The sequence below is a fragment of the Pseudomonas sp. PS01300 genome (genome assembly GCF_029960155.1).
Taxonomy (GTDB): Bacteria; Pseudomonadota; Gammaproteobacteria; order Pseudomonadales; family Pseudomonadaceae; genus Aquipseudomonas; species Aquipseudomonas palmensis.
The window spans coordinates 1-57,154 of the sequence record NZ_JASCPN010000027.1; the positions used below are offsets into that span (position 1 = coordinate 1).

Annotated in this window: 49 protein-coding genes (1 of these 49 cut by a window edge); 16 read left to right on the forward strand and 33 right to left on the reverse strand. The window is 64.6% G+C overall.

Going from position 1 to position 57,154, the window contains the following annotated elements; translation table 11 throughout:
* Positions 1-92: 92 nt before the first annotated feature.
* The 3 genes from QMX96_RS14575 to QMX96_RS14585 are packed head-to-tail and all read right to left on the reverse strand — an operon-like array spanning position 93 to position 2,891.
* On the reverse strand, positions 93-917 hold the full coding sequence (locus QMX96_RS14575) for a hypothetical protein (RefSeq protein WP_058540893.1): 825 nt from the start codon (positions 915-917) through the stop codon (positions 93-95).
* 39 nt (positions 918-956) lie between these two features.
* Complete coding sequence (locus tag QMX96_RS14580; RefSeq protein WP_058540892.1) at positions 957-1,952, reverse strand: NAD-dependent epimerase/dehydratase family protein; 996 nt, start codon at positions 1,950-1,952, stop codon at positions 957-959.
* A 12-nt stretch (positions 1,953-1,964) separates the two neighbouring features.
* Entirely contained in the window at positions 1,965-2,891 is a 927-nt protein-coding gene (locus QMX96_RS14585) for a LysR family transcriptional regulator ArgP (RefSeq protein ID WP_058540891.1), read from the reverse strand.
* Positions 2,892-3,013: 122 nt separating this feature from the next.
* Here QMX96_RS14585 and QMX96_RS14590 point away from each other — a divergent pair, with 122 nt between their 5' ends.
* The 9 genes from QMX96_RS14590 to QMX96_RS14630 all read left to right on the forward strand — a co-directional run bounded on the left by QMX96_RS14590 (position 3,014) and on the right by QMX96_RS14630 (position 16,381).
* A complete protein-coding gene (locus tag QMX96_RS14590; RefSeq protein WP_043862105.1) occupies positions 3,014-3,613 on the forward strand; it encodes a LysE/ArgO family amino acid transporter in 600 nt (199 codons plus the stop codon).
* A 186-nt stretch (positions 3,614-3,799) separates the two neighbouring features.
* Positions 3,800-4,396, forward strand: coding sequence for a Fe-Mn family superoxide dismutase (locus tag QMX96_RS14595; RefSeq protein WP_054914821.1), 597 nt, complete (start codon positions 3,800-3,802; stop codon positions 4,394-4,396).
* A gap of 294 nt (positions 4,397-4,690) precedes the next feature.
* Positions 4,691-6,742, forward strand: a complete 2,052-nt coding sequence (locus QMX96_RS14600) for a bifunctional diguanylate cyclase/phosphodiesterase (RefSeq protein WP_054914822.1) — start codon at positions 4,691-4,693, stop codon at positions 6,740-6,742.
* 144 nt (positions 6,743-6,886) lie between these two features.
* Positions 6,887-8,218, forward strand: a complete 1,332-nt coding sequence (locus QMX96_RS14605; protein ID WP_043862102.1) for an imelysin family protein — start codon at positions 6,887-6,889, stop codon at positions 8,216-8,218.
* A 169-nt stretch (positions 8,219-8,387) separates the two neighbouring features.
* The gene (locus QMX96_RS14610; RefSeq protein ID WP_043862101.1) at positions 8,388-9,815 is read left to right on the forward strand and encodes a di-heme oxidoredictase family protein; all 1,428 of its coding nucleotides are present in this window, start codon (positions 8,388-8,390) and stop codon (positions 9,813-9,815) included.
* Positions 9,816-9,829: 14 nt separating this feature from the next.
* Complete coding sequence (locus QMX96_RS14615; RefSeq protein WP_043862100.1) at positions 9,830-10,894, forward strand: imelysin family protein; 1,065 nt, start codon at positions 9,830-9,832, stop codon at positions 10,892-10,894.
* Positions 10,895-10,896: 2 nt separating this feature from the next.
* Positions 10,897-11,994 (forward strand): DUF1513 domain-containing protein, encoded by a 1,098-nt coding sequence (locus QMX96_RS14620; RefSeq protein WP_282361969.1) that lies wholly within the window; start codon positions 10,897-10,899, stop codon positions 11,992-11,994.
* 174 nt (positions 11,995-12,168) lie between these two features.
* Positions 12,169-13,320 carry an efflux RND transporter periplasmic adaptor subunit gene (locus tag QMX96_RS14625; protein WP_116052216.1) on the forward strand — a complete coding sequence of 384 codons (1,152 nt, stop codon included), beginning with the start codon at positions 12,169-12,171 and terminating at the stop codon, positions 13,318-13,320.
* Positions 13,321-13,333: 13 nt separating this feature from the next.
* Positions 13,334-16,381, forward strand: a complete 3,048-nt coding sequence (locus QMX96_RS14630) for a multidrug efflux RND transporter permease subunit (protein WP_054914825.1) — start codon at positions 13,334-13,336, stop codon at positions 16,379-16,381.
* A gap of 81 nt (positions 16,382-16,462) precedes the next feature.
* On the opposite strand, the gene QMX96_RS14635 is transcribed toward QMX96_RS14630, so the two are convergent.
* The 5 genes from QMX96_RS14635 to colR form a co-directional block, all read right to left on the reverse strand.
* Positions 16,463-16,690, reverse strand: a complete 228-nt coding sequence (locus QMX96_RS14635) for a hypothetical protein (RefSeq protein WP_043862096.1) — start codon at positions 16,688-16,690, stop codon at positions 16,463-16,465.
* Entirely contained in the window at positions 16,687-17,400 is a 714-nt protein-coding gene (locus tag QMX96_RS14640; RefSeq protein ID WP_043862095.1) for a lipopolysaccharide kinase InaA family protein, read from the reverse strand. Before QMX96_RS14640 ends, QMX96_RS14635 begins: the two co-directional genes overlap by 4 nt.
* Before the next feature lie 4 nt (positions 17,401-17,404).
* Positions 17,405-18,085 carry a class I SAM-dependent methyltransferase gene (locus tag QMX96_RS14645; RefSeq protein ID WP_043862094.1) on the reverse strand — a complete coding sequence of 227 codons (681 nt, stop codon included), beginning with the start codon at positions 18,083-18,085 and terminating at the stop codon, positions 17,405-17,407.
* A 97-nt stretch (positions 18,086-18,182) separates the two neighbouring features.
* Positions 18,183-19,484 carry a HAMP domain-containing sensor histidine kinase gene (locus tag QMX96_RS14650; protein ID WP_100633518.1) on the reverse strand — a complete coding sequence of 434 codons (1,302 nt, stop codon included), beginning with the start codon at positions 19,482-19,484 and terminating at the stop codon, positions 18,183-18,185.
* On the reverse strand, positions 19,474-20,157 hold the full coding sequence (gene colR / locus QMX96_RS14655) for a two-component system response regulator ColR (RefSeq protein WP_043862092.1): 684 nt from the start codon (positions 20,155-20,157) through the stop codon (positions 19,474-19,476). Before colR ends, QMX96_RS14650 begins: the two co-directional genes overlap by 11 nt.
* A 180-nt stretch (positions 20,158-20,337) precedes the next feature.
* Here colR and QMX96_RS14660 point away from each other — a divergent pair, with 180 nt between their 5' ends.
* Complete coding sequence (locus QMX96_RS14660; protein ID WP_054914826.1) at positions 20,338-21,093, forward strand: phosphatase PAP2 family protein; 756 nt, start codon at positions 20,338-20,340, stop codon at positions 21,091-21,093.
* A gap of 87 nt (positions 21,094-21,180) precedes the next feature.
* Here the strand turns inward: QMX96_RS14660 and groL are convergent, their stop codons facing one another.
* The 5 genes from groL to QMX96_RS14685 all read right to left on the reverse strand — a co-directional run bounded on the left by groL (position 21,181) and on the right by QMX96_RS14685 (position 25,796).
* Entirely contained in the window at positions 21,181-22,830 is a 1,650-nt protein-coding gene (groL, locus tag QMX96_RS14665; protein ID WP_043862090.1) for a chaperonin GroEL, read from the reverse strand.
* Positions 22,831-22,876: 46 nt separating this feature from the next.
* A complete protein-coding gene (locus tag QMX96_RS14670) occupies positions 22,877-23,170 on the reverse strand; it encodes a co-chaperone GroES (RefSeq protein WP_009050540.1) in 294 nt (97 codons plus the stop codon).
* 261 nt (positions 23,171-23,431) lie between these two features.
* Positions 23,432-23,890: an FxsA family protein gene (locus tag QMX96_RS14675; RefSeq protein WP_282361970.1), complete on the reverse strand. Its 459-nt coding sequence runs from the start codon at positions 23,888-23,890 to the stop codon at positions 23,432-23,434.
* Positions 23,891-23,956: 66 nt separating this feature from the next.
* Positions 23,957-24,688, reverse strand: a complete 732-nt coding sequence (locus tag QMX96_RS14680; protein ID WP_282361971.1) for a HugZ family protein — start codon at positions 24,686-24,688, stop codon at positions 23,957-23,959.
* A 100-nt stretch (positions 24,689-24,788) separates the two neighbouring features.
* Entirely contained in the window at positions 24,789-25,796 is a 1,008-nt protein-coding gene (locus QMX96_RS14685; protein WP_282361972.1) for a DUF481 domain-containing protein, read from the reverse strand.
* Positions 25,797-25,939: 143 nt separating this feature from the next.
* On the opposite strand from QMX96_RS14685, the gene QMX96_RS14690 reads away from it, so the two are divergent.
* Both QMX96_RS14690 and QMX96_RS14695 read left to right on the forward strand, forming a co-directional pair.
* Positions 25,940-26,293 (forward strand): MGMT family protein, encoded by a 354-nt coding sequence (locus QMX96_RS14690; protein ID WP_043862086.1) that lies wholly within the window; start codon positions 25,940-25,942, stop codon positions 26,291-26,293.
* 43 nt (positions 26,294-26,336) lie between these two features.
* Complete coding sequence (locus tag QMX96_RS14695; RefSeq protein ID WP_043862085.1) at positions 26,337-27,890, forward strand: AmpG family muropeptide MFS transporter; 1,554 nt, start codon at positions 26,337-26,339, stop codon at positions 27,888-27,890.
* Here the strand turns inward: QMX96_RS14695 and QMX96_RS14700 are convergent.
* From QMX96_RS14700 to QMX96_RS14710, 3 genes are all read right to left on the reverse strand, one after another.
* Positions 27,887-29,131: an MFS transporter gene (locus QMX96_RS14700; RefSeq protein ID WP_116052220.1), complete on the reverse strand. Its 1,245-nt coding sequence runs from the start codon at positions 29,129-29,131 to the stop codon at positions 27,887-27,889. The genes QMX96_RS14695 and QMX96_RS14700 overlap by 4 nt on opposite strands.
* 196 nt (positions 29,132-29,327) lie before the next feature.
* Complete coding sequence (locus QMX96_RS14705; RefSeq protein ID WP_043862083.1) at positions 29,328-30,173, reverse strand: mechanosensitive ion channel family protein; 846 nt, start codon at positions 30,171-30,173, stop codon at positions 29,328-29,330.
* A 117-nt stretch (positions 30,174-30,290) separates the two neighbouring features.
* Entirely contained in the window at positions 30,291-30,776 is a 486-nt protein-coding gene (locus QMX96_RS14710) for a YajQ family cyclic di-GMP-binding protein (protein WP_043862082.1), read from the reverse strand.
* A gap of 116 nt (positions 30,777-30,892) precedes the next feature.
* Here QMX96_RS14710 and QMX96_RS14715 point away from each other — a divergent pair, with 116 nt between their 5' ends.
* The 3 genes from QMX96_RS14715 to QMX96_RS14725 are packed head-to-tail and all read left to right on the forward strand — an operon-like array spanning position 30,893 to position 34,456.
* On the forward strand, positions 30,893-31,810 hold the full coding sequence (locus QMX96_RS14715) for a putative 2-dehydropantoate 2-reductase (RefSeq protein WP_043862081.1): 918 nt from the start codon (positions 30,893-30,895) through the stop codon (positions 31,808-31,810).
* A gap of 46 nt (positions 31,811-31,856) precedes the next feature.
* On the forward strand, positions 31,857-33,893 hold the full coding sequence (locus QMX96_RS14720) for an ATP-binding protein (RefSeq protein WP_054914831.1): 2,037 nt from the start codon (positions 31,857-31,859) through the stop codon (positions 33,891-33,893).
* A 2-nt stretch (positions 33,894-33,895) separates the two neighbouring features.
* Complete coding sequence (locus tag QMX96_RS14725) at positions 33,896-34,456, forward strand: cob(I)yrinic acid a,c-diamide adenosyltransferase (protein WP_043862079.1); 561 nt, start codon at positions 33,896-33,898, stop codon at positions 34,454-34,456.
* Between the two features lie 78 nt (positions 34,457-34,534).
* Here QMX96_RS14725 and QMX96_RS14730 read toward each other — a convergent pair whose 3' ends face one another.
* The 4 genes from QMX96_RS14730 to secA all read right to left on the reverse strand — a co-directional run bounded on the left by QMX96_RS14730 (position 34,535) and on the right by secA (position 40,287).
* A complete protein-coding gene (locus tag QMX96_RS14730; protein WP_043862078.1) occupies positions 34,535-35,479 on the reverse strand; it encodes a Nudix family hydrolase in 945 nt (314 codons plus the stop codon).
* Complete coding sequence (locus QMX96_RS14735) at positions 35,476-36,108, reverse strand: glutathione S-transferase (protein ID WP_282361974.1); 633 nt, start codon at positions 36,106-36,108, stop codon at positions 35,476-35,478. The genes QMX96_RS14730 and QMX96_RS14735 overlap by 4 nt, the downstream gene beginning before the upstream one ends.
* 101 nt (positions 36,109-36,209) lie before the next feature.
* Positions 36,210-37,427, reverse strand: coding sequence for a bifunctional glutamate N-acetyltransferase/amino-acid acetyltransferase ArgJ (gene argJ / locus QMX96_RS14740; RefSeq protein ID WP_078479527.1), 1,218 nt, complete (start codon positions 37,425-37,427; stop codon positions 36,210-36,212).
* 124 nt (positions 37,428-37,551) lie between these two features.
* Positions 37,552-40,287 carry a preprotein translocase subunit SecA gene (secA, locus tag QMX96_RS14745; RefSeq protein ID WP_054914834.1) on the reverse strand — a complete coding sequence of 912 codons (2,736 nt, stop codon included), beginning with the start codon at positions 40,285-40,287 and terminating at the stop codon, positions 37,552-37,554.
* 262 nt (positions 40,288-40,549) lie between these two features.
* Between secA and QMX96_RS14750 the strand changes: the two genes are divergently transcribed.
* Positions 40,550-40,999 carry a DUF721 domain-containing protein gene (locus QMX96_RS14750; RefSeq protein ID WP_054914835.1) on the forward strand — a complete coding sequence of 150 codons (450 nt, stop codon included), beginning with the start codon at positions 40,550-40,552 and terminating at the stop codon, positions 40,997-40,999.
* A 99-nt stretch (positions 41,000-41,098) separates the two neighbouring features.
* Here the strand turns inward: QMX96_RS14750 and lpxC are convergent, their stop codons facing one another.
* The 13 genes from lpxC to QMX96_RS14815 all read right to left on the reverse strand — a co-directional run.
* Positions 41,099-42,010, reverse strand: a complete 912-nt coding sequence (gene lpxC, locus QMX96_RS14755; protein ID WP_043862073.1) for a UDP-3-O-acyl-N-acetylglucosamine deacetylase — start codon at positions 42,008-42,010, stop codon at positions 41,099-41,101.
* Positions 42,011-42,122: 112 nt separating this feature from the next.
* Complete coding sequence (gene ftsZ, locus QMX96_RS14760; RefSeq protein ID WP_043862072.1) at positions 42,123-43,313, reverse strand: cell division protein FtsZ; 1,191 nt, start codon at positions 43,311-43,313, stop codon at positions 42,123-42,125.
* Between the two features lie 56 nt (positions 43,314-43,369).
* Positions 43,370-44,623, reverse strand: coding sequence for a cell division protein FtsA (gene ftsA / locus QMX96_RS14765; protein WP_043862071.1), 1,254 nt, complete (start codon positions 44,621-44,623; stop codon positions 43,370-43,372).
* Between the two features lie 15 nt (positions 44,624-44,638).
* Positions 44,639-45,505 carry a cell division protein FtsQ/DivIB gene (locus tag QMX96_RS14770; protein WP_043862070.1) on the reverse strand — a complete coding sequence of 289 codons (867 nt, stop codon included), beginning with the start codon at positions 45,503-45,505 and terminating at the stop codon, positions 44,639-44,641.
* Positions 45,506-45,509: 4 nt separating this feature from the next.
* The gene (locus QMX96_RS14775) at positions 45,510-46,466 is read right to left on the reverse strand and encodes a D-alanine--D-alanine ligase (RefSeq protein WP_043862069.1); all 957 of its coding nucleotides are present in this window, start codon (positions 46,464-46,466) and stop codon (positions 45,510-45,512) included.
* Complete coding sequence (gene murC, locus QMX96_RS14780) at positions 46,463-47,917, reverse strand: UDP-N-acetylmuramate--L-alanine ligase (protein WP_043862068.1); 1,455 nt, start codon at positions 47,915-47,917, stop codon at positions 46,463-46,465. Before murC ends, QMX96_RS14775 begins: the two co-directional genes overlap by 4 nt.
* Positions 47,910-48,989 carry an undecaprenyldiphospho-muramoylpentapeptide beta-N-acetylglucosaminyltransferase gene (gene murG, locus QMX96_RS14785; RefSeq protein WP_043862067.1) on the reverse strand — a complete coding sequence of 360 codons (1,080 nt, stop codon included), beginning with the start codon at positions 48,987-48,989 and terminating at the stop codon, positions 47,910-47,912. Before murG ends, murC begins: the two co-directional genes overlap by 8 nt.
* Complete coding sequence (gene ftsW / locus QMX96_RS14790) at positions 48,979-50,190, reverse strand: putative lipid II flippase FtsW (protein ID WP_173925074.1); 1,212 nt, start codon at positions 50,188-50,190, stop codon at positions 48,979-48,981. The genes murG and ftsW overlap by 11 nt, the downstream gene beginning before the upstream one ends.
* Positions 50,190-51,536 (reverse strand): UDP-N-acetylmuramoyl-L-alanine--D-glutamate ligase, encoded by a 1,347-nt coding sequence (gene murD / locus QMX96_RS14795; RefSeq protein WP_282361976.1) that lies wholly within the window; start codon positions 51,534-51,536, stop codon positions 50,190-50,192. The genes ftsW and murD overlap by 1 nt, the downstream gene beginning before the upstream one ends.
* 6 nt (positions 51,537-51,542) lie before the next feature.
* Positions 51,543-52,625 (reverse strand): phospho-N-acetylmuramoyl-pentapeptide-transferase, encoded by a 1,083-nt coding sequence (mraY, locus tag QMX96_RS14800; protein WP_043862064.1) that lies wholly within the window; start codon positions 52,623-52,625, stop codon positions 51,543-51,545.
* A complete protein-coding gene (gene murF / locus QMX96_RS14805) occupies positions 52,625-53,992 on the reverse strand; it encodes a UDP-N-acetylmuramoyl-tripeptide--D-alanyl-D-alanine ligase (RefSeq protein ID WP_210014200.1) in 1,368 nt (455 codons plus the stop codon). The genes mraY and murF overlap by 1 nt, the downstream gene beginning before the upstream one ends.
* Positions 53,985-55,451: a UDP-N-acetylmuramoyl-L-alanyl-D-glutamate--2,6-diaminopimelate ligase gene (locus tag QMX96_RS14810; RefSeq protein ID WP_043862062.1), complete on the reverse strand. Its 1,467-nt coding sequence runs from the start codon at positions 55,449-55,451 to the stop codon at positions 53,985-53,987. Before QMX96_RS14810 ends, murF begins: the two co-directional genes overlap by 8 nt.
* Positions 55,451-57,154 carry the 3' portion of a penicillin-binding protein 2 gene (locus QMX96_RS14815; protein ID WP_162484872.1) on the reverse strand. 30 nt of this gene lie beyond the right edge of the window, so 1,704 of the gene's 1,734 nt are visible here — the last part of the coding sequence; its start codon lies off the right edge, out of view — the gene reads right to left on this strand; it ends in the stop codon at positions 55,451-55,453. The genes QMX96_RS14810 and QMX96_RS14815 overlap by 1 nt, the downstream gene beginning before the upstream one ends.

A 57,154-nucleotide genomic window follows, 5' to 3' on the forward strand; every position in this document is an offset into this window, starting at 1 on the left:
GGTCAAGCCCGCTCCCACAAGGGTATCGGTGGTGTGCAGACAGCCACTGTACCGGTGGGAGCGGGCTTGACCCGCGATAGCTTCACAGCGGATCAGGGCTTGGCGTTGATCTGCCGTTGCAGGTTCTGCACCTGGCTCTGCAAGGTGGTGATGTTGCGGGTCACCTGCCCGCGAAACGCATCGAACTCCGCCGTCGAGGCACCCGCCCCGGCAGCCGCCGCCGGGCGATTCTCCTGCTCGCTCTTGAGCACGATCAGGTCCTGTTCCAGGCGCTGGATCGCCGCCCCCGGATCCCCCTGCTTCTTCAATGCGGCAATCTCCGTCGACAGGCTCTTGAGCTGCGCATCGACCTTGCCGGTATCAGCCTGCGCCGCCTTCACCGCTGCCAGCTCCGTGGCCACAGCCTTGAGTTGCGCCTGCAATTGGGCATTGGTCGCCTGCTGCTCGCCAACCTGCGCCAGGGCCTGCTCCAGCCGCTTGCCCAGGTCACCCTGCTGCCCGGCTACGCCCTGCTGCTGCTTGCTCTGCTCGGCGAGGCTGGCCTGCAACTGCTTTATCTGCAGCTTCAGTGCCTCGCTGCCGGTGCTGACGCTCGACTCGCTGGCCGCCACCTTGCCGCTGATGTCCTGCAGGCGCCCGGCAGCTTCTTCACTGATGCGCGCAAAGCTTTCCTGGGTGGCCACCAGTTGCTGCTCCATCAGCGAAATCTGCTGGAAGCTCCACCAGCCAAGCCCGGCCAGGGCGATGAACGAAGCGCCCACCAGCGCCCACAACGGCCCGGTGGCCGCCGGCTTGCGCGGTTTGCCGCGCACGGCGGCCACCCGTGCACCTGGCGCCGGGGCAAAGTCGTCATCATCGCGACCGCCGGCCTTGAGGCTGGGTACATCATCGAAATCGTCGTGAGCATCGTTGCGCATGGATCAACCGCCGTGAGTGCAAATGAGCGCCAGTATAAGTCAGTGGCCGCCGTGCTGGGCCTTCCACCAGCCGCAGAATTCATCCAGCGCCGCCCACAGGCTGACCTGCGGGCGGTAGTCCAGTTGCTGGCGGGCGCGGCTGATGTCCAGGGTGAAATCCTTGTTCATCACCTGCACCGCCAGGCGCGACAGGGTCGGTTGCGGACGGCCCGGCCACAGCAGGCAGGCCCCCTCGTTCAGCGCGCCCAGGCTGTAGGCCAGGCCACTGGAGCGGTAGCGCGTGACCTGGGGCAGGTCCATGCGCCGCATCACGTAGTTGATCACGTCCCACAGCGGCAGCGGGTGGCCGTTGCTGATGTTGTAGGCCTGCCCGAGCGCGTCGTTGCCAGCCAGCACCGCGTTGATCAGCGCCTCGTTGAGGTTCTGCACGCTGGTGAAGTCGACCTTGTTCAAGCCGTTGCCGATGATCGCCAGACGGCGTTTCTGCTGCATCTTGAGCAGGCGCGGGAAGATGCTCACATCCCCTGCCCCGGTGACGAAGCGCGGGCGCAGGGCCAGCACTTCCAGGCCGAACTCCTGGGCACCGAAAACCTTCTGCTCGGCCAGGTACTTGGTGGTCGCGTAGGCATCGTGCAGGCGCCGCGGCACCTGCTCTTCGGTCACCCCCAGGCGCGAGCGCCCGTTCCAGTAGATCGACGGCGAGGACAGGTGCACCAGGCGACGAACGTGTTCCTTCAGGCACGCCTCCACCACGTTCTCGGTGACCACCACGTTGCCCTGGTGAAAGTCCTGGTAGCGTCCCCAGTTGCCCACCGCACCGGCGCAGTGCACCACGGTTTCGACGCCTTGGCAGACCCGCCGGGCCAACTCCGGGTCGCCCAGGTCCCCCGGAATGAACTGGGCGCCGCGGCGCACCAGGTGCTCGACGCCTTCGGCCCGCCGGCCATTGACCCGTACCTCCATGCCCTGCTCCAGGGCAAAGCGTGCAAAGCGCCCGCCAATGAAGCCGCTTGCGCCGGTGACCAGAATTCGCATGAAGCACTCCGCCTACTTGTTTGCAGATGATGCAGACGCCGGCAAACCCGACCACGGCACCAACCAACTGCTGGCGCTGCGCCGCAGGTGGTCGGTGAGTTGGCCGAGCAATTGCCCGCCATTGCGCCAATGATGCCAGTACAGCGGCACATCGATCGGCTTATCCGCCAGAATTTCCACCAGTTGCCCGCTGGCCAGTTGCGCCTGGGCCTGCAATTCGGGCACCAGGCCCCAACCCACGCCGGCCTCGGTCATGCGCAGAAAGCCCTCCGAAGACGGGCACAGGTGATGCAGGAATGCACCATCGATACCCAGCGACGCCAGGTAGCGATGCTGCAGAAAATCGTCCGGGCCGAACACCACGGCCGGGGTGCGGGCCAGACGCGCCACCTCTACCCCCTGGGGAAAGTGGCGTGCCATGAAGTCGGGGCTGGCCAACGCACGGTAGCGCATGGCGCCGAGCAGCTCGCTGCGCGCCCCGGCAACCGGTCGCTCGCTGGCGCACAGGCAGGCCGCCACTTCGCCAGCGCGCATGCGCTTGAGGCCCACCTCCTGGTCTTCCACCACCAGCTCCAGCAGCACCCGCTCCTGCGCACAGAACGCCCCGACCGCCGCCGCCCACCAGGTGGCCAGGCTGTCGGCGTTGAGCGCTACCCGCAGACGCTCGGGCTGACCGCCATCGTCCAGCGCCGGCACCTGATGCTGCAGGTCGCGCTCGAGCAGGCGCACCTGCTGTACATGGTTGAGCAGGCGCTTGCCGATCTCGGTGGGCGCTGGTGGCGCGGCGCGTACCAGCACCGGCTGGCCGACGCGCGCCTCCAGCAGCTTGATACGTTGCGAAATGGCCGATTGCGACAGCCCGAGCAACTGTGCGCCCCGCTCGAAACCGCCCTGCTCGATCACCGCCGCCAGGGCGGAAAGCAACTTGTAGTCGAACATCAGTTTCCCTAATGCCGGATGAGGTTTATTGGTTTTTCTTATACGCCCACTGCCCGCACAATAGCCAGCGATCCCCCCTGTATTTTCGGCAGCCCGTGTGGCTGCTTCGCGGAGCACCTCCCATGTGGCAAAGCTACCTCAACGGCCTGCTGGTCGCCTTCGGGCTGATCATGGCCATCGGCACCCAGAACGCCTTCGTGCTGGCGCAGAGCCTGCGCCGTGAGCACCACCTGCCGGTGGCGGCACTGTGCGTGTTCTGTGATGCGGTGCTGGTGGCGCTTGGCGTGTTCGGTCTGGCCACGGTGCTGGCGCAGAACCCGACCCTGCTGGCGGTCGCGCGCTGGGGTGGGGTGGTGTTTCTGCTGTGGTATGGCAGCAAGGCGCTGATCCGCGCCTGCTCCAGCCAGAGCCTGGAGCAGGGCGAGGGCCTGGGTCAGCGTTCGCGTCGCGCGGTGTTGCTCAGTGCCCTGGCGGTGACCCTGCTCAACCCCCACGTGTACCTGGATACCGTGTTGCTGATCGGCTCACTGGGTGCGCAGCAAAGCGTGCCGGGTGCCTACGTGGCGGGTGCGGCCAGTGCCTCGCTGCTGTGGTTCTTCACCCTGGCGCTGGGTGCGGCCTGGTTGGCGCCGTGGCTGGCCCGGCCTGGCACCTGGCGCCTGCTGGACCTGATGGTGGCGGTGATGATGTTTGCGGTGGCGTTGCAACTGGCGCTGGGCTGACCCGTTCGTCAGGTGTCGGCAAAGGCTCTGGAACCTCTATTCCATACACTTGTTGCGTGGTTTAGGTCAGGGCCCGGTGCTATGATCCCGAATCTGCGTCGCAAAGAGTAAAAACTCGCCGATGCATTCCGGCCGCCCGTGATCGGCCTTGCGCTCACCGCAACAGACCTGATTAGGAGAATCACCATGGCTTTTGAATTGCCGCCGCTGCCTTACGCACACGATGCCCTGCAGCCGCACATTTCCAAGGAAACCCTGGAATACCACCACGACAAGCACCACAACACCTACGTCGTGAACCTGAACAACCTGGTGCCAGGCACCGAGTTCGAAGGCAAGACCCTGGAAGAGATCGTCAAGACTTCTTCGGGCGGTATCTTCAACAACGCCGCTCAGGTCTGGAACCACACCTTCTACTGGAACTGCCTGGCGCCAAACGCTGGTGGCCAGCCTACCGGTTCGCTGGCTGAAGCCATCAACGCCGCGTTCGGTTCGTTCGACAAGTTCAAGGAAGAGTTCACCAAGACGTCGGTTGGCACCTTCGGTTCCGGTTGGGGCTGGCTGGTCAAGAAAGCTGACGGCTCCCTGGCGCTGGCCAGCACCATCGGTGCCGGCAACCCGCTGACCAGCGGTGACACCCCGCTGCTGACCTGCGACGTGTGGGAGCATGCCTACTACATCGACTACCGTAACGTGCGTCCGAAGTATGTCGAGGCGTTCTGGAACCTGGTCAACTGGAAGTTCGTGGCTGAGCAGTTCGAAGGCAAGACCTTCACTGCATAAGTGCTGCTTCTGAAAAAACCCGGCTCAGGCCGGGTTTTTTTATGCCGAAAAAGCGGCAAAGAGCAAAACCCCACCCACCAACCTTTTTTAACCAATTTCACCAACACCCTCTCTTGCTGCCCCCCCATACCGCGCTAACATCAATCGTTGGGAAACTTGTCGTACATCGCTCAAGTCGCAAGGCCGGGCAACCGATACAGTGACCGCTGGATCATGAATCCTGCCAACGGCCGATAGTGGATTGCCACAGATGATGGCAAAATGATGCCATGCGCATGGATTAAGGAAACCCCATTGAAGCTGGAACTCAAAAACAGCTTGTCGGTCAAGTTGCTCAGAGTGGTCCTGCTCTCGGCACTGGCCGTGGGCGTGGTACTCAGCTGTGCGCAGATCGTCTTCGATGCCTACAAGACCCGCCAGGCTGTCGCCAACGACGCCCAGCGAATCCTCGACATGTTCCGCGACCCTTCCACCCAGGCCGTATACAGCCTGGACCGCGAAATGGGCATGCAGGTCATCGAGGGGCTGTTCCAGGATGAGTCCGTGCGCATGGCCTCCATCGGCCACCCCAACGAAACCATGCTGGCAGAAAAGTCGCGCCCTCTGCAGGAACTGCCGACCCGCTGGCTCACCGACCTGATCCTCGGCCAGGAACGTACCTACACCACCCAGCTCGTCGGCCGCGCGCCCTACAGCGAATACTACGGCGACCTGAGCATCACCCTCGATACCGGCGCCTACGGCCAGGGCTTCGTGGTCAATTCGGTGATCATCTTCATTGCCGGCGTGCTCCGCGCCCTGGCCATGGGGCTGGTGCTTTACCTGGTCTACCACTGGCTGCTGACCAAGCCACTGTCCAAGCTCATCGAGAACCTCACCCAGATCAACCCCGACCGCCCCAGCCAGCATCAGCTGCCGCTGCTCAAGGGCCACGAGAAGAACGAACTGGGCCTGTGGGTGAACACCGCCAACCAACTGCTGGCGTCCATCGAACGCAATACCCACCTGCGCCACGAGGCCGAGAACAGCCTGCTGCGCATGGCCCAGTACGACTTTCTCACCGGCCTGCCCAACCGCCAGCAACTGCAACAGCAACTGGACAAGATCCTGGTCGATGCCGGGCGCCTGCAGCGCCGGGTTGCGGTGCTGTGCGTAGGCCTGGACGACTTCAAGGGCATCAACGAACAATTCAGCTACCAGGCCGGCGACCAGTTGCTGCTGGCCCTGGCCGACCGCCTGCGTGCCCACAGCGGTCGCCTGGGTGCCCTCGCCCGCCTGGGCGGCGACCAGTTCGCGCTGGTGCAGGCCGACATCGAACAACCCTACGAGGCCGCCGAGCTGGCCCAGAGCATTCTCGATGACCTGGAAGCGCCATTCGCCCTGGACCATCAGGAGATCCGCCTGCGCGCCACCATCGGCATCACCCTGTTCCCCGAAGACGGCGACAGCACCGAGAAGCTGCTGCAAAAGGCCGAACAGACCATGACCCTGGCCAAGAGCCGTTCGCGCAACCGCTATCAGTTCTACATCGCCAGCGTCGACAGCGAGATGCGCCGGCGCCGCGAGCTGGAAAAGGACCTGCGCGAAGCCCTGCCGCGCAATCAGCTGTACCTGGTTTACCAACCGCAGATCAGCTACCGCGACCACCGCGTGGTGGGCGTCGAGGCGCTGCTGCGCTGGCAGCACCCGGAGCTGGGCATGGTTCCGCCCGATCAGTTCATACCGCTGGCCGAACAGAACGGCAACATCATCGTGATCGGCGAATGGGTGCTCGACCAGGCCTGCCGGCAACTGCGCGAATGGCACGACCAGGGCTTCAGCGACCTGCGCATGGCAGTCAACCTGTCGACCGTGCAACTGCACCACAGCGAGCTGCCCCGGGTGGTCAACAACCTGCTGCAGATCTACCGCCTGCCGCCGCGCAGCCTGGAACTGGAAGTGACCGAGACCGGCCTGATGGAAGACATCAGCACTGCCGCCCAGCACCTGCTGAGCCTGCGCCGCTCCGGCGCGCTGATCGCGATCGACGACTTCGGCACCGGCTACTCCTCGCTCAGCTACCTCAAGTCGCTGCCGCTGGACAAGATCAAGATCGACAAGAGCTTCGTGCAGGACCTGCTCGACGATGACGACGACGCCACCATCGTTCGCGCGATCATCCAGCTGGGCAAGAGCCTGGGCATGCAGGTGATCGCCGAGGGCGTGGAAACCGCCGAGCAGGAAGCCTACATCATTGCCCAGGGCTGTCATGAAGGTCAGGGCTACCACTACAGCAAGCCGCTGCCAGCACGCGAGCTGACCGCCTTCCTCAAAGCAGCGCAACGCAACCAGGTATCGATTCTGTGAGTGACGCTGCCGCTAAGGGCAGCGTGAACAGCATTTGAATTTTTACGTGGCAACCTCTTTACAGAAAATGCATATCTTTCGCATTATGTTGCACCTTTGCGTGCGGCTGCACGCCTGTTCAACCTCTCGACGCAGGAATAGCCCATGATTCGTATGCCTCTGGCCACCGCCAGTCTGCTGGCCATTGCCATCTCCCTCGCCGGCTGCGGCGATGACAAGGACAAGGCCGCCGCACCACAGGCCGCCGCACCTGCTGCCGCCAGCACCACCCAGGCGTCCGGGGCCGTCGACGAAGCCGCCGCCCAGGCGGTGGTCAAGCACTACGCCGAGATGGTGTATGCCGTGTACAGCGACTCGCTGAGCACCGCCAAGACCCTGCAGACCGCAGTCGATGCCTTCCTTGCCAAGCCCGACGCCGACACCCTGGCCGCCGCCAGGACTGCCTGGGTAGCCGCCCGTGTACCGTACCTGCAGAGCGAAGTGTTCCGCTTCGGCAACACCATCATCGACGACTGGGAAGGTCAGGTGAACGCCTGGCCGCTGGACGAAGGCCTGATCGACTACGTCGACAAGAGCTATGAACACGCCCTGGGCAACCCGGCCGCCACCGCCAACATCATCGCCAACACCGAGATCCAGGTGGGCGAAGACAAGGTCGACGTCAAGGACCTGACCCCCGAGAAGCTGGCCAGCCTGAACGAGCTGGGCGGTTCGGAAGCCAACGTCGCCACCGGCTACCACGCCATCGAATTCCTGCTGTGGGGCCAGGACCTCAACGGCACCGGCCCGGGCGCCGGCAACCGCCCTGCCTCGGACTACCTGCAAGGCGAAGGCGCCACCGGCGGTCACAACGAGCGTCGTCGTGCCTACCTCAAGGCCGTGACCCAGCTGCTGGTCAACGACCTGGAAGAAATGGTCGGCAACTGGAAGCCGGCAGTGGCCGACAACTATCGCGCCACCCTGGAGGCAGAACCTGTCGCCAACGGCCTGCGCAAGATGCTGTTCGGCATGGGCAGCCTGTCGCTGGGCGAACTGGCGGGCGAGCGCATGAAGGTCTCGCTGGAAGCCAACTCGCCTGAGGACGAGCAGGACTGCTTCAGCGACAACACCCACTACTCGCACTTCTACGACGCCAAGGGTATCCGCAACGTCTACCTGGGCGAGTACACCCGCACCGACGGCACCAAGCTGAGCGGCCCGAGCCTGTCGTCGCTGGTGGCCAAGGTCGATCCGGCCACCGACAACACCCTGAAGGCCGATCTGGAAGCCACCGAGGCGAAGATCCAGGTGATGGTCGACCACGCCCTCAAGGGTGAGCACTACGACCAGTTGATCGCTGCCGACAACGCTGCGGGCAACCAGATCGTGCGTGACGCCATCGCCGCGCTGGTCAAGCAGACCGGTGCCATCGAACAGGCTGCGGGCAAACTGGGCATCACCGACCTGAACCCGGACACCGCTGACCACGAGTTCTGAGTGGTAGCGTGCTGAAACAGAGGCGGCCTTCGGGTCGCCTTTTTTTGTGGGACCTCTTCGCTGGAAGCTGAAGCAGATTTCATCCAGCAAACGCAAATCCCTCTTATTCATATCCCCCGCGCCTGCTAAGCTTGCACGCCGGTTTTACGCTAGCCATTCAGGATTCTCGATGCCCGCTCCGCTTCACCGCGCCCTTCCCCTGCTGCTGGCCCTGGCCCTGAGCGCCTGTGACGACGCCCCGCGTTTCACCAAGGCCGAACCTGGCGAGGCGCGTGCCGGTGGCAGCACCACCGTGAACAAGCGCGACCGCAACGCCTACTCCATGCCCTCGGCCAACCTCACCCCGAGCCAGCGCCTGGACTTCAGCGTGGGCAACAGCTTCTTCCGCAGCCCGTGGGTGATCGCCCCGTCCACCACCACCGCACGCGATGGCCTGGGCCCGCTGTTCAACACCAACGCCTGCCAGAACTGTCATATTCGCGACGGGCGCGGGCACCCGCCCGCAGAGGGCGCCAAAAACGCGGTATCGATGCTGGTGCGCCTGTCGATCCCCGACCAGCCCGAATACGCCAAGGTCATCGAGCAACTGGGCATCGTGCCCGAGCCGGTCTATGGCGGGCAGTTGCAGGACATGGCCGTGCCCGGCGTGGCCCCCGAGGGCAAGGTGCGGGTCAGCTACACCCCGGTGAACGTCACCTTCAAGGACGGCACCCAGGTCGAACTGCGCAAGCCGCAGCTGCAGATCACCCAGCTTGGCTACGGCCCGATGCACCCCGACACACGCTTCTCGGCACGCGTCGCGCCGCCGATGATCGGCCTGGGCCTGCTCGAGGCCATCCCTGATGAGGCAATCCTGGCCAACGCCGACCCCGAGGGGCGCAACGGCACCGGCATTCGTGGCCGGCCCAACCTGGTATGGGACGACGCCCAGGGCAAGCAGGTACTTGGCCGCTTCGGCTGGAAGGCCGGGCAACCCAACCTCAACCAGCAGAACGCCCATGCGTTCTCCAGCGACATGGGCCTGACCAGCAGCCTGGTGCCGCGCGACGACTGCACCCCGGCGCAGCTCGATTGCCTGGCCCAGCCCAATGGCAACGGCGCCGATGGCGAGCAGGAGGTCAGCGACAACATCCTGCGCCTGGTGCTGTTCTACACCCGCAACCTGGCGGTGCCGGTACGCAAGGACGTCGATTCGCCCCAGGTGCTGGCTGGCAAGAACCTGTTCTTCCAGGCCGGCTGCCAGGGCTGCCACACCCCCACATTCACCACCTCGGCCAATGCCGCCGAGCCGGAGCTGGCCAACCAGACCATCCGCCCCTACAGCGACCTGTTACTGCACGACATGGGCCCGGGGCTGGCCGACAACCGCAGCGAATTCGCCGCCGGTGGCCAGGACTGGCGCACCGCGCCGCTGTGGGGCATCGGCCTGAACCAGACCGTCAGTGGCCATACCCAGTTTCTGCATGACGGGCGCGCCCGCAACCTGCTCGAGGCCGTGCTCTGGCACGGCGGCGAAGCCGAGCCTGCGCGCCAGCACGTCTTGACCTTCAATGCCGAGCAACGCGCCGCGTTGCTGGCGTTCCTGAACTCACTCTAGAGAAGGAGCCGGACATGTTCCGTCCCAAGCTGTTGTTCACCAGCCTCGCCGCCATCGCCCTGGGCGCCTGCTCGCCGCAGGACCCGCAGGCCGTGACCTCTGCCGCGATCGCCAAGCAGGTGATCCTGCCGACCTACAGTCGCTGGGTCGAAGCCGACCGCCAACTGGCCGTCAGCGCCCTGGCCTTCTGCGAAGGCAAGGCCGACCTGGCCACCGCACGCGCCGACTTCCTGCACGCACAAAAAGCCTGGGCCGAGTTGCAACCGCTGCTGATCGGCCCGCTGGCCGAGGGCAACCGCGCCTGGCAGGTGCAGTTCTGGCCCGACAAGAAGAACCTGGTGGGCCGTCAGGTCGAGCAGCTGGTCAACGGCGACAAGCCGGTGGATGCCGAGACCGTGGCCAAGTCCAGCGTCGTGGTGCGCGGCCTGTCGGCCTACGAGTACATTCTGTTCGACAGCAAGCCGGACGTCGCCACCGCCGAACAGAAGGCCCGTTATTGCCCGCTGCTGGTGGCCATCGGCGAACACCAGAAGAACCTCGCCGAAGAGATCCTCAAGGGCTGGAACAGCACCGACGGCATGCTGGCGCAGATGACCAAGTTCCCCAACCAGCGCTACGCCGACTCCCATGAGGCGATCGCCGACCTGCTGCGCGCCCAGGTCACCGCGCTGGACACCCTGAAGAAGAAGCTCGGCACGCCGATGGGGCGCCTGAGCAAGGGCATCCCGCAGCCGCTGCAGGCTGAAGCCTGGCGCAGCCACTCCTCGCTCAAGAGCCTAGAAGCCAGCCTGATCGCCGCCCAGACCGTGTGGGTCGGGGTCGACAACCAGGGCCTGCGCGGCCTGCTGGGCAAGGACCAGAAGGCCCTGGCCGACAAGATCGACGCGGCCTATGCTGATGCCCTCAAGCAACTGAAGGCGATCGACAGGCCCCTGGGCGAAATGCTCCAGGACGATGCCGGCCGCGAGCAACTGAACGCCTTCTACGACAGCCTGAACGTGGTTCACCGCCTGCATGAAGGTGAACTGGCCAAGGCGCTGAACATCCAGCTGGGCTTCAATGCCAACGACGGTGACTGATCATGTTGCGACGCCAGGCCCTCAAACTCGGTAGCGTGCTGCTCAGCGCCCTGACCCTGGGTGGCTGGACCCTGTGGCGCAGCAAGGGCCAGCAGCCGCTGCTGCTGTCGGCCCGTGACGATGCCGACGGCAAGCACTATGCCGTGGGCTATCGCCTGGACGGCACCCAGGTGTTCGCCACCCAGGTCGGCCTGCGCTGCCACGACATCATCAACCACCCCGAGCGGCCGATCGCGCTGTTCGTGGCGCGCCGCCCCGGCACCGAGAGCTACCTGATCGACCTGCGCGACGGGCGCCTGCTGCAGACCCTGGCCTCGCAGCCGAACCGGCACTTCTATGGCCACGCGGTGATCCACAAGGGCGGCGAATGGCTGTACGCCACCGAGAACGACACCACCGACCCGGGCCGTGGCGTGCTGGGTGTGTACCGCTTCGAAGGCGAACACCTGGCCCATCATTCGGAAATCCCGACCCACGGCATCGGCCCGCACCAGGTGTCGTGGCTGCCTGACGGCGAGACCCTGGTGGTGGCCAATGGCGGTATCCGCACCGAAGCCGAGAGCCGGGTGGAGATGAACCTGGATGCGATGCAGCCCAGTCTGGTGCTGATGCAGCGCGACGGCACCCTGCTGAGCAAGGAAACCCTGAGCCAGCAGATGAACAGCGTGCGCCACCTGGCGATTGCCGACGACGGCACCGTGCTGGCGTGCCAGCAGTTCATGGGCGGCTCGGACGAAACCGCCGAGCTGCTGGCGATCAAGCGTCCGGGGCAGCCGTTCGTGGCCTTCCCGGTGCCGGAGCGCCAGTTGCAGTCCATGGCCCAGTACACCGCCAGCGTGGCGGTGCACAGCGAGCTGCGACTGGTGGCGATGACCGCGCCACGGGCCAACCGCCTGTTCATCTGGGACCTGGACAGCGCCGAGGTGAAGCTGGATGCGCCGATGCCGGACTGCGCGGGCGTGGGCGCAGTGGCCGATGGCTTTGTGGTGACCTCCGGGCAAGGGCGTTGCCGGCTGTACGACTGCCGCAAGGCAGCGCTGGTGGGGCAACCGCTGCAACTGCCTTCGGGGTTGTGGGACAACCATCTGCACCTGATCTGATATAGCGATCGCGGGTCAAGCCCGCTCCCACAGGGAACACCTGGAACCTTGTGGGAGCGGGCTTGACCCGCGATGACGTCGGTACAGACAACATAAAATATACCGAACCAGCACGCCGCCCCCTGCGCCGCGACCGACTAGACTTGCGCAACAACGCTTCCAGGGAGCTGGTCCATGCTGCGCCGTCGCATGCTCATCATGCTGGGTATCGTCCTGCTGCTGGTGCTGGCCCTGGGCGGCTACAAGGGCTTGTCCATCTACCGCCAGATCCAGCAGTTCTCCGCGCCCAAGCCGCCGGTCAGCGTCGCCGCCGCCGAGGCGCGCGAGCAGCCCTGGCAAAGCCGCCTGCCCGCCGTGGGCAGCCTCAAGGCCCTGCAAGGGGTGGACCTGAGCCTGGAGATCGCCGGCACGGTCAAGGCCCTGCACTTCGAATCCGGCCAGCAGGTCAAGGCCGGGCAACTGCTGCTGCAGCTGGACAGCGACGTGGAGACTGCCCTGCTCGGCACCGCCCAGGCCGACCTCGGGCTGGCCCAGGTGGATTATCAGCGAGGCAGCCAGCTGGTCGGCAGCCAGGCCATCTCCAAGGGCGAATTCGACCGCCTGCGCGCCCAACTGCTGCGCAACCAGGCGGTAGTGGCGCAACTCAAGGCATCCCTGGCGAAAAAGAGCATCAACGCGCCGTTCACCGGCACCATCGGTATCCGCCAGGTCGACCTAGGCAGCTACCTGGCCAGCGGCACGGTGATCGCCACCCTGCAGGACCTGAGCAGCCTGTATGTCGACTTCTTCGTGCCGGAACAGGCGCTGCCCAACCTCAGCCTCGGCCAGCAGGCGCTGGTCTCGGTGGCCGCCTACCCGCACCGCAGCTTCACCGCCACCCTCAGCGCGATCAACCCCAAGGTCGACGACACCACCCGCAACCTGCAGGTGCGCGCCACCCTGGCCAACCCCGACGGCACGTTGCTGCCGGGCATGTTCGCCAGCCTGCAGGTGTTGCTGCCCAACCCGCACAACGCGGTGGTGGTGCCGCAGAGCGCCGTCACCTACACCCTCTATGGCAACTCGGTGTATGTCGCCGTGCCGCAAAAGTCCGAAGACGGCAAGGTGCAGACCACGGCCGATGGCCAGCCGCAACTGATCGCCGAGCGGCGCTTCGTCGAGACCGGCGAGCGCCGCGACGGCCTGGTGGTGATCGCCAAGGGCCTCACGCCCGGCGAAACGGTGGTCACCGCCGGCCAGTTGAAGCTGACCCAGGGCGCTGCCGTCACCCTGAGCGCCGACAAGACCCTGCAAGCAGAACCGACCAGCCAGCCCGGCGCCGACTGACCAAGGAACCGCCATGGCCTTTACCGACCCGTTCATCCGTCGCCCGGTGCTGGCCAGCGTGGTCAGCCTGCTGATCGTGCTGCTGGGGTTCCAGGCCTGGAGCAAGCTGCCGATCCGCCAGTACCCGCAGATGGAAAACGCCCTGATCACGGTGACCACCGCCTACCCAGGAGCCAACGCCGAAACCATCCAGGGCTACATCACCCAGCCCCTGCAGCAGAGCCTGGCCAGTGCCGAAGGCATCGACTACATGACCTCGGTGAGCCGGCAGAATTTTTCGGTGATCTCGATCTACGCGCGCATCGGCTCCGACAGCGACCGGCTGTTCACCGAGCTGCTGGCCAAGGCCAACGAGGTCAAGAACAAGCTGCCCCAGGACGCCGAGGACCCGGTGCTGAGCAAGGAAGCCGCCGATGCCTCGGCGCTGATGTACATCAGCTTCTACAGCAAGGAGCTGAGCAACCCGCAGATCACCGACTACCTGTCGCGGGTGATCCAGCCCAAGCTCGCCACCCTGCCCGGCATGGCCGAAGCCGAGATTCTCGGCAACCAGGTGTTCGCCATGCGCCTGTGGATCGACCCGGTGAAGCTGGCCGGCTACGGCCTGAGCGCCGGCGATGTGACTGCCGCGGTGCGCCGCTACAACTTCCTGTCCGCCGCCGGCGAGGTCAAGGGCCAGTACGTGGTCACCAGCATCAACGCCACCACCGAACTCAAGTCGGCCGAAGCCTTCGCCGCCATCCCGCTCAAGACCAAGGGCGACAGCCGCGTGCTGCTGGGCGATGTGGCACGGGTGGAGATGGGCGCGGAGAACTACGACACGGTCAGCTCGTTCGACGGCACGCCGTCGGTGTACATCGGCATCAAGGCCACCCCGGCCGCCAACCCGCTGGACGTGATCAAGGAGGTGCGCAAGCTGATGCCGGAGCTGGAAGCGCAGTTGCCGCCCAACCTCAAGGCCTCCATCGCCTATGACGCCACGCTGTTCATCCAGGCCTCCATCGACGAGGTGGTCAAGACCCTGGTCGAGGCGGTGCTGATCGTGATCGTGGTGGTGTTCCTGTTTCTCGGCGCGCTGCGCTCGGTGCTGATCCCGGTGATCACCATCCCGCTGTCGATGATCGGCGTGCTGTTCTTCATGCAACTGATGGGCTACTCGCTGAACCTGTTGACGCTGCTGGCGATGGTGCTGGCCATCGGCCTGGTGGTGGACGATGCGATCGTGGTGGTGGAGAACATCCACCGCCATATCGAGGAGGGCAAGACGCCGTTCGACGCCGCGCTGGAAGGCGCCCGGGAGATCGCCATGCCGGTGGTCTCGATGACCATCACCCTGGCGGCGGTGTACGCCCCCATCGGTTTCCTGGAGGGCCTCACCGGGGCCCTGTTCAAGGAGTTCGCCCTGACCCTGGCCGGGGCCGTGGTGATTTCCGGCATCGTCGCGCTGACCCTGTCGCCGATGATGTGTGCCCTGCTGCTGCGCCCGGAGCAGAACCCCAGCGGCCTGGCCCATCGTCTCGACCAGCTGTTCGAGCGGCTCAAGCGCCGCTACCAGACGCTTTTGCACGGCACCCTCGAGACCCGGCCGGTGGTGATCGTGTTCGCCCTGATCGTGCTGTGCCTGATCCCGGTGTTTCTGATGTTCAGCAAGAACGAGCTGGCCCCGGACGAAGACCAGGGCATCATCTTCATGATGGCCACCGCCCCGCAACCGGCCAACCTCGATTACCTGAACGCCTACACCGACGAGTTCATCACGATCTTCAAGTCATTCCCCGAGTACTACTCCTCGTTCCAGATCAACGGCTTCAACGGCGTGCAATCGGGCATCGGCGGCTTTCTGCTCAAGCCGTGGAACCAGCGCAGCCGCACCCAGATGGAGTTGCTGCCCGAGGTGCAGGCCAAGCTGGCGACCATCAGCGGCCTGCAGATCTTCGGCTTCAACCTGCCCTCCCTGCCGGGCACCGGCGAAGGCCTGCCATTCGCCTTCGTGATCAACACGCCGAATGACTACGTGTCGTTGCTGGAAGTGGCGCAGCGGGTCAAGGACCGCGCCCAGGCCTCGGGCAAGTTCGCCTTCCTGGACATCGACCTGGCATTCGACAAGCCGGAGGTGGTGGTGGATATCGACCGGGCCAAGGCGGCGCAGATGGGGGTGTCGATGGATGCCCTGGGCGGCACCCTGGCCACGCTGCTGGGCGAGGCCGAGATCAACCGCTTCACCATCGAGGGGCGCAGCTACAAGGTGATCGCCCAGGTCGAGCAGGCCTACCGCGACAACCCCGGCTGGCTGAACAACTACTACGTGAAGAACGAGCAGGGCCGGATGCTGCCCCTGTCGACCCTGATCAGCGTCAGCGACCGCGCGCGGCCGCGCCAGCTCAACCAGTTCCAGCAGCTGAACTCGGCGATCATCCAGGGCTTCCCGCTGGTGAGCATGGGCGAGGCCCTGGAGACGGTGCGCAGCATCGCCCAACAGGAGGCACCGGCAGGCTTCGCCTTCGACTACAGCGGGCAGGCACGTCAGTTCGTGCAGGAAGGCAGTGCGCTGTGGGTGACCTTCGGCCTGGCGCTGGCGATCATCTTTCTGGTGCTGGCGGCGCAGTTCGAGAGTTTCCGCGACCCGCTGGTGATCCTGGTGACGGTGCCCCTGTCGATCTGTGGAGCATTGATTCCGCTGTTTCTGGGGTGGTCGAGCATGAACATCTACACCCAGGTGGGGCTGGTGACGCTGATCGGGCTGATCAGCAAGCACGGCATCCTGATCGTCGAGTTCGCCAACCAGTTGCGCCTGCACAAGGGGCTGACTGCGCGGGATGCCGTAGAGGAAGCGGCAGCGATACGCCTGCGGCCGGTGCTGATGACCACGGCGGCGATGGTATTCGGCATGGTGCCGCTGATACTGGCGACGGGCGCCGGGGCGGTGAGTCGGTTCGACATCGGCATGGTGATCGCCACCGGGATGTCGGTGGGCACGCTGTTCACGTTGTTCGTGTTGCCGTGCGTGTATACGTTGCTGGCCAGGAAGGAAATGCCAAGTACGGCGCTCGAATCGAGTTGAACGCATCGCGGGTCAAGCCTGCTCCCGCAAGGATCACTGCAACCCTGTGGGAGCGGGCTTGACCCGCGTGGATACACTTCATCACCCGTTGGAGCGCAGCCCCCGGCTCATGCCGAACAGGAACAACAGCAGGTCATGGTCCGGTTGCGCCGTGACGACCGGCTTGGCCGTCCGCGGCAGCGGACACTGCGCGCCCAGGTCGATGGAACTGAGCACCTGCGGACGCGGCTCCTCCCACGCGGCGAAAGCCACCGAAGCCACCGCCAACGCCACAAGCAGAAACAAACCTCGTGCTATTTCTAGTTTCATTGCTCTAAACCTTTGACAGCGCTGCCAAACGCCACTTCGTAAAAGTAGAGCAACTTCTTCCAGTCCGCATCGTTCCACGACGAATGGCGGCGCAGTTGCTTCAGGTCATTGGCGGCCGCACGCTGGCAGCTGATGCGCCGGCGGCACTTCTCCAGGTCCAGCAAGGCGACCTCGGCACGCGCATCCGCGCCCTCGCCGGTCACCTTCACGAAAATATGCTTGCTGTACAGGCAGCCATGCTGCCAGTGCCCGCGGTGCATGCGCGCCAGGTTGCCGGCCAGGTCCTCGAGCACCCGGTCGTGCAGCGCCTCGCCGTGCTGCTCGCGCCCGCCGCCGGCGTACCACAGGTCGATCTCCTCGAAACCGTCCAGCGCCTCGCTGACGAGCAGCGCCCGCCACTGGTGCTGGGCATCGCGCTCCACGCCGCAATAGACGATATGCGGCACCCGCACGCCCAACTGCTCGAAACTGCTCAGGGCAGCGAACTCACGCAATACCGTGGGGCGACCGAAGGGGTGCAGCAGGCTGCGGTAGATATGCCCGACCTGGCGCTTGGCATACAGCAGATGGCCCGTCTCGTCGCTCAGGCGCTGCACGCCGCTTTCGCCGCCACGCCGCTGGTTGGGTGCCTCCACCCATTCGCCCTGGCGCTGCCAGAAGTAATCGAATTGATCCGAGACCGCCGTACCGCCCGTTCCTTCCACAGCCATTCCTTCACCCCTTGCGCAATACGTAAACTCGCCACATCGCATAGAACGGCAAAAAGTCCATTCGTTCCTGAATACGGAAACCTGCGGCCTCGAACTCCTGTTCAACCGTAGCAGCTGGTAACACAAAACGGTTCTGGTAACTGCCATCGGCCTGCCCGTTGTTACGGCGTGCTTCCAGGCGTTTACGCCGCCAGGCCTTGATGTTGCCGTCCACCCACAACGAGATAATCACGCTGTCGCGGCTAACCCGTTGAAACTCCGAAAGAATCGCCTTGCGATGGGCCGCTTCGCCAATGTGGTGGAACAGCCGCATGCAGAAAATGCTGTCTACCGCGTTGTCCGGCAGATCGATGGCGAAGGCTGATGTCTGCAAGGGCCGTACCCGTTTGACCACTTCTGCCGGTTGCGACCCGCAGGCGATCTGCAGCATGGCGGCGGAATTGTCGGCGCCGATGATCACGCGGTTGGCCTTTTCGGCCAGCAGCGGCCAGAAACGGCCGGCACCGCTGGGCAGGTCCAGCACCAGGCCAGGCTCCCCGGCCAGCGCCAGGGCACGCCGGGCCAATTGCTCGTCACGCTGGTGGGACAAGCGGCGGGCAATGCCGTCCTGGTGCTTGTGCAGGTACTGTTGAGCGTGCTGCTCGTCGTACTTCTCGGAAAACTTGAGCTTGATGGGACTGCGCATGGTGCATCTCCTGACTCCAATGCCGCCTACCTTAAGCAGGGCGACGTTGGCGTCAGGTCATGCGAACGTGAAAAAAATGTCAGGTTGCGTCGGTAAGTTACAAGGTGTTTCCGGGGGCCTGCGACCCGGCCGTGCCCAATTTCACATGGAACCGGCAACCATGGGGCTCGGCGGCGCTCAGGCTGACGCTCCAGCCCTGGTCCTCGCAGATCCGCTGCACCAGCGACAGGCCCAGCCCGAGCCCCTCCCCGCGTTTTTCGCCGCCGCGCACGAACGGCTGGAACATGGCCTCGCGATGCTCCTCGGGAATTCCCACGCCGCTGTCCTCGACGGTGAAGCCATCGGGCTCCAGGGTGAGGCGGATGTACCCCTGGTCGGTGTAGTGCGCCGCATTGCGCAGCAGGTTGCCCATCACCGATTGCAGGAACGTGGCGTTGTACAGGGTCGGCAGCGCGCCGGTGTCGTGGTAGGTGAGGGTCAGCCCCTTCTGCTCGATGGTGTCGCGCCAGACGCCGATCAGTTCGTTGCCCACCTCACGCAGGCTTGCCCGCGAAGCGACGGCACCCTCGTCGCGCTGGGCGCGGGCGAGCATGAGGAAGGTCTGCACCAGCTCGCGCATTTCTTCGGTGGCCCGCGAAATGCGTTCGACCTGGGCGCGGGCGCGATTGTCGATGGCCGGGTTCTCCAGCAGCAGCTCGCACGAGCTGGCCAGCACCATCAGGGGCGTGCGCAGTTCATGGCTGACATCGCTGGTGAACAGCCGCTCGCGGGTCAGTGCATCACGCAGGCGCCCCAGGGTGGCGTCGAAGGCCACCGCCAGTTGCCCCACTTCGTCGGCCGCGTAGTCCGGCGCCAAGGGCGGCGCCAGGCCCAGCAACTGGTCGCGGTGGCGCACCTGGCGCGCCAGCCGGATCACCGGGGCCATCACCCGACGTGCCAGCACCCAGCCGAGGAATACCGCCAGTGCCAGGCTGAGCACGAAGCCCACCACCACCACGGCGAACAGCACGCGCTCGCGTTCTTCGAAATCGCTCTGGTCCTGCAGCAGCACGTAGTGCCGCCCGTCCACCACCTCGACCATGGCGTGGTACGACAGGTGCTCGCGAAACACTTCGTGAAACCCCGGGGTGAGGTGGCGCAGGTCCTTGGGCAGGTCGAAGTCGTCGCGCCCGCCACTGTAGTAGAACAACTGGTCGGGCCGCGGGCGGTGGCTCCACTCCGATACGCTGTCCATCAGCAGCATGCGCTTGAGGTCGCCCCCCAATACCGAGGAAATCAGGCGCTCTTCCACCAGGTGCACGGTGGCCACGATGCCGAAGGCGAAGGCCCCGGCCACCAGCGCGCTCATCAGCGCGAAGGCGATGATGATGCGCTGGGCAAGGCTTTGCTTAAACTCCATCACGACCCTCGGCCAGTCGATAGCCAACACCGTGCACGGTATGCAGCAGGGGCTTGTCGAATGGCTTGTCGATCACCTGGCGCAACTGGTGGACGTGGCTGCGCAGGCTGTCACTGTCGGGGCAGTCGTCGCCCCACAGGGCTTCTTCCAGTACCTCGCGGCGCAGCACGTGGGGGCTCTTCTGCATCAGCACTGCAAGCAGCTTGAGGCCGACCGGGTTGAGCTTGAGGAACTTGCCCTGGCGGGTGACCTCCAGGGTGTCGAGGTCGTAGCTCAGGTCGCCGACGTTCAGGCTGCGCCGGCCACCGCCCTGGGCCCGGCGCAGCACAGCTTCGATGCGCGCGGCCAGTTCCGACAGGGCGAACGGCTTGAGCAGGTAGTCGTCGGCGCCGGAGCGAAAGCCCTGCAGGCGGTCGTCGAGCTGGTCGCGGGCGGTCAGCATGATCACCGGGGTATCGCGCCGGGCATCCTCGCGCAGGCGCTTGCACAAGGTGTAGCCGTCGATGCCGGGCAGCATGATGTCGAGTACGATCAGGTCGTAGTGCTCGGTGGCAGCCAGGTGCAGGCCCGACAGGCCGTCCTGGGCGCAGTCGACGGTGTAGCCCTTGAGGCCCAGGTAATCGGCCAGGTTGGCCAGGATATCGCGGTTGTCTTCAACCAGTAGAATTCGCATCGGTACCTCTCCCCGTCCTCGTTTGCCTGCTTGGCAGGCGCAGCTTAAGGCCATCGTCCAGGCCCCGCCAGCGCGGCATGGATTTAATCGCAACTGACATTTTTTTCACCCCAGCTTCACACATAGCGTAGGCGCGCCGGCACACAATCGGCAGTTTCCATTGCCTGCCTGGACCCTGCCATGCCTGCCACTCCCCCTTTGCCCGCGTCCCGCCCGCTTAACCTGTGGATTGCCCTGGGCATTCCGCTGCTGACCGCCGTGTGCCTGATCCTGCTGGAGCTGACCGACCTGGACATGGCCCTGGCCAACCTCGCGTTCGACCCGCAGGCGGGCCAGTTCATCGGTCGTCACAGCTATTTTCTCGAAGACATCCTGCATGACCGCGCCAAGGAGCTGGTCATCCTGTTCGCGGTGCTGGCCATCGTCGGCTTTGCCGCCAGCTTTGTGCTGCAGCGCCTCAAGAGCTGGCGCCGGGAACTGGGTTGCCTGGTGCTGGCGATGGGCCTGTCGACCGGCTTCGTGACGCCGCTCAAGGCCGCGACGGCGGTGCAGTGCCCCTGGAGCCTGAGCGAATTCGGCGGCCAGGAAACCTACAGCAAGCTGTTAGAGGCCCGCCCCGCCACCGACAAGCCAGGGCGCTGCTGGCCGGGCGGGCATGCGGCCACGGGGTTTACCCTGTTTGCGCTGTTTTTTGTCCTGCGTGATCGCAAGCCACGCCTGGCCAAGGCCGCGCTGGTGTTCGCCTTTGGCCTGGGGGTGGTGTTTTCGGTGGGCAGGATGCTGCAGGGCGCCCACTTCTTTTCGCACAATGTGTGGACAGCGGTGTTCTGCTGGCTGATCGGGTTGGGGTGCTACTGGCTGGTGTTGTATCGCAAGCCGTCACTGGCCGCTTCGCCAGCCAGGCTGGCACCTACAGGATTCGCTGAACGTCTGTAGGAGCCAGCCTTGCTGGCGAAGGGTTTCTGCCAGACATAAAAAAGCCCCGCACAAGGCGGGGCTCTTCTTCAAGCGGGTGAGGCTGGCTTACATCATGCCGCCCATGCCGCCCATGCCACCCATGCCGCCCATGTCAGGCATGCCACCGGCAGCCTTGTCTTCAGGCGCATCGGCAACCATGGCTTCGGTAGTGATCATCAGACCACCGATCGAGGCCGCGGCCTGCAGAGCCGAACGGGTCACCTTGGCAGGGTCCAGGATGCCCATTTCGATCATGTCGCCGTACTCGCCGGTAGCAGCGTTGTAACCGAAGTTGCCCGAACCTTGCTTGACCTTGTCGACTACCACGCTTGGCTCGTCGCCGGCGTTGGCAACGATCTGGCGCAGTGGGGACTCGACGGCGCGACGCAGCAACTGGATACCCACGTTCTGGTCTTCGTTGTCGCCCTTGAGCTCGGCAATGGCCTGCAGCGAGCGAACCAGCGCCACGCCACCGCCAGGTACCACGCCTTCTTCGACGGCTGCGCGGGTAGCGTGCAGGGCGTCTTCAACGCGGGCTTTCTTCTCTTTCATTTCAACTTCGGTGCCGGCACCGACCTTGATCACGGCAACACCGCCAGCCAGCTTGGCCAGACGCTCTTGCAGTTTTTCACGGTCGTAGTCCGAGGAAGTCTCTTCGATCTGAGCACGGATCTGCTTGACGCGTGCTTCGATGTCGGCTTCAACGCCAGCACCGTCGATGATGGTGGTGTTTTCCTTGGACAGGGTCACGCGCTTGGCGTTGCCCAGGTGCTCCAGGGTGGTCGACTCCAGGCTCAGGCCGATTTCTTCGGAGATCACGGTACCGCCGGTCAGGACGGCGATGTCCTGCAGCATGGCCTTGCGGCGGTCGCCGAAGCCAGGTGCCTTGACCGCAGCCACTTTCACGATGCCGCGCATGTTGTTGACCACCAGGGTAGCCAGCGCTTCGCCTTCGACGTCTTCAGCCACGATCAGCAGCGGACGACCGGCCTTGGCAACGGCTTCCAGTACTGGCAGCAGTTCGCGGATGTTGGAGATCTTCTTGTCGACCAGCAGCAGCAGCGGGCCGTCGAGCTCGGCAACCATGGTGTCCGGCTTGTTGACGAAGTAAGGGGACAGGTAGCCACGGTCGAACTGCATGCCTTCTACAACCGACAGTTCGTTTTCCAGGCCCGAGCCTTCTTCGACGGTGATCACGCCTTCTTTACCGACTTTTTCCATGGCTTCGGCAATGATTTCACCGATGGAGGTGTCGGAGTTGGCCGAGATGGTACCGACCTGAGCGATGGCCTTGGAATCGGCGCATGGCTTGGACAGGTTCTTCAGCTCTTTGACGATGGCGATGGTGGCCTTGTCGATACCGCGCTTGAGGTCCATCGGGTTCATGCCGGCAGCAACGGCCTTGAGGCCTTCGCTGACGATGGCCTGAGCCAGAACGGTAGCGGTGGTGGTGCCGTCGCCCGCTTCGTCGTTAGCCTTGGAGGCCACGTCTTTCAGCAGTTGGGCGCCCATGTTCTCGAAGGCGTCCTTGAGTTCGATTTCCTTGGCAACCGAAACACCGTCTTTGGTGATGGTTGGCGCGCCGAAGCTCTTGGCCAGAACCACGTTGCGGCCTTTCGGGCCCAGGGTCGCTTTTACCGCGTCAGCCAGAACGTTGACGCCAACCAGCATTTTCTTACGGGCGGAATCGCCGAATTTTACGTCTTTAGCAGCCATGATCGTTTAATCCTTGAATACTTTGGAGTAACGGGAAACCAGCGGATCAGCCTTCGATAACGGCGAGAATCTCGTTCTCAGCCATTACCAGCAGGTCTTCGCCGTCAACTTTCACAGTGTTGCTGCCCGAGTACGGGCCGAAAACCACCTTGTCACCCACTTTCACGGCCAGCGCGCGCACTTCGCCGTTGTCCAGGATGCGGCCGGTACCCACGGCGACGATTTCGCCACGGTTGGGTTTTTCAGCGGCCGAGCCTGGCAGAACGATACCGCCAGCGGTTTTCGATTCTTCTTCGCTGCGACGGATGACGACGCGGTCATGCAGAGGACGAAGCTTCATTGTCGATCTCTCCTGATAGTGGTTTTCATCGGCCGGTATCGTTACCGGCGTGTTGATGCTTTCGGCGTAGCCGATCGTGGACCGCGGGGCGGGCCACGCATGTATTGTCTGGGGCAAATGCCCAGAAACCTTGCGGTGACCCATACATGAGGTCGGCCAAGGCGATTACAAGGCTTGCCGATGAAAATTTTTGCAGGCCGGCGCGCCAAATGAAAAACGGCCCCGAAGGGCCGTTTCATGCTACGCGGGCAAGCGCTCGCGTCACGGGTCACGCTTTTCGTATTCGCCTTCGATCACATTGGGCTGACGCGGTGCGCCGGGCGGCGCATTGAACGGGTCGTCGCCGAAGGCGCGCTGACGCATGGCCTGGGCTTCGGCGCGCTGGCGCAGCTTGTTGGCCAGCAACCGGCGGCTGAACGGCAACAGCACCATCAGGCCGATCAGGTCGCTGATGAAGCCGGGGAGCAACAGCAGACCGCCACCCAGGGCCAGCATCAGGCCGTGGAACATGTCTTCGGCCGGCAATTCGCCGCGCTGCAGGCTCGCCCGCGCACGCAGCGCGGTGGCAAGGCCCGCGACCCGCACCACCAGCACACCGAGGGCCGAGCCCGCGATGATCAGCAGCAGCGCCGGGAAAAATCCGATCGCGGTGCTGACCTTGAAAAACACATACAGCTCGAGCACCGGGAAAAGCAGAAACAGCAGTAGAAAAGCACGCATCAAGGGTTCCTCTACGCAAGATGTCCTTGCAGGTACGACCTTAAATGGTTGCTGGCCGTTGCAATTTCAACCCTCGACCGCCTCGCGATCAGGCCACTGTTCGGCGCGGGCCAGAAAAACCAGGGCTTCGCGTACTTGTATCGGTGTATTGCAAGACCTTGGAAACGCCAGCCAGTGCAGTCCCTGGCCGATGCGCAGGTGCATGCCCTCGGTATCGATCCCTACCAGCGAGGCCGGTGCGCTGGCAGGCAGGCCGCTGAGCTCGACGTAGTGCGCGATGGCGTTGGCATGGTCGTCGTTCATGTGCTCGACCATGCTCACCTCGGCCTTGCCGGCGAACGGGTTGGCCAGGGTCACGTCGTCCAGCCAGTGAATCGCGCCGAAGCCGCCGATATAGCGATGGCGCACCGGCCTGAGCACCCAGAAGTCGAAGTCGTGGGCACTGTGGTACTGGCTCGATTCGGGGAAGTAGCGGTAATAGCGCCCGGCGGCGGCCTCGATGGCCTCGGGGTCGGCCAGCTTGTGGGCCTCGGCCATCAAGGTAAGACGACCCACCGCCTGCACGTCCTCGGCATCGCGCTCGCCTACCAGCAGCGAACACTTGGGGTCTTTTTGCAGGTTGTGGGTGTGCTGGGCAATGCGACTGATCAGGATCAGCGGGTTACCGTCGGCGTCCAGGCAATACGGCACCACGGAACCGAAGGGGAAGCCGGGCATCGATTTGGAATGGGTCGAGAGTACGCCACGGTACTCCTTGAGCAGCAGCTCTCTTGCCTGCCTTGCAGCCTTCGCGCTCACGGGGGTGCTCCTGGGAAAGGTGTGATCGCGACAAGCTAATCATTATCAGTGGCGATTGCCAAGGGGCCTGCAGGCGCCGGCCCCTGAATGCGAAAGCGGTTTACCAGGCCACGCCGAAGCCGACGGTGTAGCGCGTCTTGTCCAGGTCGCTGTCGCTGGTGCCGCTGATGATGTCCTTCTCGGCCTTCAGGTTCAGCGATGCCCATTCGGTGACCTTGTAGCGCAGGCCTACCTCGGCATCCAGGCTGTAGTCCGCCACGCCGCCCAGCGGCTTGCCAACCTCGCCGTTGGTGAACAGCTCGACCGACTTGCCGATCAGGTAGCGGTTGTAGTCCCACTTCACGCCCAGCGAATAGAAGTTGTCCTTGCCGCCGTCGCTGTACTCGTAGTCGGTGCGGTTGAGCAGCGAACCCAGCGAGAACGCGCCCAGCTCGTCGTCCCAGAACTGGTAGCCCGGGCCGGTACCGACCGTGCGCTGGCGGGTCAGGTCTTCGATGTGATCGCGCTTGTAGTTCAGACGCCCCTGCCAGAACCACTGCTCGGTAATGAAGCGGTCCAGCGCGTATTCGGCGCTCCAGTTGTTGGTGGTTGTCGTGTCGTTCTTGGTCTCGCGGTTGTACTCGCCCTCGGCGTTATGCCGCCAGCGACCGTGACGGGCAGTGGTCTTGAAGTCGACGTCGTAGTCGTCACTGTCGGTTTCGGCGCGCTTGTAGTCCAGTGCCAGGTCGATGTTGCCCTTCCACAGCATGTCTTCGACCAGCGGCTTGGGCTTCATGATCTGCTGGATGCTGGCCAGTTCAACCGCCTTGGGCGCCTCACCATTGGCCAGGATCACCTGGCCGTCTTCACCGGCCTGCAGCGACTTGGCCTTCTCGCCGGTGTAGGCGTCCTGCTTGACCAGCAGTTCCTGGTCGCTCTCCAGGGTCTTGACCTTCTTCCAGTCCAGCGCGATGGAGCCACCGTACTCGGTCTGCAGCACCAGCTTGCCACCGTCGAAGACCTTGATCTTGCCGCTGAGCCGGTCGCCGTTCTTCATCCATACGGTATCGGCCACCGCAGGGGCGCAGACACCGGTCATCACAAGGCACAACAAGACTCTAGAATACATAGGCAGTACAGAAACTCGGGTTCGCAGAAAAATCGGGCATTATCCAGATACCCGCCAGCAGAACAAGGACTGACCCAGCCAATGCCGATGAGTTCAATTCGTATTTGTGCGCCCTGCCCCCTTCACTGCCCCGCAACGCCCCGATGAGCGCGGCCTTGACCGACGCGCAGCAGCGCGCAGAAGACCGACGGACGGCGCTCTACCTGGTGCTGGGCCAACTGCCGCCAGGCAAGGTGGTCAGCTATGGTGAACTGGCGGCCATCGCCGGCCTGGGCCGCGCGGCGCGTTGGGTGGGGCGCACCCTCAGCCAGTTGCCGAGCGACACTCGCCTGCCCTGGCACCGCGTGCTGGGCGCCGGCGGACGCCTGAGCCTGGCCCTTGGCACGCCCTCCGGGGATGAGCAGCGGGCCCGCCTGCGGGCCGAAGGGGTGACCGTCCGGAACAATCGTGTGGATATGTTGCGCCATGGCTGGCGCCCGATGGAGCACAGCGGTTAGAGTGCGCGCTTTGTTTTCGCAAACTTGAGGCAGATGTTGGCCCATGCCCCGTAAAACCTGGCGCGCTGCGCTCGCTGCCTATGCCAGCCCGTCGACCCTGGTGCTGTTGCTGCTCGGCTTTGCCGCCGGCCTGCCCTATATGTTGGTGTTCTCGACCCTGTCGGTATGGCTGCGCGAAGCCGGGGTTGCCCGTGAAACCATCGGTTATGCCAGCCTGATCGGCCTGGCCTACGCCTTCAAGTGGGTATGGTCGCCACTGCTGGACCAATGGCGCCTGCCATTGCTGGGCAAGCTTGGCCGACGCCGTTCCTGGCTGGTGCTGTCACAGATCCTGGTGGTCATCGGCCTGGTCGGCATGGGCTTTTGCGACCCGCAGAAGCACCTGTCGTGGCTGATCGCGCTGGCGGTGCTGGTGGCCTTTGCCTCGGCCACCCAGGACATCGCCGTGGATGCCTACCGCCTCGAGATCGCCGGCGACCAGCGCCAGGCCGCCCTGGCCGCCAGCTACATGGCCGGCTACCGGGTCGCCGCCCTGCTGGCCACTGCGGGCGCGCTGTTCTTTGCCGAAGGGTTCGGCTCCACCGGCTTCAGCTACAAGCACAGCGCCTGGACCGGCACCTATGTGCTGTTCGGCGTGCTGATGGTGCCCGCCCTGATCACCAGCCTGCTGATGCGCGAGCCGCCCGTACCCCTGCGTACCCAGCTGTCGGCGGCGCGCTACGGCTTCGGCCACCAGCTGGCCTCGGTCTTCGTGCTGATCATTCTGCTGGTGTCGGTACCGGCGATGTTCACCCAGCTGTACAACACCGATTTCGCCAGCGTGCTGTTCGAAGGCGCCAGCCTGCTCGACCTGCTGCTTGAAGACCGCGCCTTCCTGCGCGCGATCCTCTATATCACCCTCACCACGCTGTGCCTGTCGTCCATGGGGCGACGCGGGCTGGCCCCGGTGCTGACCCCGGTCAACGACTTCATCGTGCGCTACCGCTGGCAGGCGCTGCTGCTGCTGGGGCTGATCGCCACCTACCGCATGTCGGACACGGTGATGGGCGTGATGGCCAACGTGTTCTACATCGACCAGGGCTTCACCAAGGACCAGATCGCCAGCGTCAGCAAGATCTTCGGCCTGTTCATGACCCTGTTCGGGGCCGGCATGGGCGGCCTGCTGATCGTGCGCTTCGGCATCCTGCCGATCCTGTTCATCGGCGGTGTGACCTCTGCGGCGACCAACCTGCTGTTCCTGATGCTCGCCGACATGGGGCCGAACCTGCAGATGCTGGTGGTGACCATCTCGCTCGACAACTTCAGCTCGGGTCTGGCGACCTCGGCCTTCGTGGCCTACCTGTCGAGCCTGACCAACCTGAAGTTCTCGGCCACCCAGTACGCCCTGCTCAGCTCGATCATGCTGCTGTTGCCGCGCCTGATCGGTGGCTACTCAGGCGTGATGGTCGAGAAGTACGGCTATCACGACTTCTTCCTGATCACCGCGATGCTCGGGGTGCCAACGCTGATCCTGATCGCCTTGCACTGGCACCAGGAACTGCGGCGCGGCAAGCTGGCCCCCGTGGAGCCCGAGACCACCGAGCGCCCCGGAGCCTAGGCCAGCGACGCCAGTTCGGCGTCGTCCTGCAGCACCGTGCGCAACGGCCACAGCGCCAGCAACCCGGCGCAACCTGCCGCCAGGGCGAAGCTCAACAGGCTCGCCCCTGCCCCCAGCATCGCCAGCAAGGCGCCGCCCAGGCCCAGCAAGGCGATGGTGATCATGCCCAGCATCGCCGACACCAGGCCCTTGCTCTGCTCGCTGGAGAACAGCGTCATGCGGTACAGCACCGCGTTGGCGATGCCCAGGCCCAGTGCGTACAGCGACATGCCCGCCACCAGGCTGAACACCGAAGGGTACAGCCAGGTGCCCAGCATGGCCGCGCCCAGGCCGATCAGATACGGCCACAGGGCCTTGCGGATCAGCGCGCGCAGGCTGTAGCGCTCGGCAATGCGATTGATGATCAGGTTGCCCGCAATCAGGCCACCGAACACCGGCAATTGCCACAGTGCATAGTCCAGGGTGCTCAAGCCCTCGTCATGAATCAGCAGCACCGGCGACAGACCGATCCAGCCGATCAGCGGCAGGCCCACCAGGCCCAGGGCAGCGCTGCCGGCAACGAAGCGGCGGTTGCCCAGCAGTTGCCCGTAACCGGCCAGCAAGGGCAGCAGGTGGATGGGCTGGAAGGCCAGGCGCGTACCGTCGCGCCGCTCCACCCCCAGGGTTTCAGGCATGAAGCGGTACAGCGCGCACCAGGTCAGCACGGCGAACCCTGCGAACAGTACGAACAGCCAGCGCCACGAGACCCATTCCAGCAGCACGGTGCCTACCAGTGGGCCGAGCAGCGGCGAAAGCAGCGCGATGTTGGCCAGCAGGGCCATCATGCGCACCGCATCCGCCTCGCTGAAGGCTTCGTTCAGGGCCGGGTAGCTGACCGTGACCACAAAGCCCAGGCCGATACCCTGTAACAGGCGCAGCAGGTTGAACAGCTCGATGCCCTCGACCCAGTAGGTGGCCAGGCAGGCCAGGCAGAAGACGGCGCACCCCCACAGCAGCAGCGGACGCCGCCCGTAGCGGTCGGCCAGCGGGCCGATCAGCCACTGCAGCAGCACACCGCCAAGCAGGTAGAGGTTCAGCGCATGGGGGATGAATTCGGGGCTGGCATTCAGGTCGCCCACCACCGTGGGCATGGCAGGCATCACCACGTCGCTGGCCAGGTAGGTCAGCAATTCGAACAACGCCAGGGTCATGGCGAAACAGAATGCCCGGAACGGGGTGATGTTTATCAGCGGGGTAAGCATGGCAAGGCCTGGCAGGGAAAATCAGCCAGCCTGTATGCCAGAAAAGGCAAAGGTCGGACAGTAACAAGAAGTGAACAAGTGTAATCGGTACACCCGCATCGCGGGGCAAGCCGCGCTCCCACGCGCTCATCACTGTCTCCAGACACATGATGTACCTGTGGGAGCGGGCTTGACCCGCGATGAGCTCGAGGCGTTGTTACTGCACGGCCGCTTCCTGCACCACACGGATTACCCGCTGCGGAAACGGGATGTCGATGCCCTCGGCCTTCAACCGGTCGCGCGCATGCTCGTTGAGCATGAACATCACGTCCCAGTAGTCAGCCGTCTTCACCCAGGCTCGCAGCGACACGGTGATCGAGCTGTCGCCCAGTGCCGAAATCACCGCCTGGGGCGCGCCCGGTTCCTGCAGCACCCGCGGGTCATTGGCCAGGTCCAGCAGCACCTTGCGCGCTACCTGCAGGTCGGCCTCGTAGTCCACGCCCACATCGAACACCACCTTGCGGGTCGGCTGGCGGTTGGTGTTGGTGATGATGCCGTTGGACAGGCTGCCGTTGGGCAGGATCACCGTCTTGTTGTCACCGGTACGCAGCACCGTGTGGAAGATCTGGATGCTGTCCACGGTACCGCTGACCCCCTGGGCCTCGATCCAGTCGCCCAGGCGGAACGGACGGAACAGCAGGATCAGCACCCCGCCGGCGAAGTTCGCCAGGCTGCCCTGCAAGGCCAGGCCGATGGCCAGGCCGGCGGCACCGATGGCGGCCACGAACGAGGTGGTCTCGATGCCGATCATCGAGGCCACGCTGACCACCAGCAGGATCTTCAGAATGATGTTCGCCAGGCTGCTGATGAAGCCTTGCAGCGCCAGGTCGGCGTTGCGCAGGGCCAGCAGCTTGCCCAGGCGGTAGGTGACCTTGTTGATCACCCACCAGCCGATGGCCAGGGTCAGCAGCGCCAGCAACAGGCGACTGCCGTATTCCATGATCATCGGGATCCAGGTCTGCGAAGTCCTGACCAGCTGATCCACTTCAGCGTTCAAATCCATAGGTTGTCTCCTGATGCCGGGCGGCAAAAAACGGGGAAAGCGTGGCGCCGCAATCGTTTCAGCGGCCGCAGAAACCTCGGACGCCGAAACGGCGCCAAGGTTCCGGGTGCACGGGGATCAGTCGCGGAAGTTGTTGAACTGCAGCGGCATGCCGAACTCCTTGGCACGCAGGGCCGCGATGGCTTCCTGCAGGTCGTCGCGTTTCTTGCCGGTGACACGTACCTGCTCGCCCTGGATGGCGGCCTGGACCTTGAGCTTGGCGTCCTTGATGTGGGCGACGATCTTCTTGGCCAGTTCCTTGTCGATGCCTTCCTTCAGCGTCGCTTCCTGCTTCATCACCTTGCCCGATGCGAAGGCATCCTTGACCTCCAGGCACTGCACGTCGATCTTGCGCTTGACCAGCGCCAGCTTGAGGATGTCGATCATCGCCTCGAGCTGGAACTCGGCCTCGGCGGTGAGGTTGACGGTCAGTTCCTTTTCCTTGAACTCGAAGCTGCCCTTGCCCTTGAGGTCGTAGCGGCGGTCGAGCTCCTTGACCGCGTTTTCCACGGCGTTGGTGACTTCGTGCTTGTCCAGTTCCGATACCACGTCGAACGACGGCATATCCATTCTCCAAAAAAATAAACGCACGCTCATGGGCCCCTGGTCGCAGAGCATGATGGAGCGTGCCGGGTTTGACGGTTAAAATGCGGGTTCATTATAACGGTTGCGAAACGCAGATGAGCAGCACCTGGCATATTCTCGGCGCCGGCAGCCTGGGCAGCCTCTGGGCCTGCCGCCTGGCTCAGGCCGGCAAGGCGGTCCGCCTGATCCTGCGCGACCCTGCGCGCCTGCACGCCTACGAGGCGGCGGGCGGCCTGAGCCTGGTACACAACGGCCAGGCGCAGCGCCACGCGATCCCCGCCGAAACCGCCGATGCAGGCACGCCTATCCACCGGCTGCTGGTGGCCTGCAAGGCCTACGACGCGCCCGCAGCAGTGGCGCAGCTGGCGCCGCGACTGGCGCGCAATGCCGAGCTGGTGCTGCTGCAGAACGGCCTGGGCAGCCAGGACGAAGTCGCCAGCCAGGTCCCCCACGCACGCTGCATCTTCGCCTCCAGCACCGAGGGCGCGTTTCGCGAAGCCGACTGGCAGGTGAACTTTGCCGGGCATGGCTTCAACTGGCTGGGCGACCCGGCCAACCCGCTGCCGCCCGATTGGCTCGACGACCTGACCGACGCCGGCATCCCGCACCAGTGGACCCCGGACATCCTCACCCGGCTATGGCGCAAGCTGGCGCTCAACTGCGCCATCAACCCACTGACCGTGCTGCATGCGTGCCGCAACGGCGGCCTGGCCGAGCATCACTGCGAGGTGGCCACGCTGTGCGCGGAGCTGGCCGAGCTGCTGCAGCACTGCGGCCAGCCCGAAGCCGCCACCGACCTGCAGGTCGAGGTCGAACGGGTCATCCAGGCCACGGCGGCGAACTACTCTTCCATGTACCAGGACGTGCGCCAGGGCCGACGCACCGAGATCCACTACCTGCTCGGCCACGCCTGCCGCGTTGCCGCCCGCCACGGCCGCCATCTGGCGCACCTTGAACGGCTGCACCGGCGCCTGGTCGAACACCTGAACGCACGCGGGTTGCCCAGCGACTGAGGGCAACGCTACCCTGCCCCTCCACCCACAGGATCACGCCGTCACCATGCCCTTGCGCGAACGCCTGGAAAACCTGCCGGTCGGCCAGAAGCTGCTGGCCGCCCTGCTGGTGCTGCTGATCACCATTCTGCTGGTGGCCAACCTGACCTTCATCAGCGCCGCCTACTGGATCTCCCAGGAGGCCATGGCGCCCCAGGCCCTGCAGACCATCGGCCGCCTGGTATCGCACCCGGAGCTGGCACAGCGCGCCGCCGACTCGCCAGAGGCGGCCAACGACCTGCTCAAGGAACTGGACAGCTACACCCCGCTGCGCGCCGCCGCGCTGTATGGCAGCGACGGCAAGCTGCTGGCGCAGTTGCAGCACGGCGAACCCCTGGCAGTGCCCAAGCGCTACCGCAACATCGAGAGCTGGCGCCTGACCGAGTTTCGCAGCACCCAGCTGGTAACCCTGCCGCGCCCCGGCAACCCGCCCGGGCATCTGCTGCTGGTGGCCAGCAGCGAGCTGCCGATGGCCTTCTATACCGGCACACTGACCGCCAGCCTGGGCATCCTGGTGTTCAGCATCCTGCTATGGATGCTGATTGCGCGGCAGATCAAGCGCCTGATCACCCAGCCGATCTACCAGCTCGAACAGCTCTCGCGCCAGGTGACCCGCGAAGAGAACTATGCCCTGCGCGCGCGCCCCGGCAACCGCGACGAAATCGGCAGCCTGGCCGAGGCGTTCAACACCATGCTGTCGCGCATCGAAGCCCGCGAACAGCAACTCAAGCGCGCCCGCGATGAATTCCAGACCGCCTATGACCAGGCCCAGGGCCTGGCCGAGGAAACCCGTCACACCAACCGCAAACTGGAACTCGAAGTACAGGTGCGCAGCAAGATCGAGCGCAAGCTCACCGGCTTTCAGAACTACCTCAACAGCATCATCGACTCCATGCCCTCGGCACTGATCGCCCTGGACGAACAGCTCTACGTGACCCAGTGGAACCAGGAGGCCAGCGCGCTTTCCGGCACGCCGCTGGACGAGGCGCTGAACCAGCCGATCTTCCTTGCGTTCGAGCCGCTCAAGCCGTTCCTGCCGCAGCTCAAGGAAAGCGTCGAGAAGCACCGCGTGGCCAAGATCGAGCGGGTCACCTGGACCAGGGGCGACGATGCGCGCCACTATGCCCTGACCTTCTACCCGCTGATGGGCGGTGGCGGGCGCGGCGTGGTGATTCGCATCGACGACATCACCCAGCGCCTGTCGCTCGAAGAGATGATGGTGCAGTCGGAGAAGATGCTTTCGGTCGGTGGCCTGGCTGCTGGCATGGCCCACGAGATCAACAACCCGCTGGGGGCGATCCTGCACAACGTGCAGAACATCCGTCGACGCCTGTCCCCCGACCTGCCGAAGAACCTGGAGCAGGCCAGCGAAACCGGCATCGACCTGGGTACGGTCAACCAGTACCTGGAAAACCGCCAGGTACCCCAGTTGCTCGATGGCATCCAGCAGGCCGGCGCACGGGCGGCCAAGATCGTCACCCACATGCTCAGCTTCAGCCGCCGCAGCAACCGCCAGATGGCACCGTGCGACCTGCCGGCACTGATCGACCAGGCGGTGGAGATCGCCGGCAACGACTTCGACCTGACCGAAGGCTTCGACTTCAAGGGCCAGGCCATCGTGCGCCAGTTCGACCCGGCCCTGGGCCCGGTGCCCGGCACCGCCAACGAGCTGGAACAGGTGCTGCTCAACCTGCTCAAGAACGCCGCCCAGGCGATTCACCAGCGCGAAGACGACAGCGAACCGGGGCGTATCATCCTGCGTACTCGGCTCAACCCGCCGTGGGCCGAGATCCAGGTCGAAGACAACGGCGTGGGCATGCCCGAGGCGGTGCGCAAGCGCACCTTCGAGCCGTTCTTCACCACCAAGGAAATCGGCCAGGGCACTGGCCTGGGCCTGTCGGTGTCGTATTTCATCATCACCAACAACCACAAGGGCCAGATGGAGGTGCAGTCGGCGCCGGGTCAGGGCACGTGCTTCACCTTGCGCCTGCCGCTGAGCAACCTGCCGATGCCACCCCCCGGCCCGCCAACGATGGAGTCATGAGCATGGGTTTTCGCTTGTCGAAGATTTACACCCGCACCGGCGACAAGGGCGAAACCGGCCTGGGCGACGGCCGTCGCGTCGCCAAGGACCATCCGCGCATCGAGGCCATCGGCGAGGTGGACACGCTAAACAGCCAGCTGGGTGTGTTGCTGGCAGGCCTGGCCGAGCAACACCTGGACGAGGTGGTCGAAGTGCTGGCGCCGTGTCAGCATCGGCTATTCGACCTGGGTGGTGAGCTGGCGATGCCCAGTTACCAGGCCTTGAACGAGGCCGAGGTACAGCGCCTGGAAGCGGCGATCGACCACTGGAACGAAGAGCTGGGGCCTCTGGAGAACTTCATTCTGCCGGGCGGTTCGGCGCTGATTGCCCAGGCGCATGTATGCCGCAGCCTGGCCCGCAGTGCGGAGCGGCGGTGTCAGCAGTTGAATGCGGCAGAGCCGCTGGCGGGGGTAGGGCTGGCGTACATCAATCGGCTGTCGGACTTGCTGTTCGTGGCGGCGCGGGTGATTGCGCGGCGCCAGGGGGTGGCGGAGGTGTTGTGGCAGGCTGCGGCCAGGCCATGACGCCGCTTCGCCGGCAAGGCCGGCTCCTACAAAGGTCAGCGCCGTCTGTAGGAGCCGGCCTTGCCGGCGAGGCTTCACTCAGGCCTCAGGCCAGAACGCCCGAATTCCGGCCACGCCTTGGGCGCCGAACTGCCAGGCCCGCTCGCAATCAGCCGGCCCCACGCCACCCAGCACATACACCGGCCGGTTGAAGCCTTCGATCAGCTCGCTGGCCTGCTCCCAGCCCAACGGTACCGCCTCGGGATGCGTCTGGGTCGCCTGCACCGGCGACAGGGTGACGAAATCCACCCCCATCTGCTCGGCCAGCGCCAGTTCTTCGGCGTTGTGACAAGACGCGGCCAGCCAGCGCTCCCTGGGGAACGGTCGGCCCTTGGGCGCATATTTGCGCAACTGCTCGGCCGTAAGGTGCCACCCTGCCGCCGGGAAATCGCCCAGCCACTCCAGCGGCCCCTTGAGCATCAACTGCGCCTTGCCGGCACACAGCCCCACCGCATCCACCGCCACATCGCGGTACTTGGGGTCGTAGCCGTTGGGCGCACGCAACTGCACCAGCTTGATCCCGCCGGCAATCGCCTTCTGGATGCCGCGCAGCAACTGCGGGGCTTCCAGTTCGCCCGGGGTGATCAGGTAGTGGCCAGGCAACCGCGCGGCCGCCACGATGGGCTGGTTGGCTTCAGGGAAGTCGTATTGCGGCAGTTCGCGTGGCGACACCCAGGCCAGTGGCTGGCCTTCGGCGCCATGGGGCTCGCCGGTAAAGCCGTCGACCTCCCAAACGTCCAGCAGCACCTGCTTGTCGGGGTAGTCGTGACGCACCTTGATCAAGGGCCGTGCACGAGTCACGACGATGCCCAGTTCCTCGTGCAGCTCGCGGGCCAGGGCGATCTCGACCGCCTCCCCCGCCTCCACCTTGCCGCCGGGAAACTCCCACAGGCCGCCCTGATGCTGGCTGTCGGCACGGCGCGCAATCAGGATGCGCCCGTCGGTGCCACGGATCACCGCAGCGGCAACATGCACCCGCTTCACGACGCACGCTCCGCCAGCGCAGCCTGCTGCCAGGCCTGGAAGGCCGGCCACTGGTAGATGGCCTCGACGTAGGCGGCGGCTGCCGCTGGCAGTTCGACACGGTAGCTGCGCAGGCGCACCGCCACCGGGGCGAAGAAGGCGTCGGCCAGGCTCAGTTCGCCGAACAGGTACGGGCCCGGGGTCTTGGCCACCAGGCGGCACTCGGACCACAGCGCGACGATGCGGTCGATGTCGATCTGCACCTCGAGTGGAATGCTCTCAAGGGCCTGATCGTGGTCCAGGTTCATCGGCATGGTGCTGCGCAGGGCGAAGAAGCCACTGTGCATCTGCGCGCAGGCCGAACGCGCCTGGGCCCGGGCAGCGATGTCGCTGGGCCACAGGTTGGCTTCAGGGTGGCGCTCGGCCAGGTACTCGGCGATTGCCAGCGAATCGGCGATGGTGCCGTGTTCGGACTTGAGCAGGGGCACCTTGCCGGTGGCGGAGTGCGCCAGGATGCGCTGGCGGGTATCGGGCTGGTTGAGGGTGACCAGCAGTTCGGTGTAGGGCACCCTGGCCAGTTCGAGGGCCAGGGCGGCGCGCAGCGACCAGGAGGAATACAGCTTGTCGCCGATGATCAGTTGGTAGCTCATGGGTGGGCTCCATCGGGATGTGCGGGGGCCTATTGCGGGTCAAGCCCGCTCCCACAGGGTTACTGCAATCCTTGAGGGAGCGGGCTTGACCCGCAATACGGTCAGGTACGGTATTCGGCGTTGATCTTCACATACTCATGGGACAGGTCGGTGGTCCAGATCGTCTCGCTGCAGTCGCCACGCCCCAAGTCGATGCGGATGGTGATCTCTTCCTGGGCCATCACGGCCGAGCCCTGGGCCTCGGTGTAGGTGGCGTTGCGGCCGCCTTTGCTGGCGATGCACACATCGTCCAGGTACACGTCGATCAGGCTCACGTCCAGGTTCGGCACGCCAGCACGGCCCACAGCTGCCAGGATCCGGCCCCAGTTCGGGTCGGAGGCGAACAGCGCGGTCTTGATCAGCGGCGAATGCGCCACGGCATAGCCGACGTCCAGGCATTCCTGATGATTTCCACCACCGTTGACCTGAACGGTCACGAACTTGGTCGCGCCTTCACCGTCACGCACGATGGCCTGGGCCACTTCCATGCACACCTCGAACACCGCCTTTTTCAACGCGTCGAACAGCGGGCCGCGGGCTTCGGTCACTTCAGCCACGTCGGCCTTGCCGGTGGCGATCAGCATGCAGCAATCGTTGGTCGAGGTATCGCCGTCGATGGTGATGCGGTTGAACGACTTGTTGGCGCCGTCCAGCAGCAGGTCCTTGAGCACGGCCGGCGCCACCTTGGCGTCGGTGGCGATGTAGCCGAGCATGGTCGCCATGTTCGGGCGGATCATCCCGGCGCCCTTGCTGATGCCGGTCACGGTGATGGTCACGCCGTCATGCTGGAACTGGCGGCTGGCACCCTTGGGCAGGGTGTCGGTGGTCATGATGCCGGTGGCGGCCTCGGCCCAGTTGTTTTCCGACAGGTCGTCCAGGGCGGCCTGCAGCGCGCCTTCGATCTTCTCGACCGGCAGTGGCTCACCGATCACACCGGTGGAGAACGGCAGCACCGCGTCGGCGTCGACACCCGCCAGCTCGGCCAGCCTGGCGCAGGTGCGCTCGGCAGCGGCCAGGCCGGGGGCGCCGGTACCGGCGTTGGCGTTGCCGGTGTTGGTCAGCAGGTAACGCACACTGCCCTGCACGCGCTGCTTGGCCAGGATCACCGGGGCAGCGCAGAACGCATTGAGGGTGAACACGCCGGCAACGCTGGAGCCTTCGGCGCAGCGCATTACCACAACGTCCTTGCGCCCGGGGCGCTTGATGCCCGCAGAGGCAATACCGAGTTCAAAACCTGGAACCGGGTGCAACGTTGGCAAAGGACCAAGACCGACAGCCATGAAAGCGCTCCTAGAAAAAAGGCGCCGGCTCGAGATACCGGCGCTTGAGATGGAACAACGCCGCGACGGTTGGGCCCGTCGCGGCGCGGTGTTCAGATATCAGCAGGGGGCAACGGCGGTGCGATCAGTCGATCTTGCCGTGGCACTGCTTGAACTTCTTGCCAGAACCGCACCAGCAGGGTTCGTTGCGGCCCAGCTTCTGCTCGTTGCGCACCGGCGCTGCGGCCACGGCGACGTCGGCACCCTCCTCAAGCAGCTCGCCCGCTTCCAGGCCAGGGGCCTCGGCGTGCTGGAACTGCATGCGCTGGGCCAGCTCTTCGGCTTCGCGGCGCAGGCGTGCTTCCTCTTCGATCGGGTCTTCGCGGCGAACCTGAACGTGCGAGAGCACGCGGATGGTGTCGCGCTTGATCGAGTCCAGCAGTTCCTGGAACAGGGCAAACGACTCGCGCTTGTATTCCTGCTTCGGGTTCTTCTGGGCGTAGCCACGCAGGTGGATACCGTGGCGCAGGTGATCCATGGTCGACAGGTGGTCTTTCCACAGGTCGTCGATCACACGCAGCAGGATCTGCTTCTCGAAGGTACGCAGGGCATCGGCGCTGGCCTGCTCTTCCTTCTCGTTGTAGGCCGCCATCAGCTCGGCCATCAACTTCTCGCGCAGGGTCTCTTCGTACAGGTGGTCGTCTTCGTCCAGCCACTGCTGGATCGGCAGCTTGACCCCGAAATCGCTGGCCAGTGCCGCTTCCAGGCCCGGCACGTCCCACTGCTCGGGCAGCGACTGTGGCGGGATGTGCTGGGCCACGGTGGCATCGAGCACTTCCTGGCGGAACTCGGCGATGGTGTCGCCGATGTTGGTCGCCGCCAGCAGGCTGTTGCGCATGTGGTAGATGACCTTACGCTGCTCGTTGGCCACGTCGTCGAATTCGAGCAGTTGCTTGCGGATGTCGAAGTTGCGACCTTCGACCTTGCGCTGGGCCTTCTCGATGGCGTTGGTGACCATGCGGTGCTCGATGGCCTCGCCGGACTGCATGCCCAGGGCCTTCATGAAGTTCTTGACCCGGTCGGAGGCGAAGATGCGCATCAGGCTGTCTTCCAGCGACAGGTAGAAGCGGCTCGAGCCCGGGTCGCCCTGACGGCCGGAACGGCCACGCAGCTGGTTGTCGATACGGCGCGATTCGTGGCGCTCGGAGGCGATCACGTGCAGACCACCGGACTCGATCACCTGCTGGTGACGCTTCTGCCAGTCGGCCTTGACCTGGGCAACCTGCTCGGGCGTCGGGTTGTCCATGGCAGCCACTTCGACTTCCCAGTTGCCGCCCAGCAGGATGTCGGTACCACGACCGGCCATGTTGGTGGCGATGGTCAGTGCACCCGGGCGACCGGCCTGGGCGATGATCTCGGCTTCCTTCTCGTGGAACTTGGCGTTCAGGACCTTGTGATCGATGCCTTCCTTGATCAGCAGGTTGGACATGTGCTCGGAGGTTTCGATGGTGGCGGTACCCACCAGCACCGGACGCCCGGAAGCCATGCTCTCCTTGATGTCGGCGATGATCGCGGTGTACTTCTCTTCGGCGGTCAGGTAGACCAGGTCGTTGAAGTCCTTGCGCGCCAGCGGCTTGTTCGGCGGGATCACCATCACGTTGAGCTGGTAGATCTGGGCGAATTCGAACGCTTCGGTGTCAGCGGTACCGGTCATGCCGGACAGCTTGTTGTACAGGCGGAAGTAGTTCTGGAACGTGGTCGAGGCCAGCGTCTGGCTCTCGGGCTGGATGTTCAGGTTTTCCTTGGCCTCGATGGCCTGGTGCAGGCCCTCGGACAGGCGACGGCCCGGCATGGTGCGGCCGGTGTGCTCGTCGATCAGCAGGATCTGGCCGTCCTGCACGATGTACTCGACGTTGCGGTGGAACAGCTTGTGGGCACGCAGGCCGGCATACACGTGGGTCAGCAGGCCCAGGTTGTGCGCCGAGTAGAGGCTCTCGCCCTCAGCCAGCATGCCGACCTGGGTGAGCATCTCTTCGATGTACTGGTGGCCGGCTTCGTTGAGTTCGACCTGGCGGGTCTTCTCGTCGATGCTGTAGTGGCCTTCCTGGGTGACCTGGCCTTCGACCTCTTCGATGTGCTGCTTGAGCTGCGGGATCAGCTTGTTGATCTCGATGTACAGCTTGGAGCTGTCTTCGGCCTGGCCGGAGATGATCAGCGGGGTACGGGCTTCGTCGATCAGGATGGAGTCGACTTCGTCGATCACGGCGAAATTCAGCTCGCGCTGGAATTTCTCTTCCATGCTGAACGCCATGTTGTCGCGCAGGTAGTCGAAACCGAATTCGTTGTTGGTGCCGTAGGTGATGTCGGCGGCATAGGCGATGCGCTTTTCTTCCGGCGGCTGGAACGGGGTGACCACACCCACGGTGAGGCCCAGGTATTCATACAGAGGGCGCATCCAGTTGGCGTCGCGGCGGGCCAGGTAGTCGTTGACCGTGACCACGTGCACGCCCTTGCCGGACAGCGCGTTGAGGTACACGCCCAGGGTCGCCACCAGGGTCTTGCCTTCACCGGTACGCATCTCTGCGATCATGCCCTCGTGCAAGGTCATGCCACCGATCAGCTGTACATCGAAGTGACGCATGCCCATGACCCGCTTGCCGGCCTCGCGCGCAACGGCGAAGGCTTCGGGCAACAGTTGGTCAAGGGTCTCGCCTTTGGCCAGGCGCTCTTTGAACGCTGCGGTCTTGGCCCGCAACTGCTCGTCCGTCAGGGCGACCATCTGCTCTTCGAAGGCATTGACGATCTGTACCGTCTTGAGCATGCGTTTGACTTCACGCTCGTTCTTGCTTCCAAAAAGTTTTTTTAACAAAGGCGCAAACATATTGGCAGGATCTTCCACACGTAGGGATGGAGGGCGGCCCCGTGAGTCGCCCGTGCAGCCCTTATGGCCGCATGCGAACGAGCATTCTACCCGGAAACGATGGTGAGGAAAGTGGCGGATTTCCACGATGCTGGCACAGCGCTTTTGACGGGGCTTTTTTACAATAAGGCCTTTTTCGCCAACTTCAACCCATCGTCACATGAAGAATTACCGGCGGGGCGATCTGTTAAGATGGCGCCACTGTATTTTTCGGACCCTGCCCATGGCTTTTCGCCCCCTGCCCGCCCGTGCACCCGCCGTGCTTTTGCGTGAAGCGCGACCGCTCAAGGCCCTGTTCAGCCAGGCCCAGCGCCTGGCCCAGCTGCAGCGCCTGGTGGAGAGCCAGTTGCAGCCGGCAGCGCGTGAGCATTGCCATGTGGCCTCGTGGCGCGAGGGTACGCTGCTGCTGATCGTCACCGACGGGCACTGGGCCACGCGCCTGCGCTACCAGCAGAAACGCCTGCTGCGCCAGTTGCAGATGATGGAGGCCTTCAGCAGCCTGACCCGCATCAATTTCAGGGTGCAGCCGGTGGCCGGTGTGGCACCCGCGGCGGGGCACCCGATGGACATCTCGACACGTTCGGCGCAGAACATCCACGCTACGGCCGAAGGGATCACCGACCCCAAGCTCAAGGCGGCGCTGGAGCGCCTGGCCAGGCACGGCAAGGGATAGACGAGCGCACAGCGCTCGCAAACCTGCGACTGCGCGGCAATAAAAAAGGGCCACCCGAAGGCAGCCCCAAAAAATAACTAAAGAAGAGAGAGTTCGTACTTACACTGCCGCAACCGGACGCATGTAAGAGATCGGTGCCGTGCTGGCATCTTCGAACGTCACCACTTCCCACGCATCGGTTTCCTCGATCAGCTTGCGCAGCAGCTGATTGTTCAGCGCGTGTCCGGACTTGTAGCCCTTGAACTCGCCGATCAGGCTGTTGCCCAGCAGGTAGAGGTCGCCAATCGCATCGAGGATCTTGTGCTTGACGAATTCGTCTTCGTAGCGAAGGCCGTCTTCGTTGAGCACGCCATCCTTGTCCACGACGATGGCGTTTTCCACGCTGCCGCCGAGGGCGAGGTTGTGCTTGCGCAGGTACTCGATGTCACTCATGAACCCGAAGGTACGGGCGCGGCTGACTTCCTTCACGAACGAGGTGCTGGAAAAGTCCACGCTGGCACTCTGGGTCCGGTTGTGGAACACCGGGTGGTCGAAATCGATCTCGAAACTCACCTTGAACCCTTCGAAAGGCAGGAAAGTGGCGCGCTTGTCGCCGTCTTCCACTGTCACTTCACGCAGGATGCGGATGAACTTCTTGGCTGCGTCCTGTTCTTCCAGGCCGGCAGATTGAATCAGGAATACAAAGGGCCCGGCGCTGCCGTCCATAATTGGCACTTCGGACGCGGAGAGCTCGACGTAGGCGTTATCGATGCCCAGGCCAGCCATGGCCGAGAGCAGGTGCTCTACCGTGTCTACCTTGGTATCGCCATTGACCAGTGTCGTGGACATGGTCGTCTCGCCGACGTTTTCCGCACGGGCAGGGATCTGCACCACAGGGTCGAGGTCGGCACGGCAAAATACGATGCCGGTATCCACAGGGGCGGGCTTGAGGGTCAGGTAAACCTTTTCCCCGGAGTGCAGGCCGACACCTGTGGCACGGATGATATTTTTCAGGGTGCGTTGTTTAATCATGGCATTGGCCGCTTCAGCGCAAATTGCGAACTGGTATCAACAAAGGCTGAGGATAATAGCAGACCCGGCCTTTGCTGAACACCAATCACCTTCATAGCCCTGATAAATTCCATTAATCGGCCTGACGACGCAGGAAAGCCGGGATATCCAGATAATCCAGGTCGTCCTGCGGGTTCAGCTTCTGTGCCGCAGCGGCCCCGGCGTGAGCCTGGTTGCGCATGACGGTCGGACGCTCCAGATCGCGGTAGTTGACCGAAGGTTGCTCCGGACGGGCCGGCGCAGGGGCTGGGGTCTGTACAGCGGACGCTTGCAGGGTGTTGTCGATGACCTTGACCGGTTTCTCGATCTTGGCACCCAGGCCGGTGGCTACCACGGTGACGTGCAGCTCGTCGCGCATGTCCGGGTCGATGACGGTACCGACCTTGACCATGGCGTGGTCGGAGGCGAATGCCTCGATGATGCTGCCCACATCGGAGTATTCACCCAGCGACAGGTCAGGACCTGCGGTGATGTTCACCAGGATGCCGCGGGCGCCCTGCAGGTTGACGTCTTCGAGCAGCGGGTTGCGGATGGCCGCCTCGGTCGCTTCACGCGCACGGTTCGGACCGCTGGCGCAGCCGGTACCCATCATGGCCATGCCCATCTCGCTCATCACGGTACGCACGTCGGCGAAGTCGACGTTGATCATGCCCGGACGCTTGATGATGTCGGAGATACCGCGAACGGCACCGGCGAGCACGTCGTCAGCCTTGGCGAAGGCCGACAGCAGGCTGGCATCCTTGCCCAGGATGGTCAGCAGCTTCTCGTTCGGAATGGTGATCAGCGAATCGACGCTGTCGGCCAGGGCACGGATGCCCTCGTCGGCGATCTGCATGCGCTTGCGACCTTCGAACGGGAACGGACGGGTCACCACTGCAACGGTGAGGATGCCCATTTCCTTGGCCACTTCGGCGATGATCGGAGCAGCACCGGTACCGGTACCGCCGCCCATGCCGGTGGTGATGAACACCATGTTGGTGCCTTGCAGCACTTCGGCGATGCGCTCACGGTCTTCCAGCGCGGCCTGACGACCGACTTCCGGATTGGCACCTGCACCCAGGCCCTTGGTCACGCCGGTACCCAGTTGCAGGATGGTGCGCGCGCCGATGTTTTTCAGCGCTTGAGCATCGGTGTTGGCGCAGATGAATTCGACGCCTTCGATGTTGCTCTTGACCATGTGATTGACGGCGTTGCCACCGCCGCCACCGACGCCGATCACTTTGATGACCGGGCTTTGCGGGACGTTGTCTACGAGCTCGAACATTTTCCCTCTCCTTTCAGTTCTCTAGTTTTTTGCGCCTACTACTACTGCTTTGAAACTTAAAAGTTGCCCTGGACCCAGCGCTTGAGTCGCTCAAGCACCGGGGCCTTCGGTTCATCGCCATAGCTGTTGCTGCTGATACCGGTCAGGGTCACGCCTTCGGACTGCTTCTGCAGGCCATAGGTCAGAAGGCCCACGCCGGTGGAATAGATGGGGTTGCGCACCACGTCGCTCAGGCCCCGCACGGTGTAAGGCACGCCCAGGCGTACCGGCATGTGGAAAATCTCTTCGGCCAGTTCCACCGCGCCTTCCATCTTGGCGGTACCGCCGGTGAGCACGATGCCGGCCGGCACCAGGTCTTCGTAGCCACTGCGACGCAGTTCGGCCTGGATCAGGGTGAACAGTTCGTCGTAGCGTGGCTCGACCACTTCGGCCAGGGCCTGGCGCGACAGTTCGCGCGGCGGACGATCGCCCACGCTAGGCACCTTGATGGTTTCGCCGGCGCCGGCCAACTTGGCCAGGGCACAGGCGTAGCGGATCTTGATCTCTTCGGCGTACTGGGTGGGGGTACGCAGCGCCATGGCGATGTCGTTGGTCACCTGGTCGCCGGCAATCGGAATCACCGCCGTGTGGCGGATGGCGCCCTCGGTGAAGATCGCGATGTCGGTGGTACCGCCGCCGATGTCCACCAGGCACACGCCCAGCTCTTTTTCGTCATCGGTCAGCACCGAGTAGGCCGAGGCCAGTTGCTCGAGGATGATGTCGTCGATTTCAAGGCCGCAGCGGCGCACGCATTTTTCGATGTTCTGTGCTGCATTGACCGCACAGGTGACCACGTGCACCTTGGCTTCCAGGCGCACGCCGGACATGCCCAGCGGCTCGCGCACGCCTTCCTGGTTGTCGATCACGTAGTCCTGCGGCAGGGTGTGCAGCACCCGCTGGTCGGCCGGGATGGCCACGGCCTGGGCCGCGTCCAGCACCCGCTCCAGGTCCGCCGCGCTGACTTCGCGATCGCGGATGGCGACGATACCGTGGGAGTTCAGGCTGCGGATGTGATTGCCCGCCACGCCGACGAACGCCGAGTGAATCCGGCAGCCAGCCATCAGCTGGGCCTCTTCGACGGCGCGCTGGATCGACTGCACGGTGGATTCGATATTGACCACCACGCCCTTCTTCAGCCCGCGCGATGGATGGGTGCCGATACCGACGATTTCCAGGGTGCCATCGGCGGCCACTTCGCCCACCAGTGCAACCACCTTGGACGTACCGATATCCAGCCCGACGATCATTTTGCCGCTATGCGCATTTGCCATGGGTCCTGCCTCTCTCTAATTCTTCGCAACAGCGGGTTGGGCTGTCGTCGGTGCATTCGGTTCCCGCCAGCCAACGGCCAGGCCATTGGCGTAACGCAGATCGATGCGGGCGATGTTCGTGATCTGTTCTTTGAGCGTCTTGTCGTAAATGGCAATGAAGCGGCGCATCTTTTCCACCAGATGGTCGCGCCCCAGCAGCAACTCGATACCCGGCCCGGCGCTGCCGGCACCGGTGGTCAGGAACCAGCTGCCCCGCTCGCGCAGTTCCAGCCGGGCGATCGAGAAGCCCATGGGCCGCAACATCTGGCTCAGTACCTGATATTGCTGCATCACTTGCTGCTGCGCCCGCTGCGGCCCGAACAGCTGCGGCAGGTGCTCGTAGTTGGCAAGCTCGCGCGGGGTGAAGGCCTGGCCCTGGTTGTTGAGCAGGGCCTCGTCGCCCCAGCGCGCCACCGGCAGCTGTTCCTCGAGGCGGATCACCACTTCGTCCGGCCACACGCGACGCACTTCGGCATGCGCGATCCACGGCATCTGCTCGAGCTCGGTGCGCATGCTGGCCAGGTCGACGGTGAAGAAGCTGGCGGCCACATAGGGCGCGATACGCTGCTGCACGGCCTGCTGGCTGATGTAGCTCAGGTCGCCCTGCACGGCGATCTTGGTGATCGGCCGGTCGGCATACGGCATCAGGCGCTGTGCGCCCTCGTAGGCACCGAACCCGGCCACTACCAGCAGAACCGGCCACAGCAGACGCTTGAACACGCTGAAATTGGCCTTGGGCAGGCGCGCCGACAGTGGCTCCTTGGCCACCATCCGGCTGGCACCGCGCGGCACCGGCTTGCGGCCGGTGGCGGGTTGCTGATGACGTACCATCGCGCCTTGCATGGGCTTAACCTCGCGCCTCGACGCTGGCCGCCAGGATCGCCAGCACCAACTGCTGGAAGTCCAGGCCGGCCGCGCGTGCCGCCATTGGGACCAGGCTGTGATCGGTCATGCCTGGTGCGGTGTTGACTTCCAGAGGCCAGAAGTTGCCCTGCTCGTCCTGCATCACGTCCAGACGACCCCAGCCGGCAATGCCGATGGCGTCGCACGCACGTGCGGTCAGTTCGATCAGTTCCTGTTCCTTGGCAGCGTCCAGGCCGCACGGAATGCGGTACTGGGTATCGTTGGCGACGTACTTGGCGTCGTAGTCGTAGAACGTGTGCGGGGTGCCCAGCGCAATCGGCGGCAGCACCTGGCCGCGCAGCACGGCAATGGTGAACTCCGGACCGTGAATCCATTGTTCAACCAATACTTGCGAGTCGTAGGTGGCGGCGTCCTTCCAGGCAACGATCAATTCTTCGACGCTGCTCACTTTCGCCATACCGATACTGGAGCCTTCATGGGCCGGTTTGACGATCAAAGGGAAGCCCAGTTCCGCGCCCGCAGAAATACAGTCTTGCTCGCTGGCCAGCACCGCGTGATGCGGGGTTGGAATACCCAGGCTTTTCCACACCTGTTTGGTGCGCAACTTGTCCATCGCCAGGGCCGACGCCAGGATGCCGCTGCCGGTGTAGGGGATACCCAGGCACTCGAGCAGGCCCTGCATGCTGCCGTCTTCACCGCCACGGCCGTGGAGAATGATGAAGGCGCGGTCGAGCTTCTCGCGCTGCAGACGGTCGAGCAGATCGTCACCCACATCGATGGCGATCACCTCGACGCCGGCGCTGGTGAGCGCCTCGATCACTGCGGCGCCGGACTTGAGCGACACCTCGCGCTCGGCGCTCTTGCCGCCGTACAGCACGCCGACACGGCCGAAGGCCTTCGGGTCAATGGTCGAGTGCAGCTTGGAGTATTGAGCAGTCATTTGGCCTTCCCTGCGGTGGCAACCGCGCCCGCGAACAATGGGCTTTTCAACAATTGCGGGGCCAGGCCACCGATGTCGCCGGCACCCTGGCACAGCAGGATGTCACCGGCACGCAGCAGCGGCTTGACCAGTGGCGCCAGCTCGATGCCGCGCTCGATGTAGATCGGGTCCAGCTGGCCACGCTGACGGATGCTGTGGCACAGCTGGCGGCTGTCGGCCCCCGGAATCGGCTCTTCGCCGGCCGGGTAGACCTCCATCAGCAGCAGCACGTTGGCATCGGCCAGCACCTGCACGAAGTCGTCGTACAGGTCGCGGGTACGGCTGTAGCGGTGCGGCTGGTAGACCATCACCAGGCGGCGCTCCGGCCAGCCACCGCGCACGGCCTTGATCACGGCCGCCACTTCGGTGGGGTGGTGACCGTAGTCGTCCACCAGCATCACGCTGCCACCGTCGACCGGCAGTTCGCCGTACACCTGGAAACGTCGGCCCACGCCCTGGAAGCCCGAAAGCCCCTGCACGATGGCCTCGTCGCTGATGCCCTCGTCGGTGGCGATGGCAATGGTGGCCAGTGCATTGAGCACATTGTGGTTGCCCGGCATGTTCACCGACACGTCCAGCGGCTCGCGGTCACGGCGCAGCACGGTGAAGTGGGTCTGCATGCCCGACTGGCGCACATTGATCGCGCGCACGTCGGCTTCCTCGGCAAAGCCGTAGGTCACTGCCGGGCGCTTGACCAGCGGCAGGATCTCGCGCACCACCGGATCATCCAGGCATACCACGGCCAGGCCGTAGAATGGCAGGTTGTGGAGGAACTCGACGAAGGTCTTCTTCAGCTTGTTGAAGTCGCCCTCATAGGTCGCCATGTGGTCGGCGTCGATGTTGGTGACCACGGCCACCAGCGGCTGCAGGTGCAGGAAGCTGGCGTCGCTTTCGTCGGCTTCGGCGATCAGGTAGCGGCTGGTACCCAGTTGTGCATTGGTACCTGCTGCATTCAGCCGGCCACCGATCACGAAGGTCGGGTCCAGGCCGCCGGCGGCGAACACCGAGGCCAGCAGGCTGGTGGTGGTGGTCTTGCCGTGGGTACCGGCTACCGCGATGCCGTGACGATAGCGCATCAGTTCGGCGAGCATCTCGGCACGCGGTACCACGGGGATACGCCGCTCAAGGGCCGTCGCCACTTCCGGGTTGGCCGTATTGATGGCACTGGACACCACCAGTACATCGGCACTGGCGGCGTTCTCGGCGCGGTGGCCAAGGAAGATTTCGGCACCAAAGGACTCCAGGCGCTCGGTGACCGGCGAGGCCTTGAGGTCCGAGCCGGAAACCTGGTAACCCAGGTTGAGCAATACCTCGGCAATACCGCACATGCCCACGCCGCCGATACCGACGAAGTGGATGCGGCGGATACGGCGCATTTCAGGTTGCGGGATGGCTTTCTGGCTTTCAACCATGGGCCACCTCCAGGCAGATATCGACCACGGTGCTGGTAGCCGCGGGTTTGGCCAGGCGTCGTGCGGTGCTGGCCATGGTGTCGAGTTTTTGCGGTTGCATCAGTACCTCGTTCAGGCGTTCAGCGAGCTGCGCTGCGCCAGTTGTCGCTTGCGGCATCAGGAAGGCGGCGCCTTCACGTGCCAGATAGTGGGCGTTGTGGGTCTGGTGATCGTCGATGGCATGGGGCAGCGGCACCAGCATCGAGGGCAGACCGGCCGCAGCCAGTTCGCTGACGGTCAGCGCACCGGCCCGGCAGATCACCAGGTCGGCCCAGCCATAGGCGTGGGCCATGTCTTTGATGAACGGCTCTACCTGAGCCTCGATCCCGGCCTCGCGATAGCGCTCGGCGGTAATCTGGTCATGCTGCTTGCCGGCCTGGTGGAACACCTCGGGGCGCAGGGCCTCGGGCACCAGGGCCAGGGCCTGCGGCAACAGTTTGTTCAACGGCTCCGCGCCCAGGCTGCCGCCCAGCACCAGCAGGCGCGCGCGGCGCCCGGCCAGTGGCGCGCGCACAGGCTCCAGGAACAGCTCGCCGCGCACCGGGTTGCCGGTGGTGCGCAGTTTGTCGCTGGCCTCGAAGGTGTTCGGGAAAGCTTCGCAGACTCGGCCTGCCAGCGGCACCAGCAGCCGATTGGCGGTACCGGCCTTGGCGTTCTGCTCGTGGATCACCACGGGCACGCCAGCCAGCTTCGCCGCCACACCGCCCGGGCCGGTCACATAGCCGCCAAAGCCGACCACACACACCGGCTTGAGCCGACGGATGATGCGCCGCGCCTGCAGCACCGCCTTGAACAGGGTGAACGGCGCCTTGAGCAGCGACAGCTTGCCCTTGCCACGCAAGCCGGTGACCTGGATCAGGTGCAGTTGCAACCCGGCCTGGGGCACCAGCTCGTTTTCGATACCGCGTGGGGTGCCCAGCCAGTGCACGGTGTAACCGCGTGCCTGGAACTCACGGGCGCAGGCCAGGGCCGGGAACACGTGGCCCCCGGTGCCGCCTGCCATGATCAATACGTTTTTGCCTTCAACGGCCATGTCTTGGCTCCTCGGCAAAATCGCTCTCATCGAATTCATGTTCTTCGCTGCCCAGGTGCGTGCGGCTCTCCCACTCGATGCGCAGCAGCAGGCCCATGCACACGCAGCAGATCACCAGCGAGCTGCCGCCGTAGCTGAGGAACGGCAGGGTCAGGCCCTTGGTCGGCAGCAGGCCGACGTTCACCCCGATGTTGATCAGAAACTGGCCGATCCACAGGAAGGCCAGGCCGTAGGCCATGTAGGCGGCAAAGAACTGCTTGGCTTTCTCGGCCCACAGACCGATGTACATCGCGCGCAGGCTGACGAACACGAACAGCGCAACGGTCAGCAGCGAACCGACCACGCCCAGCTCTTCGGCCAGTACCGAGAACACGAAGTCGGTGTGTGCTTCGGGCAGGTAGAACTGCTTCTGCACGCTGTTGCCCAGGCCCACGCCCAGCCACTCACCGCGGCCGAAGGCAATCAGGGCCTGGGTCAGCTGATAGCCGGAACCGAATTGATCCGACCAGGGGTCGGTGAAGGTGATCAGGCGCGCCATCCGGTAGGGCTGCGCCTGTACCAGAATGAACACCGCCGCCACCGCCAGCACCACCATCAGGCTGAAGCGGAACAGCCCCACCCCGCCCAGGAACAGCATCGCCGCGGCGGCGCCCATCATCACCACCGTGGCGCCGAAGTCCGGCTCCATCAGCAGCAGGCCGGCCATCGGCAGCAGCACGATGAACGGCTTGAAGAAGCCCATCCAGCTCTCGCGCACCTCGGTCTGGCGGCGCACCAGGTAGCCCGCCAGGTAGATCACCACGAACACCTTGGCGATCTCGGAAGGCTGCACGTTGAAGAAGCTGAAGCCGATCCAGCGCATCGAGCCGTTCACTTCGCGGCCGATGCCCGGCACCAGTACCAGCACCAGCAACCCGAAGGCACCGACCAGCATCATGAAGCCCATGCGCTGCCAGGTGGCGATCGGCACCATCATGGTGACGACGCAGGCGACCAGGCCGATGGCCACGTACACCAGGTGACGGATCATGTGGTAAAGCGGGTTGCCCGACTGCAACGCGGCCACTTCCGAGGAGGCCGAGGTGATCATCACCAGGCCAAGGCCCAGCAGCGCCAGGCAGCCCGCGAGCATGGCGAAATCGAGATCGATGCCGCGACCAGTGACCAGGGGGGACGGATAAGGCTTGATGATGCCGAAGATCATGCCAGCCCCTCCACGGCCTGGGCGAACAGGCGCCCACGCTCTTCGAAGTTCTTGAACATGTCCAGGCTTGCGCAGGCAGGCGACAGCAGCACCGCGTCGCCCGGCTGGGCCAGCGCGGCGCCCTGCTGCACGGCTTCGTCGAGGCTGCCGACGCGAATCAGCGGCACGCTGTCGCCCAACGCCTGGGCCAGGCGCTCGGCATCACGGCCCAGCAGCACCACGGCGCGGCAGTGCGCCGCCACCGGGGCACGCAGCGCCGAGAAGTCCGCGCCCTTGCCGTCGCCGCCGGCCACCAGCACCAGCTTGCCGTCGATATCCGCACCCAGGCCTTCGATGGCCGCCAGCGCGGCACCGACGTTGGTGGCCTTGGAGTCGTCGTACCAGCTCACGCCGTCACGCTCGCGCAGCCACTGGCAACGGTGGGCCAGGCCGGCAAAGGTGCGCAGGCTGGCCAGCATGGCGTCGAACGGCAGGCCTGCAGCATGCCCCAGGGCCAGCGCCGCGAGGGCGTTGGACTGGTTGTGCGCACCACGGATCTTCAGCTCGCGCACCGGCATCAGGGTCTGGAACTCGAACGCCAGGTACTTCTCGCCGTTCTCTTCGCGCAGCCCGAAGCCCTTGAAGTCGGGCACATTCAGGCCGAACGTCCAGCACGGCACGTTTTCCATCGGCAGCGGACGGCTCAGTGCATCCTGGCGGTTGACCACCACCTGCCGTGCGCCACGGAAGATCCGGTGCTTGGCCAGGTGATAGGCCGGCAGGCCGCTGTAGCGGTCCATGTGGTCTTCGCTGACGTTGAGCACGGTGGCCACTTCGGCATTCAGCTGATCGGTGGTCTCCAGCTGGAAGCTCGACAGCTCCATCACGTACAGCTCGATGGCGTCGTCCAGCAGGTCCAGTGCCGGGGTACCGAGGTTACCGCCCACTGCCACACGTTTGCCTGCCGCAACGGCCATCTCCCCGACCAGGGTGGTGACGGTGCTCTTGGCATTGGAACCGCTGATGGCAATGATCGGCGCCTTGGCATTGCGCGCGAACAACTCGATGTCGCCCGACAGCTTCACGCCGCGCGCGGCCGCCTGCTGCAGGGCCGGGGTCGCCAGGGCCAGGCCGGGGCTGACGTACAACTCGTCGGCACGGCACAGGAAATCCACATCCAGTTCGCCACAACGCACTTCCACCTGCGGGTAGTCGCGACGCAAGGTCGCCAGCTCCGGCGGGTTCTCGCGGGTGTCGGCCACCGCAAACGCAATGCCCCGGTTCGCCAGGAAGCGAACCAGGGACATGCCGCTCTTGCCGAGGCCGACAACGATGCGGAAGTGGTCAGACGCGATCAGGGACACTCGTTTCTACCTCAGTTTCAGGGTGGCAAGGCCGAACAGTACGAGAATCACGGTGATGATCCAGAAGCGGACGATCACCCGAGGCTCGGGCCAACCCTTGAGTTCAAAGTGGTGGTGGATCGGTGCCATGCGAAACACGCGCTTGCCGGTCAGCTTGAAGGAAGCCACCTGGATCACCACCGACAGGGTCTCCATCACGAACACGCCGCCCATGATGAACAGCACGATCTCCTGACGCACGATCACGGCAATGGTGCCCAACGCGGCACCCAGTGCCAGGGCGCCGACGTCACCCATGAACACCTGCGCCGGGTAGGTGTTGAACCACAGGAAGCCCAGGCCCGCGCCGATCAGCGCGCCGCAGAACACGATCAGCTCGCCCGCGCCCGGCACGTAGGGGATCAGCAGGTATTCGGCGAACTTCACGTTGCCCGACAGGTAGCAGAAGATACCCAGCGCACCACCGACCATCACCGTCGGCATGATCGCAAGGCCGTCCAGGCCGTCGGTCAGGTTGACCGCGTTGCTCGAGCCCACGATGACGAAATAGGTCAGCACCACGAAGCCGATGCCCAGCGGGATGGTGACATCCTTGAGCATCGGCACGATCAGGGTAGTTTCCACGCTGGTGGGCGCGGTCATGTACAGGAAGATCGCCGCGCCCAGGCCGAACACCGATTGCCAGAAGTACTTCCAGCGGCTCGGCAGGCCACGCGAGTTCTTCTCGATCACCTTGCGGTAGTCGTCGACCCAGCCGATGGCGCCGAACAGCAGGGTGACGATCAGCACCACCCACACATAACGGTTGGTAAGGTCGGCCCACAGCAGCGTGCTCACGCCGATGGCGGACAGAATCAGCGCACCGCCCATGGTCGGGGTGCCGGACTTGGAGAGGTGCGATTGCGGGCCGTCATTGCGCACGGCTTGACCGATCTGGCGAATCTGCAGGGTACGAATCATCCAGGGGCCCAACCACAGGGCCAGCGACAACGCGGTCAGTACACCCAGAATCCCGCGCAGGGTCAGGTACTGAAAGACCGCGAAGCCTTTGTAGAACTGTTGCAGATACTCAGCCAGCAGCAGCAGCATTAATGTTTCTCCCCGCTGGAACCGCACAAGGCCGCCACGACGTTTTCCATCGCAGCGCTGCGCGAACCCTTGATCAAAATGGTGGTGTTGTTGGCCTGCTCGACGCGAACGGCGTCGATCAAGTCAGCTTGAGTGGCGAAATGATGGGCCCCGGTGCCAAATGCCTTGACCGCTTCGGCCATCATCGGGCCCACGGCATAAAGTGCTGCAACCTTGCCCCTGGCGTATGCGCCGACCTGCCGATGCCCTTCCTCGGCCCACTGGCCCAATTCGCCGATATCCCCGAGCACCAGGACGGTACGCCCGGAAAAGCCGGCGAGTATATCAACGGCAGCGCACATGGAGGTGGGGTTTGCGTTGTAACTGTCGTCGATCACGCGCACACCGGTGGGCGCCATGTGCACCACGGTGCGGCCCTTGACCGGCTGCACCGCGTCAAGACCCTCGACGATGCCTTCCAGTGTCACGCCGAAAGCCTGTGCGGCAGCCGCGGCGGCCAGGGCGTTGCTGACATTGTGAGTGCCCAGCAGGTTGAGCTGGACGCGGGCGTTGCCCAGCGGGCTGCGCAATTCGAAACCGGGGCAGCCCCGTTCGTCGTGACGAATGTCGGTGGCATGAAAATCTGCGTCGGCATTGGCCAGGGCGAAAGTGATCACAGGGTGATGGCCGGCGCGCTGCTTCCAGATGCCGAACGCCTTGTCATCCAGGTTCAATACCGCCACGCCATCCTGGCCCAGGCCTTCGAGGATCTCGCCCTTGGCTTCGACGATTTTCTCCGGCCCGCCGAACTCACCCACATGAGCGGTACCGGCGTTGTTGATGATCACCACCTGCGGCCGGGTCAGGCCGACGGTGTAGGCGATTTCGCCGATGCGCGAGGCGCCCAGCTCGATGACCGCCGCCGTATGGTGCGGGGCCAGCTCCAGCAGGGTCAGCGGTGCGCCGAAGTCGTTGTTGAGGTTGCCACGGGTGGCCAGTACCGGCCCGCGGGTGCGCAGGATGCTGGCCAGCATCTCCTTGACCGTGGTCTTGCCACTGGAGCCGGTGATTGCGGCAACCGGCTTGTCGAAGGCGGCGCGATTTAGCGCCCCCAACTGGCCCAGGCCCAGGCGGGTATCGGCAACCACCAGTTGCGGCAGGTTGCTGCCCGGCACTTCGTGCTGCACCAGCGCCGCGACGGCGCCCTTGGCTGCCACTTCGTCCAGGTAATCGTGACCGTCGAAACGCGGCCCGGCCAGGGCGACGAACAACTGGCCAGGGGTGATCGCGCGGCTGTCGATGCTGACGCCATCGAAGGTTGCATCCTGGCCATGCAGGCGGCCCTGCAGCGGCGCTACCAACTGGCTGAGGGACATTGACTCAAGCATTCGGGGCCTCCCAGGCTGCCAGGGCTCTCTCGGCCTCGACCAGGTCGGAGAAGTCATGGCGCTCGCCGTTGATCTCCTGGTAATCCTCGTGCCCCTTGCCCGCCAGCACGATGACGTCGTCGGCAGCGGCGGTGGCAATCAGGTGCGCAATCGCCGGGCCACGGCCGGCGATGAACTCGACGCTTTCACCCCGGGCGAAACCTGGGCGGATATCGTCGAAAATCTGCTGGGGCGCCTCGCTGCGCGGGTTGTCGTCGGTGACCAGCACGCGGTCGGCCAGGCGCTCGGCCACTTCGGCCATCAGCGGGCGCTTGCCGCGATCGCGGTCGCCGCCGCAGCCGAACAGGCACAACAGCTTGCCTTGTGCATGGGGACGCAGGGCTTCGAGGACCTTTTCCAGGGCATCGGGGGTGTGGGCGTAATCGACCACCACCAACGGCTTGCTGCCACCGCCCAGGCGCTGCATGCGCCCTACGGGGCCTTCGAGCTGCGGCGTGACCTTGAGAATTTCGTCCAGCGGATGATCCATCGCCATCAGCGTGCCGACCGCGGCCAGCATGTTGCTGAGGTTGAAGCGCCCGAGCAGGCGGCTGCGCAGCATATGCTCGCCCTGTGCCGTCACCAGCACCGCACGCACGCCATCGTCGTCGAACTTCGCTTCGCGGCAGTACAGCGAGGCGGCAGGGTCGACGAGGCTGTAGCTGATCAGACGCGAATCACCCTTCTGCGCCGCCAGCTCACGCCCGAAGGCATCGTCCAGATTGACCACCCGCGAACGCAGGTCGGGCCAGGCGAACAGGCGCGCCTTGGCGGCCTGGTAGGCCTCCATGCTGCCGTGGTAGTCCAGGTGATCGCGTGACAGGTTGGTCATTACCACGATGTCGAAGGCCAGTGCCGCTACCCGGCCCTGTTCCAGCGCATGGGAGGACACTTCCATGGCCACGGCCTTGGCGCCAGCCTTCTTCAGGTCGCCCAGGGTCGACTGCACGGCAATCGGATCTGGCGTGGTCAGCCGGCCACTTTGCAGCTGGCCATAGAAGCCGGTACCCAGGGTGCCGATCAGGCCGCAGTGCTGGCCCAGCAGGTCGAGCGCCTGGGCCACCAGCTGGGTGACGCTGGTCTTGCCGTTGGTGCCGGTCACGCCGATCAGCTCGAGCTGGCGGCTCGGCTCGCCATAGAAGCGCCCCGCGATATCCGACAGCTGGGCAATCAGGCCCTTGACCGGAATCATCGGCACATCGGTGATCGGCAGCACGGTGGTGTTCTGCACTTCATAGGCCACGGCTGCCGCGCCGCGCTTGAGCGCATCGGCAATATGCTCGCGGCCGTCGACACGCGCACCCGGCACCGCGAGGAACAAGTCCCCGGCACGGACCTTGCGGCTGTCCAGGGTCAGTTCACGGATCAACGGGTCGTTGTTGCCGCTCAGGGCAAACAGCTTACTCAATGGCATCGACATCAACCGCGCCCTCCCTTGGCGGGCGCAGCACCGGCCTGCTGCTGTGGAGTAGGAGCCGGCAGGTTGTCTGGCGGCACGTTCATCAGTCGCAGGGTGCCGGACATGACCTTGCTGAATACCGGCGCCGATACCAGGCCGCCGAAGTAGCCACCCTTGCTCGGCTCGTCGATCACCACCACGATGGCATAGCGCGGATCGCTCATCGGGCCGAAGCCGGTGAACAGCGAGCGGTAGGCGTTCTCGGTGTAGCCCTTGGAACCGACGGTGGCCTTACGGGCCGTACCCGACTTGCCGCCCACGTGATAGGAAGGCACCTGCGCACGGAACACGCCACGTGGCGCTTCGATGACCTGCTGCAGCATGCCCTGGATGGTCTTGGCGGTATCCTCGGGCACCACCTGGGTGGCTTCCGGGGTCTTGTCCACCTTGAGAATGCTCAGCGGTACCATCTTGCCGTTGTTGGCCAGCGCGGCGTAGGCATGCACCAGCTGCAACGCGGTCACCGACAGGCCGTAGCCGTAGGACAGGGTCGCGGTCTCGGCCTTGCGCCACTCGCGGTGGTTGGGCAGGTTGCCGACACGCTCGCCCGGGAAGCCCAGGCCGGTGTACTGGCCCAGGCCCAGTTGCGACATCACGCGGTAGATGGACTCGCCACCGATATCGAAGGCGATCTTGCTCATGCCCACGTTACTGGAGTTGATCAGGATGCCGGTCAGGTCGAGGATCGGGCCTTCGCTCCTGGACACGTCACGAATGGTGTAGCGGCCCAGCTGCAGGGTGCCCGGATAGACCTCGACCTTGTCGGTCGGCTTCCAGCGTCCGCTCTGCAGGGCGGCGCTCATGGAGAAAGGCTTGACCGTGGAACCCGGCTCGAACACGTCGATGATGGCACGGTTGCGCATCGCCGCCGGGAACATGCTGCGGCGGTTGTTGGGGTTGTAGGTGGGCTGGTTGACCATGGCCAGCACTTCGCCGGTCTTCACATCCATGATCACCAGGCTACCGGCCTTGGCTTCCTGTTCGGCAATCGCGTTACGCAGTTCGCGGGTGGCCAGGTACTGCAGACGCAGGTCGATGGACAACGCCAAGGTCTTGCCGGCCTTGGCGTTCTTGGTGACCTGTACGTCCTTGATCAGCCGGCCGCGCCGGTCCTTGATCACCTGCCGCTTGCCGGGCACCCCGGCCAGCCACTCGTCGTAGGCGAGCTCCACCCCCTCGCGACCGTGATCGTCGAGGTCGGTGAACCCGACCATGTGCGCAGCGACATCGCCGGCGGGATAGAAGCGGCGGAACTCCTCGATGCCGTACACGCCGGGCACCTTGAGGTCGAGCACCACCTGGCCCTGCTCCGGGGTAAGGCCGCGGACCAGGTAGATGAATTCCTTGTTGGCCTGCTGTTCGAGGCGCTCGGCCAGTTGCTGCGGGTTCTGCTTGAGCGCGGCGGCAAGCGCCGGCCAGCGGTCCTTGGCAGCCTGCATTTCCTTGGGGTTGGCCCACAGGGTGGTGACCGGCGTACTCACGGCCAGCGGCTCGCCGTTGCGGTCGGTGATCAGCCCGCGGTGCGCAGGAATCGGAATGTGACGCAGGCTGCGGGCATCGCCCTGCCCCTTGAGGAAGTCGCGGTCGACCACCTGCAGGTCGACGATACGCCAGGCAATGGCCCCCACCATGATCACCAGCAGGCCGACCACAACGCGGAACCG

Excerpts from the sequence above, each read along its gene's own strand:
- QMX96_RS14575 (WP_058540893.1), bottom strand. The coding sequence starts at position 917 with ATGCGCAACGATGCTCACGACGATTTCGATGATGTACCCAGCCTCAAG.
- QMX96_RS14580 (WP_058540892.1), bottom strand. The coding sequence starts at position 1,952 with ATGCGAATTCTGGTCACCGGCGCAAGCGGCTTCATTGGCGGGCGCTTT.
- QMX96_RS14585 (WP_058540891.1), bottom strand. The coding sequence starts at position 2,891 with ATGTTCGACTACAAGTTGCTTTCCGCCCTGGCGGCGGTGATCGAGCAG.
- QMX96_RS14590 (WP_043862105.1), top strand. The coding sequence starts at position 3,014 with ATGTGGCAAAGCTACCTCAACGGCCTGCTGGTCGCCTTCGGGCTGATC.
- QMX96_RS14595 (WP_054914821.1), top strand. The coding sequence starts at position 3,800 with ATGGCTTTTGAATTGCCGCCGCTGCCTTACGCACACGATGCCCTGCAG.
- QMX96_RS14605 (WP_043862102.1), top strand. The coding sequence starts at position 6,887 with ATGATTCGTATGCCTCTGGCCACCGCCAGTCTGCTGGCCATTGCCATC.
- QMX96_RS14610 (WP_043862101.1), top strand. The coding sequence starts at position 8,388 with ATGCCCGCTCCGCTTCACCGCGCCCTTCCCCTGCTGCTGGCCCTGGCC.
- QMX96_RS14615 (WP_043862100.1), top strand. The coding sequence starts at position 9,830 with ATGTTCCGTCCCAAGCTGTTGTTCACCAGCCTCGCCGCCATCGCCCTG.
- QMX96_RS14620 (WP_282361969.1), top strand. The coding sequence starts at position 10,897 with ATGTTGCGACGCCAGGCCCTCAAACTCGGTAGCGTGCTGCTCAGCGCC.
- QMX96_RS14625 (WP_116052216.1), top strand. The coding sequence starts at position 12,169 with ATGCTGCGCCGTCGCATGCTCATCATGCTGGGTATCGTCCTGCTGCTG.
- QMX96_RS14630 (WP_054914825.1), top strand. The coding sequence starts at position 13,334 with ATGGCCTTTACCGACCCGTTCATCCGTCGCCCGGTGCTGGCCAGCGTG.
- QMX96_RS14635 (WP_043862096.1), bottom strand. The coding sequence starts at position 16,690 with ATGAAACTAGAAATAGCACGAGGTTTGTTTCTGCTTGTGGCGTTGGCG.
- QMX96_RS14640 (WP_043862095.1), bottom strand. The coding sequence starts at position 17,400 with ATGGCTGTGGAAGGAACGGGCGGTACGGCGGTCTCGGATCAATTCGAT.
- QMX96_RS14645 (WP_043862094.1), bottom strand. The coding sequence starts at position 18,085 with ATGCGCAGTCCCATCAAGCTCAAGTTTTCCGAGAAGTACGACGAGCAG.
- QMX96_RS14650 (WP_100633518.1), bottom strand. The coding sequence starts at position 19,484 with ATGGAGTTTAAGCAAAGCCTTGCCCAGCGCATCATCATCGCCTTCGCG.
- colR (WP_043862092.1), bottom strand. The coding sequence starts at position 20,157 with ATGCGAATTCTACTGGTTGAAGACAACCGCGATATCCTGGCCAACCTG.
- QMX96_RS14660 (WP_054914826.1), top strand. The coding sequence starts at position 20,338 with ATGCCTGCCACTCCCCCTTTGCCCGCGTCCCGCCCGCTTAACCTGTGG.
- groL (WP_043862090.1), bottom strand. The coding sequence starts at position 22,830 with ATGGCTGCTAAAGACGTAAAATTCGGCGATTCCGCCCGTAAGAAAATG.
- QMX96_RS14670 (WP_009050540.1), bottom strand. The coding sequence starts at position 23,170 with ATGAAGCTTCGTCCTCTGCATGACCGCGTCGTCATCCGTCGCAGCGAA.
- QMX96_RS14675 (WP_282361970.1), bottom strand. The coding sequence starts at position 23,890 with ATGCGTGCTTTTCTACTGCTGTTTCTGCTTTTCCCGGTGCTCGAGCTG.
- QMX96_RS14685 (WP_282361972.1), bottom strand. The coding sequence starts at position 25,796 with ATGTATTCTAGAGTCTTGTTGTGCCTTGTGATGACCGGTGTCTGCGCC.
- QMX96_RS14690 (WP_043862086.1), top strand. The coding sequence starts at position 25,940 with ATGAGCGCGGCCTTGACCGACGCGCAGCAGCGCGCAGAAGACCGACGG.
- QMX96_RS14695 (WP_043862085.1), top strand. The coding sequence starts at position 26,337 with ATGCCCCGTAAAACCTGGCGCGCTGCGCTCGCTGCCTATGCCAGCCCG.
- QMX96_RS14700 (WP_116052220.1), bottom strand. The coding sequence starts at position 29,131 with ATGCTTACCCCGCTGATAAACATCACCCCGTTCCGGGCATTCTGTTTC.
- QMX96_RS14705 (WP_043862083.1), bottom strand. The coding sequence starts at position 30,173 with ATGGATTTGAACGCTGAAGTGGATCAGCTGGTCAGGACTTCGCAGACC.
- QMX96_RS14710 (WP_043862082.1), bottom strand. The coding sequence starts at position 30,776 with ATGCCGTCGTTCGACGTGGTATCGGAACTGGACAAGCACGAAGTCACC.
- QMX96_RS14715 (WP_043862081.1), top strand. The coding sequence starts at position 30,893 with ATGAGCAGCACCTGGCATATTCTCGGCGCCGGCAGCCTGGGCAGCCTC.
- QMX96_RS14720 (WP_054914831.1), top strand. The coding sequence starts at position 31,857 with ATGCCCTTGCGCGAACGCCTGGAAAACCTGCCGGTCGGCCAGAAGCTG.
- QMX96_RS14725 (WP_043862079.1), top strand. The coding sequence starts at position 33,896 with ATGGGTTTTCGCTTGTCGAAGATTTACACCCGCACCGGCGACAAGGGC.
- QMX96_RS14735 (WP_282361974.1), bottom strand. The coding sequence starts at position 36,108 with ATGAGCTACCAACTGATCATCGGCGACAAGCTGTATTCCTCCTGGTCG.
- argJ (WP_078479527.1), bottom strand. The coding sequence starts at position 37,427 with ATGGCTGTCGGTCTTGGTCCTTTGCCAACGTTGCACCCGGTTCCAGGT.
- secA (WP_054914834.1), bottom strand. The coding sequence starts at position 40,287 with ATGTTTGCGCCTTTGTTAAAAAAACTTTTTGGAAGCAAGAACGAGCGT.
- QMX96_RS14750 (WP_054914835.1), top strand. The coding sequence starts at position 40,550 with ATGGCTTTTCGCCCCCTGCCCGCCCGTGCACCCGCCGTGCTTTTGCGT.
- lpxC (WP_043862073.1), bottom strand. The coding sequence starts at position 42,010 with ATGATTAAACAACGCACCCTGAAAAATATCATCCGTGCCACAGGTGTC.
- ftsZ (WP_043862072.1), bottom strand. The coding sequence starts at position 43,313 with ATGTTCGAGCTCGTAGACAACGTCCCGCAAAGCCCGGTCATCAAAGTG.
- ftsA (WP_043862071.1), bottom strand. The coding sequence starts at position 44,623 with ATGGCAAATGCGCATAGCGGCAAAATGATCGTCGGGCTGGATATCGGT.
- QMX96_RS14770 (WP_043862070.1), bottom strand. The coding sequence starts at position 45,505 with ATGCAAGGCGCGATGGTACGTCATCAGCAACCCGCCACCGGCCGCAAG.
- QMX96_RS14775 (WP_043862069.1), bottom strand. The coding sequence starts at position 46,466 with ATGACTGCTCAATACTCCAAGCTGCACTCGACCATTGACCCGAAGGCC.
- murC (WP_043862068.1), bottom strand. The coding sequence starts at position 47,917 with ATGGTTGAAAGCCAGAAAGCCATCCCGCAACCTGAAATGCGCCGTATC.
- murG (WP_043862067.1), bottom strand. The coding sequence starts at position 48,989 with ATGGCCGTTGAAGGCAAAAACGTATTGATCATGGCAGGCGGCACCGGG.
- mraY (WP_043862064.1), bottom strand. The coding sequence starts at position 52,625 with ATGCTGCTGCTGCTGGCTGAGTATCTGCAACAGTTCTACAAAGGCTTC.
- murF (WP_210014200.1), bottom strand. The coding sequence starts at position 53,992 with ATGCTTGAGTCAATGTCCCTCAGCCAGTTGGTAGCGCCGCTGCAGGGC.
- QMX96_RS14810 (WP_043862062.1), bottom strand. The coding sequence starts at position 55,451 with ATGTCGATGCCATTGAGTAAGCTGTTTGCCCTGAGCGGCAACAACGAC.